Annotated in this window: 43 protein-coding genes and 3 pseudogenes (1 of these 46 running past the window's edge); 4 read left to right on the top strand and 42 right to left on the bottom strand. The window is 62.4% G+C overall.

Going from position 1 to position 46625, the window contains the following annotated elements:
• Positions 1–195: pseudogene (locus QTI68_RS33830) on the top strand (type IV pili methyl-accepting chemotaxis transducer N-terminal domain-containing protein); the annotation flags it as partial.
• Between the two features lie 325 nt (positions 196–520).
• Here the strand turns inward: QTI68_RS33830 and QTI68_RS33825 are convergent.
• From QTI68_RS33825 to QTI68_RS33695, 27 genes and pseudogenes are all read right to left on the bottom strand, one after another.
• Positions 521–1050 (bottom strand): annotated as a pseudogene (locus tag QTI68_RS33825) (IS5 family transposase); the annotation flags it as partial.
• Positions 1051–1102: 52 nt separating this feature from the next.
• Complete coding sequence (locus QTI68_RS33820; protein WP_286528170.1) at positions 1103–2188, bottom strand: IS630 family transposase; 1086 nt, start codon at positions 2186–2188, stop codon at positions 1103–1105.
• A 130-nt stretch (positions 2189–2318) separates the two neighbouring features.
• On the bottom strand, positions 2319–4079 hold the full coding sequence (locus tag QTI68_RS33815; protein WP_286528168.1) for an FAD-dependent oxidoreductase: 1761 nt from the start codon (positions 4077–4079) through the stop codon (positions 2319–2321).
• A gap of 5 nt (positions 4080–4084) precedes the next feature.
• A complete protein-coding gene (locus QTI68_RS33810) occupies positions 4085–4840 on the bottom strand; it encodes an SDR family NAD(P)-dependent oxidoreductase (RefSeq protein ID WP_286528165.1) in 756 nt (251 codons plus the stop codon).
• A 25-nt stretch (positions 4841–4865) separates the two neighbouring features.
• Positions 4866–5420, bottom strand: coding sequence for a VOC family protein (locus QTI68_RS33805; RefSeq protein WP_286528163.1), 555 nt, complete (start codon positions 5418–5420; stop codon positions 4866–4868).
• A gap of 97 nt (positions 5421–5517) precedes the next feature.
• Positions 5518–6201, bottom strand: a complete 684-nt coding sequence (locus QTI68_RS33800; protein ID WP_286528161.1) for an EthD domain-containing protein — start codon at positions 6199–6201, stop codon at positions 5518–5520.
• A 5-nt stretch (positions 6202–6206) separates the two neighbouring features.
• Positions 6207–7400: an ABC transporter substrate-binding protein gene (locus QTI68_RS33795; RefSeq protein WP_286528158.1), complete on the bottom strand. Its 1194-nt coding sequence runs from the start codon at positions 7398–7400 to the stop codon at positions 6207–6209.
• 33 nt (positions 7401–7433) lie between these two features.
• Complete coding sequence (locus QTI68_RS33790) at positions 7434–8129, bottom strand: flavin reductase family protein (protein ID WP_286528156.1); 696 nt, start codon at positions 8127–8129, stop codon at positions 7434–7436.
• 97 nt (positions 8130–8226) lie between these two features.
• Positions 8227–8937: an ABC transporter ATP-binding protein gene (locus tag QTI68_RS33785; protein WP_286528153.1), complete on the bottom strand. Its 711-nt coding sequence runs from the start codon at positions 8935–8937 to the stop codon at positions 8227–8229.
• A 17-nt stretch (positions 8938–8954) separates the two neighbouring features.
• A complete protein-coding gene (locus QTI68_RS33780; RefSeq protein ID WP_286528150.1) occupies positions 8955–10736 on the bottom strand; it encodes a branched-chain amino acid ABC transporter ATP-binding protein/permease in 1782 nt (593 codons plus the stop codon).
• Positions 10733–11653 (bottom strand): branched-chain amino acid ABC transporter permease, encoded by a 921-nt coding sequence (locus QTI68_RS33775; RefSeq protein WP_286528145.1) that lies wholly within the window; start codon positions 11651–11653, stop codon positions 10733–10735. The genes QTI68_RS33780 and QTI68_RS33775 overlap by 4 nt, the downstream gene beginning before the upstream one ends.
• A 174-nt stretch (positions 11654–11827) precedes the next feature.
• Positions 11828–12340, bottom strand: a complete 513-nt coding sequence (locus QTI68_RS33770) for a hypothetical protein (protein WP_286528142.1) — start codon at positions 12338–12340, stop codon at positions 11828–11830.
• Positions 12337–12942, bottom strand: coding sequence for a hypothetical protein (locus QTI68_RS33765; RefSeq protein WP_286528139.1), 606 nt, complete (start codon positions 12940–12942; stop codon positions 12337–12339). The genes QTI68_RS33770 and QTI68_RS33765 overlap by 4 nt, the downstream gene beginning before the upstream one ends.
• Positions 12943–13306: 364 nt before the next feature.
• Positions 13307–14767, bottom strand: coding sequence for an NAD-dependent succinate-semialdehyde dehydrogenase (locus tag QTI68_RS33760; protein WP_286528137.1), 1461 nt, complete (start codon positions 14765–14767; stop codon positions 13307–13309).
• A gap of 53 nt (positions 14768–14820) precedes the next feature.
• Positions 14821–15624, bottom strand: a complete 804-nt coding sequence (gene hpaH / locus QTI68_RS33755; protein WP_286528135.1) for a 2-oxo-hept-4-ene-1,7-dioate hydratase — start codon at positions 15622–15624, stop codon at positions 14821–14823.
• 113 nt (positions 15625–15737) lie between these two features.
• Positions 15738–16556 carry a DODA-type extradiol aromatic ring-opening family dioxygenase gene (locus QTI68_RS33750; RefSeq protein ID WP_286528134.1) on the bottom strand — a complete coding sequence of 273 codons (819 nt, stop codon included), beginning with the start codon at positions 16554–16556 and terminating at the stop codon, positions 15738–15740.
• Positions 16557–16566: 10 nt separating this feature from the next.
• Positions 16567–16902 carry an aromatic ring-opening dioxygenase subunit LigA gene (locus tag QTI68_RS33745; protein ID WP_286528131.1) on the bottom strand — a complete coding sequence of 112 codons (336 nt, stop codon included), beginning with the start codon at positions 16900–16902 and terminating at the stop codon, positions 16567–16569.
• 68 nt (positions 16903–16970) lie between these two features.
• Positions 16971–18431 carry a 5-carboxymethyl-2-hydroxymuconate semialdehyde dehydrogenase gene (hpaE, locus tag QTI68_RS33740; protein WP_286528129.1) on the bottom strand — a complete coding sequence of 487 codons (1461 nt, stop codon included), beginning with the start codon at positions 18429–18431 and terminating at the stop codon, positions 16971–16973.
• A 31-nt stretch (positions 18432–18462) separates the two neighbouring features.
• Positions 18463–19230, bottom strand: coding sequence for a fumarylacetoacetate hydrolase family protein (locus QTI68_RS33735; RefSeq protein ID WP_286528127.1), 768 nt, complete (start codon positions 19228–19230; stop codon positions 18463–18465).
• The gene (locus QTI68_RS33730) at positions 19227–19910 is read right to left on the bottom strand and encodes a fumarylacetoacetate hydrolase family protein (protein ID WP_286528125.1); all 684 of its coding nucleotides are present in this window, start codon (positions 19908–19910) and stop codon (positions 19227–19229) included. The genes QTI68_RS33735 and QTI68_RS33730 overlap by 4 nt, the downstream gene beginning before the upstream one ends.
• Before the next feature lie 71 nt (positions 19911–19981).
• Positions 19982–20422 carry a nuclear transport factor 2 family protein gene (locus QTI68_RS33725; RefSeq protein WP_286528122.1) on the bottom strand — a complete coding sequence of 147 codons (441 nt, stop codon included), beginning with the start codon at positions 20420–20422 and terminating at the stop codon, positions 19982–19984.
• A 51-nt stretch (positions 20423–20473) separates the two neighbouring features.
• The gene (locus tag QTI68_RS33720; protein WP_286528119.1) at positions 20474–20911 is read right to left on the bottom strand and encodes a nuclear transport factor 2 family protein; all 438 of its coding nucleotides are present in this window, start codon (positions 20909–20911) and stop codon (positions 20474–20476) included.
• 73 nt (positions 20912–20984) lie between these two features.
• Positions 20985–21425 carry a nuclear transport factor 2 family protein gene (locus tag QTI68_RS33715; protein ID WP_286528117.1) on the bottom strand — a complete coding sequence of 147 codons (441 nt, stop codon included), beginning with the start codon at positions 21423–21425 and terminating at the stop codon, positions 20985–20987.
• A 105-nt stretch (positions 21426–21530) separates the two neighbouring features.
• Entirely contained in the window at positions 21531–22577 is a 1047-nt protein-coding gene (locus QTI68_RS33710) for an NADH:flavin oxidoreductase/NADH oxidase (RefSeq protein ID WP_286528114.1), read from the bottom strand.
• A gap of 162 nt (positions 22578–22739) precedes the next feature.
• A complete protein-coding gene (locus QTI68_RS33705) occupies positions 22740–24362 on the bottom strand; it encodes a GMC family oxidoreductase (protein ID WP_286528112.1) in 1623 nt (540 codons plus the stop codon).
• A 297-nt stretch (positions 24363–24659) separates the two neighbouring features.
• On the bottom strand, positions 24660–25061 hold the full coding sequence (locus tag QTI68_RS33700; RefSeq protein WP_286528110.1) for a Rid family hydrolase: 402 nt from the start codon (positions 25059–25061) through the stop codon (positions 24660–24662).
• 23 nt (positions 25062–25084) lie between these two features.
• A complete protein-coding gene (locus tag QTI68_RS33695; RefSeq protein WP_286528108.1) occupies positions 25085–25297 on the bottom strand; it encodes a DUF2783 domain-containing protein in 213 nt (70 codons plus the stop codon).
• 197 nt (positions 25298–25494) lie between these two features.
• Between QTI68_RS33695 and QTI68_RS33690 the strand changes: the two genes are divergently transcribed.
• Positions 25495–26418 carry an AraC-like ligand-binding domain-containing protein gene (locus QTI68_RS33690; protein ID WP_286528106.1) on the top strand — a complete coding sequence of 308 codons (924 nt, stop codon included), beginning with the start codon at positions 25495–25497 and terminating at the stop codon, positions 26416–26418.
• 34 nt (positions 26419–26452) lie between these two features.
• On the opposite strand, the gene QTI68_RS33685 is transcribed toward QTI68_RS33690, so the two are convergent.
• From QTI68_RS33685 to QTI68_RS33660, 6 genes and pseudogenes are all read right to left on the bottom strand, one after another.
• Positions 26453–27547 (bottom strand): alkene reductase, encoded by a 1095-nt coding sequence (locus QTI68_RS33685; protein WP_286528104.1) that lies wholly within the window; start codon positions 27545–27547, stop codon positions 26453–26455.
• A 96-nt stretch (positions 27548–27643) separates the two neighbouring features.
• On the bottom strand, positions 27644–29272 hold the full coding sequence (locus QTI68_RS33680; RefSeq protein ID WP_286528103.1) for a GMC family oxidoreductase: 1629 nt from the start codon (positions 29270–29272) through the stop codon (positions 27644–27646).
• 102 nt (positions 29273–29374) lie between these two features.
• A complete protein-coding gene (locus tag QTI68_RS33675; protein ID WP_286528101.1) occupies positions 29375–29731 on the bottom strand; it encodes an EthD domain-containing protein in 357 nt (118 codons plus the stop codon).
• Positions 29732–29956: 225 nt separating this feature from the next.
• Positions 29957–33517 (bottom strand): ATP-binding cassette domain-containing protein, encoded by a 3561-nt coding sequence (locus QTI68_RS33670; protein WP_286528097.1) that lies wholly within the window; start codon positions 33515–33517, stop codon positions 29957–29959.
• 97 nt (positions 33518–33614) lie between these two features.
• Positions 33615–34739, bottom strand: coding sequence for a substrate-binding domain-containing protein (locus QTI68_RS33665; protein WP_286528095.1), 1125 nt, complete (start codon positions 34737–34739; stop codon positions 33615–33617).
• A 350-nt stretch (positions 34740–35089) separates the two neighbouring features.
• A pseudogene (locus QTI68_RS33660) lies at positions 35090–35287 on the bottom strand (aldehyde dehydrogenase family protein); the annotation flags it as partial.
• A gap of 114 nt (positions 35288–35401) precedes the next feature.
• Here QTI68_RS33660 and hpaR point away from each other — a divergent pair.
• Positions 35402–35860: a homoprotocatechuate degradation operon regulator HpaR gene (hpaR, locus tag QTI68_RS33655; RefSeq protein ID WP_286528084.1), complete on the top strand. Its 459-nt coding sequence runs from the start codon at positions 35402–35404 to the stop codon at positions 35858–35860.
• A 52-nt stretch (positions 35861–35912) separates the two neighbouring features.
• A complete protein-coding gene (locus tag QTI68_RS33650; protein WP_286528082.1) occupies positions 35913–37154 on the top strand; it encodes an MFS transporter in 1242 nt (413 codons plus the stop codon).
• 19 nt (positions 37155–37173) lie between these two features.
• Here QTI68_RS33650 and QTI68_RS33645 read toward each other — a convergent pair whose 3' ends face one another.
• The 9 genes from QTI68_RS33645 to QTI68_RS33605 all read right to left on the bottom strand — a co-directional run.
• Positions 37174–38091, bottom strand: a complete 918-nt coding sequence (locus QTI68_RS33645) for a helix-turn-helix domain-containing protein (protein WP_286528080.1) — start codon at positions 38089–38091, stop codon at positions 37174–37176.
• Between the two features lie 215 nt (positions 38092–38306).
• Positions 38307–38840: a nitrile hydratase accessory protein gene (locus QTI68_RS33640; RefSeq protein WP_286528077.1), complete on the bottom strand. Its 534-nt coding sequence runs from the start codon at positions 38838–38840 to the stop codon at positions 38307–38309.
• Positions 38837–39508 (bottom strand): nitrile hydratase subunit beta, encoded by a 672-nt coding sequence (gene nthB / locus QTI68_RS33635; RefSeq protein WP_286528074.1) that lies wholly within the window; start codon positions 39506–39508, stop codon positions 38837–38839. The genes QTI68_RS33640 and nthB overlap by 4 nt, the downstream gene beginning before the upstream one ends.
• On the bottom strand, positions 39505–40131 hold the full coding sequence (gene nthA / locus QTI68_RS33630; RefSeq protein WP_286528070.1) for a nitrile hydratase subunit alpha: 627 nt from the start codon (positions 40129–40131) through the stop codon (positions 39505–39507). The genes nthB and nthA overlap by 4 nt, the downstream gene beginning before the upstream one ends.
• Positions 40132–40165: 34 nt before the next feature.
• A complete protein-coding gene (locus QTI68_RS33625) occupies positions 40166–42271 on the bottom strand; it encodes an ABC transporter permease (RefSeq protein WP_286528069.1) in 2106 nt (701 codons plus the stop codon).
• On the bottom strand, positions 42268–43803 hold the full coding sequence (locus tag QTI68_RS33620) for a sugar ABC transporter ATP-binding protein (RefSeq protein WP_286528066.1): 1536 nt from the start codon (positions 43801–43803) through the stop codon (positions 42268–42270). The genes QTI68_RS33625 and QTI68_RS33620 overlap by 4 nt, the downstream gene beginning before the upstream one ends.
• Before the next feature lie 5 nt (positions 43804–43808).
• Entirely contained in the window at positions 43809–44960 is a 1152-nt protein-coding gene (locus tag QTI68_RS33615; protein ID WP_286528063.1) for a substrate-binding domain-containing protein, read from the bottom strand.
• A 29-nt stretch (positions 44961–44989) separates the two neighbouring features.
• Positions 44990–45583: an isochorismatase family protein gene (locus QTI68_RS33610; protein ID WP_286528178.1), complete on the bottom strand. Its 594-nt coding sequence runs from the start codon at positions 45581–45583 to the stop codon at positions 44990–44992.
• A 183-nt stretch (positions 45584–45766) separates the two neighbouring features.
• On the bottom strand, positions 45767–46625 hold the 3' portion of the coding sequence (locus tag QTI68_RS33605) for an arginase family protein (protein WP_286528059.1). 23 nt of this gene lie beyond the right edge of the window; 859 of the gene's 882 nt are visible here — the last part of the coding sequence; its start codon lies off the right edge, out of view; it ends in the stop codon at positions 45767–45769.

Here is a 46625-nt window from a genome sequence, read left to right as displayed (position 1 = left end):
CCGGAGGCGACGACGGCCATCAAGCAGGAGATCGAGCTCGCGCGGAATCAATGGGTGTTCTATGCGGCTGCGCTTGCGCAACGGGGTGTTGAGATCGCCTCACCGGAGCGCAGCGCGAACGTGTTCGCGTCCAGCGAAAACATTCTGCTTGTAATGGACAAAGTGACCAGCATGTACAGCCGATTGACTTCCTGACCTGTGAGGCTGCGCGATCGCTCCATTGAAGCGATCTGTCGAGGATCGATTGTTCCGTTGGCCAAGGCTATTTGGGCTGCTAACCTTGCCCAAGGAATCCGCACCCCTTAACCGAACTGGGGTGATCGAATGAAAGGGGCCTCCCCCTCCGATTAAGCCGCTGCGTATTGCGGCTGCCGGCATCAAAGTGCCACGATGGGGTTGCGAATCTCCATCAACTCACTCGGAAAGGGGAAGCCCATGACCATTTTGTACGTTGACATCGATCTCGCCAAGTCCGTATTCGCTGTCCACGCAATCAACGAAGCCGGCAAGCCCGAGGTCACTCGTAGGCGCGATCCATGAGCAGGTGCAGAGGTCTGTCGGGTGCACCCAAGCTGCTCAGCAAAGCGCGTCCTGCAGGCGCATCGTGCGCTTGGACAGGCGAGAGGGAAAACGTTACGGCCGTTCGAGCATCCGCGGCAACCATATGAATCTTGGTGGTCCACCCGCCTCTGGATTGACCGATGGACTGGGGGCCGTTTTTTTTTACGCGCCGGTGCCATCGGGATGAACCTTCACGACGGTGCTGTCCAGCGACACCGCCTCGATCTTGATGCGCACGACCTGGGCCTGCTGAAGCTCGGCAAACACGCGATCCAGCACGCCGCTCTTGGACCACCGGTTCATGCGCGTGTAGATGGTGTGCCAGTTGCCGAAGCGCTTGGGCAGGCCGCGCCATTTGCATCCGTGCTCCGCAACATAAAGGATCGCATTCAACACGTTCAAATTCGAGAGACTTACATTGCCGCGCTGCAGAGGCAGGCAGTGCTCGATCTGGGCGAACTGGGCGAACTGGGCTTGTGTGATCTCCATGCATGAAGTATCTCTCGTTATCCATCGTCAACTCAATTAGTGTTAACACGCCCTAGTGTCGTGAGTTAGAAGTTCGCAAACAAAATCTCTCGACGCTCGCAAGGATGTCATCGGCAGTCTTGGACCAGACGAACGGCTTGGGGTCGCTGTTGTTGATCTTGATGTAGTGCCTGATGGCCTGTTCGAGCTGGCGCGTGGAGCGATGCGTGCCGCGGCGGATGTACTTCTGCGTCAGGGTGGCGAACCAGCGTTCGACTTGGTTCAGCCAGGACGCAGAGGTCGGCGTGAAGTGCACCCGAAAGCGCGGATGTCGGGCAAGCCAGTTCCTGATGGCGGGAGTTTTGTGTGTTCCGTAGTTGTCCATCACGAGGTGGATGTCCAGCACTGCTGGCACGTTGGCCTCGATGGTGCGCAGGAATTGCAGGAACTCGGTGCTTCGATGGCGGCGATGCAAGTCCCCGATGACGGATCCGGTGGCAATGTCCAACGCCGCGAAGAGCGTGGTCGTGCCGTGGCGCTCGTAGTCGTGAGTGCGCCGCTCAGGGATGCCCGGGGCCAGGGGGAGCAAGGGTTGGGTGCGGTCCAGCGCCTGAATCTGGCTCTTCTCATCCACGCACAGGACCATGGCCATGAGCAGCGGGTCCAAGTACAGCCCGACGATGTCACGCACCTTTTCCACGAACAGCGGATCGCTGGAGAGCTTGAAGGTCTCTTGGCGATGCGGCTGAAGTCCGAATGCGCGCCAGATGCGAGACACCGCCGTTTGCGACAGGCCGGTTTCGCGCGCCATGGTGCGTGTGCTCCAGTGCGTCGCCGCGTCTGGAACGCTCTCCAGCGTCTTGGCGATCACGGCGTCGACCCGCGCGTCGTCAATCGTTCGCGGTGCGCCAGGCCGAGGCGCGTCAAGCAGTCCGTCCAGTCGATGCTCGACGAATCGGGCACGCCACTTCGAGACCGTCTGCTGCGTCACGCGCTGGCGGCTTGCAACCACCTTGTTGTCCACGCCTTCGGCGCAGGCCAGAACAATGCGAGCCCGCAACGCCAACGCCTGTGCAGTCTTGCGCCGCAGCGTCAGCGCCGTGAGTTGCTCGCGTTCGGTTTCGCTCAGCACCAGTTCTGTCTTAGGTCTTCCTCGCATGGCCGCCTCGTCGTGTGCATACGGTACACGATCGATTCGGCGCTCTTTGATTAGTTCAACGAACTTCTAACTCACGACACTAGCTCAACGGGTCTACCTCGGGGAGTCCCACATAGCATCTTTCATTCGATTACCCCGATTTCAGCGCCGAAGGGAGGTCTTCCAGCGCTCCGCTAACGCTTTCTCCATGCGAGGCAGCCGTCGCCAGATGAAGACCGGAAAGATAGCCAAAAGTTACCGCCGGGCCCAGTGTGATCCCGGCGCCCGGGTAAGCACCACCCATCACGGTGACGGCATCGTTTCCTGCCGCATAGAGTCCGGGGATCGGCTTGCCGTGCACGTCCAGCACCCGCGCATGGGAGTCGGTCCGGAGACCCGCGTACGTGCCCAGGTCGCCCACGACGAGCTTCACCGCGAAGAAGGGGCCGTCCTGCAAGGGTCGGATGCATGGATTTGGAACATTCCGAGGGTCACCCATGAAGCGGTTGTAGGCGGAGCCGCCCTTGCCGAATGCTGGATCCAGTCCCTTGGCCGCAGCAAGGTTGAACGATCCGACGGTTTCTCGAAGCACGGCGGGCTCGATACGGAGCTGCGTCGCCAGTTCCTCCAAGGTTCGGCCGCGCTTGAGGTATCCGCTGCGCAGATGTCGCCCAATGGGCAAGGGAAAGGCAGCAACGTTTCCCAAGCCGTAGCTTCTGAGCGCGAGCCGGTCGCAAATAAGCCATGCACATGCCTGAGGCAGTCCCCGAGAGGTCTTGATCATGGCCGCCCCGAAGTCATGATACGAGGCGGATTCGTTGACGAAGCGCTTGCCGGTCGCACTGACAGCGATGACGCCTGGCTTGGCACGGTCGATGAAGTGTGGAAGGACGCCCTTGGTTCCGTCGGCGCGATAAGTCACCGAGGTCGGCACCCATGCGGCGGGTTGGGAGACGTGCGTATCGAACACTGCGCCGACCGCCTCCGCCATCCTCTGGCTGTCACCTGTGTTCGTCTCAGGCGTCGGGGAGTAGTGCTCTCTCCCGTCGGGGACGTGGGGGAAGAGCTGTGCGCGACGGGCAACGTCATGAGGGAAGCCTCCGCAAGCAAGCACCACGCCCCTGGCAGCGAGCAATCGAACCCGGACCCCTTCTCGCTCCACGATCACGCCTGCGACGCGCCCGCCTTCCACAATCAGTTGCACCGCCGCCGCCGACGTCCACATCTCGACCTTGAGGTCCAACGCCGACTTGAGGAACCTGCCGGCGAGCGCGTTCCCGCTGGTGAGAGACATCGGACGGCCGAACCGCAGCTTGTCCAGCAAATTGCCGGCCAATCGGCGGACCACGTAAGCGAACGACTCAAGGGACTTGAACGCTCGGAGGAAATGCCAGATTTCCTTCCCTGAGCCGAGCATCATGCCGAACACCGTCAGTTCGGGAAGCGGAGGCGAGAGTTTCGAGATCGCGTCCCCGAGCTGGGAACCACGGAAAGGACGGGTCAAAAGCGAACGACCACCCCCCGAAGCGCCTGGCATATCAGGGTGGTAGTCCGGATAGTGCGGCGCGGCGTCGAACTGAACGGACGTGTTCGCACCAAGGAAGTCAATCGCAGCGGGGCCATTCTCCAGGAAAGCAGCAAACTGCTGGGCGTCGAAGCAGCCATTGGCCTCATCACGCACGTATCGTTCGACCGCGCCCGGCACCTCGGCGATACCTGCAGCTTTGGCCTGGCTCGAACCTGGAATCCACAGCCACCCGCCCGATCTCGCGGTCGTGCCACCGAATGTCGAGGCCTTCTCCACGACCAGCACCTTCAGGCCATGAAGGGTCGAGGTCAAGGCCGCCGTCATTCCGGCAGCGCCGGATCCGACGACGATGACGTCAAACTCGCCTTGGTTCGCCGGGTTCATCCTGGCTACACGATGAGATAGCCACCATCGACAGGCAGAACCACGCCGGTCACATAGCTGGCCGCGGGCGACGCCAAGAAGACCACGGGGCCTGCCAATTCGTCCGGGTGCGCGATTCGCTTGATCGGCACGTGGGACATGAACAGGTCGATGCGCTCAGGCTTGGCGCGCGACTCTGCCGACATCTCGGTCTCGAACATCCCCGGCGCCACGGCATTCACACGGATTCCGTCCGATGCCAGCTCCTGGGCAAGCGTTCGCGTCAGTTGAGCAACGGCACCCTTCGATGTCGCATACGCGGCCGAGGTCGGCGCGCCCACGAAGGATTGAACGGAGCCGACGTTGACGACGGCGCCCCGCGTCCGCTTCAAGGCCGGCAAGAACGCCCGGGTGACGTTAAACGGCCCATGAACGTTGACCGCCATCGTGCGCTGAAAGGCCGCTTCCGCCCCTTCGTCCGAAAATGAACTGCGCAACAGGATCCCTGCGTTGTTGACCAGGACACCGACATCCCCGCATTCATTGGCGACCCGGTCTGCCAGCGCCTTGCAGGCAGCCGAATCGGAAACGTCGAGTACGAAGGCCCATGCCGTTCCGCCGCCATCCACGATGACTTTCGCGCTTGCGCGAGCGAGATTCGCGTCGATGTCCGTAACAACGACCGCTGCGCCGGCCTTCGCCAGGCCCCGTGCGATGGCGGCACCATTGCCACGGCCGGCGCCGGTTACCAGGGCGGTCTGTTTGCTGAGCGAAAAATCCAAGTTCATCTCCTGTTGATCGTTGTGCTCAAAGAGCCGGTTGGCAAGGGTTCCAAAGCTTCCGCGTCATATCCCTCTCATAGGGCTTGCTTCCTTCGGGGAAGCTGACCAGTTCGAAATGCATGCCCCACGGCGCCAGGAAATACACCCACCAGATTCCAGCGTTCGGCGCATCCGACGCTACTTGGCGAGGTTCACCAAGCACACGCACGCCGTGTGCCCTCAGGTGCTCGACGGCCTTGTGGATGTCCGTGACATACAGCCCGATGTGGTGCCCGCCAACGTCGCTGTTCTTCGGCTCTTCCCGCCGCTGGTCTGGCGATTCGTACTCGAAGACTTCGAAATTCGTTCCGTTTCCGCAGCGGAAGAATCGCAGTTTTCGCATCACGGCCCGCGGATGGACATTCAACGCATCCTGCATCCATGTGTCGTTCGATTCGAAGGGCCCGCGCTCGTAGTACGGCTCGAGTCCCAAGACATCCACCAGGAAACGAGATGCTTCTTCCAGATTCGGAACTGTGAATCCCAGGTGCTCTGCACCTCTCAGGCCGGGCAGGCCCTTTGTGTGTTGATCAATGCTCATAGACTGTCTGAAGCCTTCGTGCGTACAAGGTGTGCCAAGGCGAGCTCCGACAGAGACCGCAAAGAGAGCGGTTCACTGTCTGAGAGGGCCCGTAGCGCTACTTGACTAAAAATTCCTTGGCGAACATGCGGGCCGTTCCTCCTTCGATGAAGTGGCCAATGTCGTGCAGGATCTCTTCCTTTCCCCGGTCCGAGTCGAAGTAGCGTTCGACCAAGGAGCGCTCGTCGGGAAAGTGGAGGTCCGACATCCCTCGGATCCGTGGCGCCTCCGGCGTGATCACCTCGTCGACCCAATGCCTCACGTAGCGCGCCAATCCCACATGCACCTTGACCGCCAGGTTCTGGTGCAGCGCCCAACTGCGTTGAACTGCCGCGTCAGGCATGTCTTCGTGAAAAAAGAGGCCGCGCATCAACTTGAAACCGGGAGCCGGATTCCCCGGCAACAATTCAGGCTTGTTCAGCGCAACCGTTTCGCTCATCCGATAGACATGCCGATCAATCGAACGACGGCAGAGTTCACCCTCGAGGCTGGCTGTTGCCGCATCGAAGGGTCCACGGGAGTCGAACCACATCTGAGCGATCACGTCGTAGGGCCTGGAGCGTGCTGACTCGGCTCCACCGTACAGTTGCAGTTCGGCAGGCACAGGCGTCGGGACGTTGACGATGAAGCGTTCAAGGCCGGGTGCCTGAGCGAGCAGTTGCTGGGCGTAGACCTCGCGATACCAGGTCGCCAGGCCCTCGCCTTCGCCCTCCGGTGCGCGCAACAGGCACATGAACTGCATGCTGCCTACTCCTTGAGGTCGTCCGCGCCCAAGGCCTTGACGACGTTGTCGCTGTAAGGGAGCAGCTTGCCATCCTTCCAGTGAGTCCACGAGAGGTCGACGGCAGTCAGGCCTTCGTGATTGGTCTTGGAGAAGGGCTTGTTGTAGGTCTTCATCATGCCCTCGTAGGGCGTCTTCAGGTCTTCGAGTGCCGCCTTGACCGCGGGCCCATCTGTGGTGCCAGCCTGCTTGATGGCTTGCACCAACAGCATGGCGCCGTCATAGCCATGCAGGGTGAACACGAACGAGGTTGGCGACGGGAGCTTGTCGGCGACGCGATCACGCAACTTCTTCTGCTTCGCCGTCAGATCGTCATTGAGCGTGCGCATGAAAACCGGCTTCTCTGCCAGCGTCTTTCCTGCCGTGTCGTAGAACGATGCGTTATCGGCCGACCAGGAGGACAGGACCAGCGGATAGTAGTTGAGCTTCTCCATGCTCTTCATGATCTGTGCCGTCGGAGTGCCATTCGCCCAGATCAGCAACGTGTCAACATTGGCGGCCTTCAGCTTGTTCAACTGCGAGGTGGCATCAGTGTCATTGCTTCCGATGCGCTCCGACTGCCCCACCTTGAGACCCTGCAGTGCAGAGATCTGTTGCAGGTCTTGGAGGCCACTCTGTCCCCATCCCGTGCTTTCGGTGATGAAACCGATCGTTTTCACGTTCGGACTCTTCTTGGCGTAGCCCATGAGCGCGGCGACCTGATACCGATCGACCATCGAAACCCGGAACATGTAGTTCTCGGCGCCGGGACTCATGGGCTTTGAAAGCTCCGTCGCCCCACCGACGACATTCATCACAGGAATCTTCTTCTGGTTGGGAATATGGCGCCATGCGAGGCCGTTACCCGAGTTCGTCGGGCCGAAGATCGCGGCCACCTTCTCGCCATCGATCAGCTCACTCATGTTCTGAATTGCCTTCGGCGGGGCCGACACATCGTCGCGCACCACAAGCACCAGCTTCCGGCCAAGCACTCCCCCGGACGCGTTGATCTCATCGAGCGCGGTGCGGATGCCGAGCACCGCGGCCTGGCCGCTCAGCGCCGACGGCGAGGCTGAGAGGTCGCCGTTGTAGCCGAGCTTGATGTCCTGGGCAGAAGCCGCGAAGCTGGCGACAGCCGCAGCGATGACGCCGAGAACGCGAAGGGGACGAATGCGTTTCATGAATGTCTCCAAGAGTGGTGTTGACGAGTTGACTCAGCTGTTGCCCGGCTGACCGGGCGGGAGCATCTGGAAGCTGTCCGTGATGCGCGCATACATCCCCGGATTCGAAAGACGCCCGATCGGGTTCATCTTCTGCATGTCGACCCGAAGGCGGTCATCCACGATGCCGTCGCGATAGTGCGCGTAGACGATCTCGCCGATGACCATGTAGTAGGGCGTGTCACCCAGCGTATGTATGTCGGTCAACACGCATTCGAGCTGCACTGGGCACTCGACCAAGCGGGGCGCGGCGACTCGCTTGGACGCGCCTGTGCGGAATCCAGCGATCTCCGCCTCGTTGACGCCAGCACCGTACTCGGGGGTGCACTGGTTCATCTTCTCCTTATTGGCGTCGTCGACAAGCTGAACGACGAACTCTCGGGTCGCCCGCACGTTCACGAGCGTGTCCTTCTCTTCACCTCGCTTGGCGAAAAGCGTCGGGCCGACGCAGAACATCACCATCGGGGGGCCAAGCGCCACTGCGTTGAAGAAGCTGAAGGGTGCGACATTGATGCCCGCCGGCCCGTCAGTGGACACCAGGGCGATCGGCCGAGGGATCACCGTGCTCGAGATCAGCTTGTATTGCTGGTCCCAGGGAAGTTCGCGGGTATCAAAGCCGACTGCGCCGTATTCATCTGGCTCTGGCACGACGACGAGCGCCGGTTTGTCTTTGGTTGGAGAGGTGGTCATACGTAGCTTCCTTGTGAGTGCATGTTGCTGAGGATGGTCTTCCTGAAGGGGTTCGGCCGTGGTCGTCGGCATGCCGCGTAAGCGATAACGGCCAGCGTCAATGTGTTCCCAGATAGGCGGCCTTAACGCTGGGGTTGCTGGCAAGCTCCTTCCCGCTTCCTTCGACCGTGATACGCCCGGTCTCCAGGACGTAGGCGCGGTCGGAGACCGCGAGCGCCTGGTTTGCCATCTGCTCGACCAGAAGAATGGTCAATCCGCTGTCTCGCAGGGCTCGAATGATCCGGAAGATGTCGGCGATGATCAGCGGGGCCAAGCCGAGTGATGGTTCGTCAAGAAGAAGGAGCTTGGGGTCGCTCATGAGCGCGCGAGCAATCGCAAGCATCTGCTGTTCCCCGCCCGACAGCGTTCCTGCCAGTTGATTCTGGCGTTCGCGCAGTCGAACGAAGCGTTGAAACTCACGCTCGAGGCGCTCGGCCAGCTGTGGCGGCTTCAGGCCGCAGGCGTAGGCGCCCATCACCAGGTTTTCGCGGACGGTTTGATCGGGGAACACCCGTCGCCCCTCGGGCGACAACGCCAGCCCTAGCTTGACTCGAAGATGGGCGGCCTGACCCGAAACGCTCTCGCCATTGAAGACAACGTCACCAGCGGCTACCGGTTCGAGGCCGACAATGGCCTTCAGGAGCGTGCTCTTCCCGGCCCCATTGGCGCCGATGATGCTGACGACCTCGCCCTGCGTAACCTGGATCGAGACGCCACGGATCGCCTGGATGGCTCCGTAGGAGACATGCACCGCATCGAGCTTCAACATCGTCCTGCCCGCCGACTTCACGTCATCACCTCAGCGCCAAGGTAGGCCTCGATGACCCGGGGACTGCACTGGATCTGTGCCGGCGTGCCTTCCGCGATCAGCACACCATAGTCCAGCACGATGACGTGGTCCGAAATACTCATGACGAGGTCCATGTGATGCTCGACCATCAGGATGGTGATGCCCAGCTTGCTCAGTGAGGAGATCAGCTTTCCGAGTTCCGCGGTTTCCTGGGGATTCAATCCAGCCGCCGGCTCGTCGAGCAGGAGCAGCTTGGGGTGCGTCGCCATGGCCCTCGCGAGTTCGACGCGTCGCTGGAGGCCATACGCCAGACTCCCCGCCGGTTCATGCGCCAGGGCTGTGAGCCCCATGAGGTCGAGCACCACGTAGGCGTAGTTGCGTGCCGCTGCCTCTTGGCGCTTGGCGGAAGGAAGCGCCAGCAGGGACGTCCACAGGCCGTTCGTCATCTGCGAATGGCGCCCGAGCAGGACGTTCTCAAGAACCGACAAGTCGGCAAACAAGCGCAGATTCTGGAAGGTGCGTCCCACGCCGCTGGAAGCGATGGCGTGAATCTCGCTGCTCGTGATGTTGACGCCGTCGAGCGTGATGCGCCCGGAATCCGGTCCCAGGACGCCCGTGATCATGTTGATCATCGTGCTCTTTCCGGCACCGTTGGGGCCGATCAACGCATGGATGTGACCGTGTCGAAGCTTGAACGAGACCTCCTGCGCGGTGCGGACGCCCCCGAAGGCCTTGCTGATCTTCGCGGCCTCGAGAAGCGGAACTTCGTTTGCAGCCGGGTGGCCGGCATGGGACAGCTCGGCGATGGCATCCGAGCCGAGAGCTTCTCGAGGGGCCTCTGTCGAGCCCTTGCTCTTGAGCCATCGAGCCGCCAGGCCAGCGACCCCGTTCGGCATCGCATACAAGGCAAAGAGCAGCAACGCGCCATAGACGAAGTGTTGGGCTGCCGGCCACTGCGACAAGGCCGCATCAATGAGAGTGAGCAGCACCGCACCCACGAAAGGCCCGATCAACGAACCCGCGCCACCAAAGAGCACGAGCAGCAGGATGAAGACCGACAGGTTGAGCGTGATGAAGTCCGAGTTGATGTACTGGTTCTGCTGGGCCACGAGCGCCCCCGCAAGGCCACAAGTGACTGCGGCGATCACGAAGGCGATGACCTTCGCCCGATAGACCCGCACGCCCACCGACGCTGAAGCGATCTCGTCGGCTTGCAACGACTGCAATGCTCGCCCATAGCGACCCAGCACCAGATTGCGCAGCAGAAGGTGCACGACCAGGCACAGCGCGATGCAGAACCAAACCCACTGCTGGTTGGTGAATGGTGCTCCCGAAAGCGTCAGCGGCTTGATTCCGTAGATGCCCTGCGTCCCGCCCAGAACTTCGGTCCATTCGCTGATGATCTTCTCGATCACCGTACCGAATGCAAGAGTCACCATGGCCAGGTACGGCCCTTTCACGCGCAGCGAGGGGAGCGCGATCAACACACCGCATGCACCAGCCACGATCGGCGCGGCTGCAAGTGCGAGGTACGGGTTCAGGTCCCAGCGTGTGGTCAGCAATGCGACCGTGTAGGCGCCCGCGGCGAACAATCCTGCTTGCCCAAGCGACTTCTGTCCGGCGAACCCGACCAGGACGTTCATGCCGACGGCGCACAGATAGTAGACGCACATCATGAAGATGATGCGAAGGTAGTAGTCGTTGTTGAAGAGCAGCGCGATCAACGCTGCGAGTGCGCCAACGAGCAGCGAGCCCCAGAGGTGCCTGCTCGGCTTCATACCTTCTCCACCGTTCTGGTCCCGAAGAGCCCGGTTGGCCGTATCGCAAGCACGAGGATCACAAGGGCGAACACCACCACTTCGCGCCACTGCGACTGCCACAGGCTGACCAGGGATTCCAGAAGGCCGATCAGGAAGCCTCCGATCGCGCAACCTCTCGGGTTGCTCAGACCACCGACGATGGCGCCAGAGAACCCCTTGAGGCCGATGGTCACGCCGATGTACAACGATGCGCCGGTGATCGGAGCAACCAGGACGCCAGCAAGGCCAGCCAGGCAACAGCTCACGAAGTAGGCGCCGATCATGAGAACACCCACATTGACGCCCATCAGTCGAGCGACCTCAGGGCTGTGAGCCACGGCGCGCATCGCCTGGCCGGTCATCGTCTTTCGGAGCACCCAGTCGAACACTGCCATGACCACGAGGGCGACGGCGAGCATCAGGATCTCCTGGGGTCGAATGCCTGCGCCGCCAAATCGCATCACCTCTTCGCCGAAGGGCGCAGGCATCTTTCGCGGCGCAGGGCCCCAGATCGCGAGCGCGACGCTCGCAAGAATGATCCCGAACCCGATCGTGCTCATCACCCACGACATCCCAGGCTTGCCGGCGAACGGCCGCACAGCGGACGTATACATGGCCACACCCAGAAGACCAACCAGCAAGGTTGCGGCCAACACGCCGACGAGCTGAACCCATCCCGGGAACACCGCGTCGGAGCTGACGATGTGCAGAGGACCCGATCCCTGCAACAGCAACATGGCGCTGAGCCCGAGGAAGGTGCCGACGGAGACAAAGTCGCCCTGGGCGAAATTCATGGTCCGCGTGGTCGTGAAGGTGATGCTGAAGCCTAGTGCGACCAAGGCGTACATGCCGCCGACGGCGAGTCCGCTGATAAGGGCTTGGATCAAGGCGTCCATGGATTTCCGTTCGATGGGGGCTGCTACTTCACTATGATATTAACGATTTATTTACTAAGATGTTAATGTATTTCCTAGTGGAAATCCCTCATCGCCGTGCCGCGCGCGAGAACCGCGGTCCTCGAGGCCAGCGCGTGGCCACGGCGAGTTTTCCCCGCGGAGTTCGCACGGACGCTAGTCGGCGCTCGGGAAAGCCGCCCGGACGGTCGGACGAGCCGCGAGGAAGGCCGGACTTGCGGTGACTTGCGAGACCTCCGAGTGGCGTTCGTGAAGGGCGTAAACCTGCTCGATGAGATCCACCCGGGTGAGGCCGTCCGGCGTGTACGGCGCATTCAGGGTGAAGGAGAAGAGGCCATCCGGCCGGTACGGGTTGCCGCAGTCACTTTCCCCAAGGAACCAGACGGTGAAGTTGAGACGCCCTCCTTGGCACGAGACGGGCTCCGCATCGAACCAGACGGTCTTGACCTGTTGCAGGTCCAGGTGGCAATGGTGGCCTTCGAAAGGCCCGAGCTGCCAAGAGCGGTAGCGTCCTTCCAGGGCCACCGACAGGCCCGGCTGGAGCATTTCAGTCTTGAACTCCGCGAGCATCCCGCGACGAAAGATGACAAGCGAGGCATCCTGAAGCGTCAAGGCGTCTCTGACCATCGCCTCGACGTCTTGTAGTTGAATGTGCCGGGTCGAAATCATGTCGATTGATGCGCGATCATCTTGCGTCCTTGAAGCGCCTCCCGGACACTCAGGGCGCCATCCGGGTGCTCGTTGCCCAGGTTGCTCAGCAGGTCGTCGAGCACCGACCAATCCGTGCGGACCGCAGGCGTCGAGAGTTGACTGGCGCACACACAGGAAGCCACCGCCGGGAACTGATGCGCATGCTCAGCGGCTCGCCGCAAATACCGCTTGACGATGTCGGGCCGAAGTTGGCCGTCAACATAAGGATGGCTGAGCGCCAAGCCGAGGCCGAAGTCGACCAGCGGATCACCCGCCTCCACCGTCAGGCGAAGTTCGAAGGATGGCCGGAATCCATAGCAGACGCTCGGGGTCACCACATACCAAGCCTTGGTGAGTCGACCCAGATCCAGATGAACGTGATGCGGACTGTCCTCGAGGTGCAAATCCCTCAATCCCTCGAATGGCGCACCGTATTTGGCATCCGTCAGGCGGGCCCGGCCGCGTGGCAGTAGTTCCATGACGCCGCCGTGGTTCCAGTTCCCACAAAATATCGTCAAATCCGTATCCGCAAGCCAGGATCGAAGTATGGTTTCCACCGCGAATACCACAGGTCTGTTCAACTTCTTCCCCTTCTGAGGTCCACTGCCGCGTTGTCCTCAGAGGCAACGCCCCGTCCGACTCCATTCGAATGAAGGCGCTGTCGCTGAAACGCCCGGCCAATGGACGCGTTGGTCACGCGGAGCCGGTGCTGTTCGGCGAGTCCTTGCCCGTCACTGTAGGCGGCACTCACCCTGCCAGCTTGGTTTCCCGCGCCAAACGCGCTTGACTTGGCACGCCGTTGCCGGCGGCAAGTCTTCGGAGACAGGGGTCGGGTCGCCGACTGCGACTGTGGGCGGGAAGACACGCGTGTTCACGCACCAGGAACGCAGGCAGGCGGCTCCTCCTCAACCGCTTCGCCGCTGCGTCAAGGCGCCCTTCGTCGAGTCAAAGTCCCCCCAAGCAAAGGTACTTGGTGTGCATGTAGTCCTCGATGCCGTATTTGGAGCCCTCGCGCCCCATGCCCGACTGCTTGATGCCGCCGAACGGCGCCAGCGCGGTGCTGATCACGCCGCTGTTGATGCCCACCATGCCGTATTCGAGCTTCTCGGCGATGCGCCACACGCGACGGTGGTTCTGCGTGAAGAAGTAGGCCGCCAGGCCGAACTCGGTGTCGTTGGCCATCGCCAGCGCCTCTTCATCCTTGCCGAAGCGGAACAACGGCGCCACCGGGCCGAAGATCTCCTCCTGCGAGACCTTCATGTCAGACGTGACGTCCGCGAGGATGGTCGGCTCGTAGAAGGTCCCGCCCAGCGCGTGCCGACGGCCTCCAACCAGCACCCGCCCGCCCTTATCCACCACGTCGGCGACCAGCTCCTCGACCTTGGCCAGCGCGTTCTGGTCGATCAGGGGGCCCTGCTCGACACCTGGCTCCACCCCATTGCCGACCTTCAGCTTCTTGACCGCCGCCGCGAGCTTGCTCGCAAAGGCCTCGTAGACCCCGTCCTGAACCAGCAGGCGATTGGTGCAAACGCAGGTCTGCCCGGTGTTGCGGTACTTGGAAGCCAGAGCGCCTTCCACCGCCTGGTCGAGGTCCGCGTCGTCGAAGACAATGAACGGTGCGTTGCCCCCCAGCTCCATGGACAGCTTTTTCAGCGTCTGCGCACTCTGGGCCGCGAGGACGCGACCCACCTCGGTGGAGCCCGTGAAGGTCAGCTTGCGCACCAACGGGTGGGAGGTGAGCGCACCGCCCACCGCGGAGGCGCGGCCCGTGACCACGCTGAACACGCCTGCCGGAATGCCCGCGCGCTCGGCCAGTGCCGCCAGGGCCAAGGCCGACAGCGGCGTCTGGGAGGCCGGCTTGACGATGATCGTGCAGCCGGCAGCCAGTGCGGGCGCCACCTTGCGGGTGATCATCGCCGCGGGGAAGTTCCAGGGCGTGATTGCCGCACAGACACCGACCGGCTCCTTGAGTACGACGATGCGCTTGTCGGTCCAGGGCGATGGAAGCACGTCGCCGTACAGGCGCTTGCCCTCCTCGGCGAACCATTCGATGTACGAGGCCGCATAGGCGATCTCTCCCCGCGCTTCCGACAGGGGCTTGCCCTGCTCGCTGGTCATCAACAGCGCCAGGTCCTCCTGGTGCGCCAGCAGCAGCTCGAACCAGCGTCGAAGAACCTTTGCGCGGTCTTCCGCGGTGCGCGTGCGCCAGCCCTCGAACGCCGCCTGCGCACCCTCAATCGCCCGCAGGGTCTCGGCCTCCCCCGCCTCGGGCACCTGGCCGACCAACGCACCGGTGGCCGGGTTGTGAACGGCGATGGTCCGAGCGTTGTCCGCATCCACCCAACGACCATCGATGAGGCATTGGCTGCGAAGAAGCGTTGGGTCGTTCAAGGTGAGTGTGGTCATTTGTCTGCGCCAGGAAGGTTGAGAGGTGGGGCCAGGAGCATGCCGACGATCGGCTAGGCGAAGCGGAAAGAAACGGACCCGAGGGGCCCGTAGTCCACGTGGAAGCTGTCGCCGGCGGCGGCAAGCACAGGCCGGGTGAACGAGCCCGCAAGCACCACGTCGCCCGCATTGAGCTGCTCGTCATAGGGCGCGATCTTGTTGGCCAGCCACGCCACGCCCGTCGCCGGGTGATTGAGCACGCCAGCGGCAAGTCCGGTCTCCTCGATCGCCCCGTTCTTGTGCAGCATCGCGCCGACCCAGCGCAGGTCCACGTCCATCGGCCTGACCGGCCTTCCTCCCATCACGATCCCGGCGTTGGCCGCAAAGTCGCTGATCGTGTCGAAGACCTTGCGCATGGCGCGGGTCTCCCTGTCGAACTGCTCGATGCGCGCATCGATGATCTCGATGGCCGGAACGACGTATTCCGCTGCCGTCAGCACATCGCACAGCGTCACGCCCGGGCCACGAAGTGGCTTGCCCAGCACGAAGGCCAGTTCCACCTCAACGCGCGGCGCGATGAAACGATCGATGGCGATGTCCCCGCCCGCCTCGAAGAACATGTCGTCCATCAGCGGCGCGTAGTCCGGCTCGTCGATCTGGCTGCTCTGCTGCATGGCGCGGGACGTCAGGCCGATCTTGCGGCCCTTGATGACGCGACCCGCGGCAAGCTCGAGCTTCACCCATTCGCGCTGGATGGCGTAACCATCCTCGATCGTCATCTCAGGATGCTGCTTGGAAAAATGACGCAGCTGCACCCTGGTGCGCCGCGCCTCACGCAGCTGGGATGCCAGTGCAATGTGGGTCTCTTTGGGGAGCATACGAGGTCAAGCCTTTTCACTGAGGGAAGTTCAGAACGACAGACGAGGGCAAAGAATTCGCTCCGACGCGCGAGATCGAGCAAGCAGGATCGCCTCCGCGGCAGTCCTTGGCCTTAAGCGACACTCATTGCCGCTGACGTGCAGGTCACCGCGAAGATCGGGATCGCCTTCATGTAGAAGATTTCCCCCTGCCCTCGGGCAGCCGCGGCGACAGTCACGAACGTGCGGATCTCAAAACCGCCCTGCCCTGCGTCCCGGTAGGTTTCCTCGTCCGTGTATGCAAGCATCGCTTCACGGTCGTTTGCGCACCAGCGCCTCATAAACTCAGCATCCCACTCCTCGTTGACCTTGCCAGAGTCAGGCGTGGCCGGCCAATGCGAAATCCCTCCCGTTCCGATCAACGCGATGCGTTCCGGCACCTTGTCGCAGGCCCTTCGCAGTGCTTCACCGAATGCCCATGCACGGTGCAACGGCGTTAGCGGTGGACCTTGGCAGTTGATGTTGACCGGGATGACCTTGGTGTCGAAGTTGGGCGTCAGAAAGTGCAGCGGGACGATGATCCCGTGGTCGAACTTCCACTCCTCCGCATAGGCGACGTCCACCGTCTGCATCACTTCGCGGATCAGACGATTGGAAAGGTCGGCGTCGCCAGGAATTTTGGTTTTCTCGATCCCAAGCCACTTCGGATCCTCGATCGGACCTTCGTAGCGATCCGCCATGCCTATCGCGTAGGCGGGCATGTTGTTCATGAAGAAGTTGGCGAAATGCTCAGCCGCAATCACGATGACCGCATCAGGCCTCGTCGCCCGCATGGTTTCTCCGAGCCGGTGTAGTTCCTGGTGGAACTCATCCTTTACTTGCGGATCCGCTAGATGGGCGCGGCCGGTGATTCCTGGCGCGTGGCTGCAGACGCCTGCAAACACAAGACTCATGGGATGCTCCTTATAGTCCGGCGACTTTTTCGTCGTGCGAGGTCGTCATCGCGTAGATGCCCGCGCGAACCTGACCGTATCTTTGGACACCCTCGCGCATGGCGGCCACGTAGTCCGGCCACTCGATTCCAAGCAAGGGAGCAAAGTGCATCAGCAACTGACCATTGCACCCCAGCACGTAGAGCTTCCCGATGTCCCCCTGATCGATTGCCAGACGCTCTTCGTCGTTCAGGTCGTACTCACCGAGCAGCGCGGCGCGGGTTGCGCCTGCATCGGCATATCGGCGCTGCACGCTCGCATCTCGATTCAGAACGAACAAGAACTTCTGCATTGCGTAGAGGCTCATGGACATTTCCCTCCGTCAATCGAAGGCACGTTTTGATCTGGCCATGCGAGCGGCACAGCGCAGAAGTGTCATGCCACCCCCCAATGCGGGATGTGATGGCTGCCCATCGAGACGGCGATGTTCTTGGGCTCGAGGAAGACCTCGTAGCTCCAGGTGCCACCCTCGCGGCCGGTGCCGCTGGCCTTGGTGCCGCCGAACGGCTGACGCAGGTCACGCACGTTCTGGCTGTTCACGAAGCACATGCCCGCCTCGACGGCTGCAGCAACCCGGTGCGCGCGGCCGATGTTCTCGGTCCACACGTAGCTGCTAAGGCCATACTGGATGTCGTTGGCCTTCGCGATCGCGTCGGCTTCGTCCTCGAAGGCGATCAGGCAGGCGACCGGCCCGAAGATCTCTTCCTGCGCGATGCGCATGCGGTTGTCGACGTCGGCGAAGACCGTCGGGCGCACGAAGTTGCCTTTGCGCAGGGGCACCGTGAGCTCGGGCGCCTCCATGCCGCCGCACAGCAACGTGGCCCCTTCCTGCTGCCCGATCTCGATGTAGCTGCGGACCTTAGCGAGGTGCCCCGGGCTGATCATCGGGCCGATGATCGTCTTCTCGTCGAGCGGATCGCCCACCACGATGCGCTTGGCGCGCTCGGCGAACTTCGCCGCGAAGTCCGCATAGATGCTCTTTTGCACCAGGATGCGAGAGCCCGCGGTGCAGCGCTCGCCGTTGTTGCTGAAGATCATGAAGATCGCCGCATCTAGCGCGCGGTCCAGGTCAGCATCCTCGAAGATCACGAACGGACTCTTGCCGCCCAGCTCCATGCTGAACTTCTTGAGGCCAGCGGACTGGACGATGCGGTTGCCCGTCACCGTGGAGCCCGTGAACGAGATCGCACGCACGTCGGGGTGACCGCACAGCGGTTCGCCGACTTCCTTCCCATAGCCGTGCACGACGTTCAGCACGCCGGGCGGAATGCCCGCCTCCAGTGCCAGGTCGCCCAGGCGGGCCGCGGTCATCGGGCTGAGCTCGCTCATCTTGAGCACCGCCGTGTTGCCGAACGCCAGGCACGGCGCCACCTTCCACGTCGCCGTCATGAACGGCACGTTCCAGGGGCTCACCAGCGCGCAGACCCCCACCGGGTGGAACAGCGTGTAGTTCAGGTGCGTCGGCGTGGGGTAGGTGTGGCCATCGACGCGCGTGCACATCTCCGCAAAGTAGTGGAAGTTGTCCGCCGCGCGAGGCACCAGCTGTTTGCCGGTCTGGCTGATGGTCTGACCCGTGTCCCGGGTCTCGGTGTCCGAGAGCTCCGGCACGTGCTTGGCGATCAGCTCGCCGAGCTTGCGCATCAGTCCAGCGCGCTCGGTCGCGGGCCGTCCCGCCCACGCCGGGAATGCCTCCTTGGCAGACTGCACGGCAGCGTTCACTTCTGCGGCGCCACCGCTGGCCACCTCGGCCAGGACCTCTTGCGTGGCAGGGTTGACGGTCTCAAAGGTCTCGGGGCTCTCGACTCGCTTCCCACCGATCAGGTGCTGGATTCGCATAAGGTGTCTCCAAAGGAAAATATCTTGAGAATCAACGGCCGAACAGCGCGTCACCGACGATGCGGTTCGACAGACGTCCGATCCCATCGATCTCGGTGATGACTTCGTCGCCCTCATTGACGTTGACGACGCCGTCGGGCGTTCCGGTCAGGATCACGTCGCCGGCCTCCAGTGTCATGAACGCGCTCAGGTAGGCAATGAGCGCCGGGATGTCGTGGATCATGTTGGCCGTGTTGCCCTCCTGGGTCACGCGACCGTTCACCAGCGTGCGCAGGGACAGCTTGTGTGGGTCGGCCACATCGGCGGCATCGACGAACCACGGGCCGAGCACGGTGCCCGCATCGCGGTTCTTCACGCGCAGGTTGGGCCGGTACCAGTTCTCGAGGTAGTCGCGAATGGCGTAGTCGTTGCACACCGTATAGCCGGCCACGTGGGCCATCGCATGCTCGCGAGAGACCCGACGCGCCGTCTTGCCGATCACCACGGCCAGCTCGCATTCGTAGTGCATGAACTGCACGCCCTGCGGTCGGCGCGTCTCCCCGAGGTGGCCGATCAGCGCACCGGGGCCCTTCAGAAACACGAGCGGCTCGTCCTGCGAGCTCAGCGTGAGCTCCTTGCTTAGTTCCTTGACGTGGTCCGCGTAGTTGAGCCCCAGCGCGATGATCGTGCCCACCTCGAAGGGCGGCAGCCACACCACCTCGTCCTGCGCCAGCACCCGCCCGTTGGCCAGCCGCAGCCCAGCCTCATGGGGCGTCGCAGTGTGAATGGCGCCCGCATAGGCCACGCGTGCCGTCCTCATGCCGCACCCCCGTCGTCTTCGCTCACCACCTCGAAATGGACACTGCCCACGCCCTCGATCTCCACCTCCACCCGTTCACCAGGTCGCGCCACCGGCGCCCCCGCCGATTCGCCCAGCAGCAGCAGATCGCCAGGATGCAGCGTCATGAACTCGGTCACGTCAGAGATCAGCTGCGCTACACCGCGTACACGGTCACCAGTGTCAGAGGCCTGAGGCGCTTGACCTCCAACGCGGATCCGCACGCTCAGCGCATCCGGATGCGCGACGGCCGATGCCGGGACGATCCGAGACCCGAAAACGCACGATCCATCGCGCGCCTTCAGGCGAACCGAGGGACGATAGTGACTCTCGTGCGGCGCACTGAGGTCAACCACGGCGGCATAGCCCGCCACATGGTCCAACGCATCAGAAACAGAAACACGGCAGGCCGTACGACCTATCACGATGGCCAGCGATGCTCCAACCCTCAGCGCCCGCTCCTGTGCTGGTGCCGCCACGGTTCCCCCCGTCGCACAGAACGTGTTGCGGGGCTTGACCGCAAGGACTGGCGCGCGGGCAGGCGCCTTGTAAGGCGCTCGGTGCGCTTCGTCGTCCAGCAACATCCATTGCTGACGATGATTGAGCAGCGCCACATAGACCGTCCCGCTGAGGCCGTAGGGGGCCACGTCCGTTCGGATCATGGACGAAGGTATCGACATGGTCATCCTCTTGCTGTGCATCTATTTGATGGCTTGCGCGGTTCCGGCCCGGTTCAGAAGGCCGAATCCAGAACGACGCGCAAGGCACTGATCTTCCACGCGTCCGCAACCTTGGAGACTTCTGCCTGATACTCGCCTGTAACCTCGATCACGGGAGTCTGTCCGCCTTCGCAGGAAAAAAGGGACAGGTACGTCTTGACGGTCGCACGGTCAGCCTGCAGATCGACAAAGAGCGGTGTGGTCATCTGATGCCTGCGCCAATGAGAATGCAGCCTGCGCGCCTCTCCGAGTTCGGCGGCAATCTCTTCTGGTCCCTGCCAGGGGCCCCACCTCACGTCGGTACCATCGACCCGACCCTCGGTCACGGCGCCCTCACAAAAGAGCCGGCCGAGCCTGGCCATGTCGTTGGAATCAAAGCTCCATGCGTACTGGTTGAGCAAATCGATGATTTCCTGCATGGGCTCGGCGATCGGGGCAGGTGTCTTTTCAGCCATCGTGAGATCCTTGGTGGGGTTGAGATTGCGGCCGTAGGGCACGCGAGCGGCCTAGAACCCGCCGTCCAGTTGAGCTTCAAGGCGCCCGATCTTCCAGCCGTCATCCGACTTCGAAAGGGCAGCCGTGTATTGACCCGTGGTCACCAGACGAGGCCTGCCGCCTGCCGGCGTGGAGAACAACGACAGATAGATCTTCACCAACGCCTTCGCGTCCGACAATTCCAGGAACACAGGGGTCGTCAGCTGATGGCGTCGCCGGTCCGATTGGCTTGCCCTGATCTCCCCCAATTTTCTTGCGATCTCCGAAGGTCCTACCCAAGGACCCCACCCTGTGTCGGAGCCGGCGACTGAGCCCACCGTCACGCCGCTTTCTTCGAAGATCAAGGCAAGCTGCTTCATGTCGTTGGAGTCATAGCTCCAGGCATAGGAATGCAGGACATTGAGGATTTCCTGCTCTCGCTCTTCGTTGGTCACTTTCACCGCCGCCATAGCTCATCTCCAGTTGAATTCGTCGATCGCCTGCCATCCAGGCCACACAGGTCGTTTCAAGCGTTTCCGACTTTCAGAACGCAGACTCAAGCACCTCTTCGAGCAAGTCCATCAGCCACACTCCGTCTTGTTTCGAGGCCTTCATCACATATTCCCCCGTGGTGACCAGATGGGGTGCGGCGCCATTGCCATAGGAGAACAACGACAGGTAGACCCGCACGACTGCATGACTCTCGCTGAGCTCCTCGAAGATGGGAGACGTCAGCACGTGGCGCCGCCGGTCGGGTTGGGAGCATCGGATCGCCGACAACTGAGAGACGATCTCGTCCCTGCCTTGCCATGGACCCCATCCGATCGTGGAATTCGCGACGACTCCCCCGGTCCTGCCACCCTCCTTGAACGTGCCGCCCATGAGCGGCATATCATTGGAGTCGTAGCCCCACGAGTACTCATAAAGCAACGCCAGAATCTGTTGGCGAGTTCCCTTGTACGCGACTGTTGGACCATTGCTCATGCTGACTCTCCGCGAATTGATTGAGATTTGTTTGGAAGATGAGAAGAATTCATTCGCTGTCCGCGTTGCCGACAAGCCGCGAGGCATCGTCCGCAATGCCCGCGCTCAATGTCCGCGCAAGTACGGGCCTGTTGCTCGCGCGTATGTCGGAATCACCAGATCCGTCTCGAGCCCGGCTTGTCTGGCGAATCGAATGACCCAGAACGGATCGCTCAACAGTGCGCGGCCAAGGTAGATGAGATCTGACGATTGGCTATGAAGAATTGATTCAATCAGCTCGCTCGAGGTAATCGACCCGTTGCAGGCGGTTGGTATATCCAGGGCCTGCTTGAGCTTCCGGGCGAAATCGACCTGATAGCCCGGATAGATCTCGCCATCGAACTGCGCGGAAAGTCCGCCGGCCGAGACGCTCAGCAGATCGACACCGAGCGCCTTGAGCTGATGCCCCAGATCGATGGTGTCCGCGATCTCGGAGCCCCCGGGCCCCGCCCTGTCCTCGGCGGAGAGTCGCACTATCAGCGGCTTGTTCCTCGGCCAGACCTTTCTCACCTCGGTGACGACTTCGATGACGAAGCGCTGACGATTGCCCAAGGAGCCACCGTAACGATCTTCTCTATGGTTGCTTAACGGCGAGAGGAATTCGTGCGCCAGATAGCCATGCGCTGCATGAATCTCGAGGCAATCGAACTGAGTTTCCAGCGCCCGCTTGGCCGCGGCCTTGTACGCCTGGACGATGTCACCAATCTGATCGGTGGAAAGCGCGGTGGGAACCTTCGACTGATCGGTGTGAGGGATGGCGGAGGGGGCAAAGATCTCTCCCTCCGTCGAAGACTTGCGGCCCGCATGCGCGAGTTGCAATGAGCTCTTGGCGCCACAGTTCCGGATCATTTCGGCAAGACGACGCAACCCTGCGATCTGCACGTCATCCCACAGGCCGAGGTCCTTGTGGCTGATCCGGCCGGCAGGCTCCACGGCGACCACTTCCGTTGCGATCAGGCCCACGCCGCCCAATGCGCGCGCGGCATAGTGGGCCAGGTGCAGATCGTTGACCTTGCCATCCTCCTGGCCGGAGTACATCAACATCGGTGCCATCACGATGCGGTTCTTGATCGTTACGTCACCCAAGGAGAATGGCTGGAGGATCAGGCTCATGGAAGTCTCGTCTGAAGGAAAGTGAAGGAGTCCGTCTGCGACGCCGAACCTTGAAGATACGTTCAAGCTACTCCAGACACTCTGCTGAGCGCGTCAGGTGATCGCCTGTGAGCGACAAGGCCAGTGGCGCTGGAGCATCGGTTGCCTCCTGTTCGCCCGCGCTCACGCGTCGTTGCGCATGAGGTCGGCCGCTCTTTCGGCGATCATCACGGTCGGCGCAGCTGTGTTGCCGCGCACGACCTCCGGCATGACCGATGCATCGGCCACGCGCAGGCTCTGCAATCCATGCACCTTGAGCGACAGGTCGACCACCGCATCTGCACCCATGCCCATTGCGCAGGTCCCTGCAGGATGCAAGCCGGTCGTGCTGCGCTCTCGGATGTAGGCCTCAATCGCCTCGCGCTCATCAGTCACCTCTCTCCCCGGCAAGACCTCGCGCTTCAGATAGCGTGCCAGCGAAGGCGCCGCCATGATGCGACGCGCCAATCGCACACCCAACACCATGTGAGCCATTTCGGTGGGGTGGCCGAAGTAGTTTCCTTGGACCTTCGGCGGCTCGGCCGGATCGGTTCCGGCCAGCGAGACCCGCCCCGGCATATTGCAGGTCAGGCACAACGGCGCCAGGGAGAAGCGGTGCTCGCCTTGCGGCAAGGGATCGCCCCAACCCGCCGACGACACGGCCAGGGCGTTGAGGTTGATTTCCGGTCGACCATCGCCGTCTACATCCAGGAAGCCCCCGCATTCCACTACCGTCGAGGCCAGGGGCCCAGTACGGAAGAGCAGCCATTGAAGGCCGTTCCGCACCGCGTTCCATCCTCGGTCCTGCCCCGTCAAGCTGATGGGTTGGTTGAGCACTGCGTCGACCGGCGTGATCAGGTGATCTTGGTAGTTGGCACCGACACCCTGCAAGTCATGAACGACAGGCAGCCCCAGGGACTGAAGGTGCGCGCCCGGGCCCACGCCTGACAGCAGCAAGAGCTTGGGCGACATGAACGCGCCCGCACACAGGACAACCTCACGACGCGCCTTGATCGCGGTCTCCGTGCCGCCATGCCGAACCACCACGCCCACGGCGCGTTTCCCCTCGAACGAGATGCGAGCCACCATGCTGTCGGTGCGGATTACCAGGTTCTTGCGCCCCTCCGCACGGGCCTGGCCCAGGAAGGCCCTGGCGGTGCTGGAGCGTTCACCTCGGTGACTGAAAGTCTGGTAGTACCCGACGCCCTCCTGATCCGCGCCGTTGAAGTCCGGGTTGAAACGGATGCAGCGCCCGTCGGAGTAACCGGCCTCTTGCGCAGCGCGCAGAAAGGCGCCGGTCAGCTCGTGGCGCGTCTCGCCGTCCGAGATGCGCATGGGGCCCGTCGTGCCATGGAAGGGAGTCGAATAGCGGTAGTTCGACTCCGACTTTCGAAAGTACGGCAGCACATCCTCGTAGCCCCATCCCAAACAGCCCTTGTCACGCCACCCGTCGTAGTCCTGCCGCTGGCCGCGGATGTAGACCATGGCATTGATCGAAAGGCCCCCTCCCAACACACGGCCCTGCAGCAGCGGGTATGGCCGGTTGTTGCTGGCAGGCGCAGGCTCGCTTTGGTATCCCACTGTTCGCCTGGTGCCATGGGTTTTGAAGAAGCCGCCCGCCGCTCGAATGAATATCGTGCGGTCATGTGGCCCCTCCTCGAGCAGGAGCACCGACGCCGAGCTGTCCTCGCTCAGCCTGGCGGCCACGACGCAGCCGGCAGCGCCACCACCGACGACGATGTAGTCGAAAGTTTCGAAGGATTCCACCTGTTGTTCCTCATCGTCTGGGTTCGATGAAGCGACTCTAGGCAATGGCGCCCGTCGCGAATCGGTTGGCCGCGTCAGACAGTAGGCTGACAGCGTCAGCACGCCGGCCTCAAGCGAAAGCGCGGTGCGATGCCCACAGACCCCACAGGTGGTCACGAACCCGCCGGGGAACGAGGCGGACCGCGTGGGCGACTTCCTCGCGCTGATGGCGAATCTCAAGCGCTTCGGTCTCACCTCGCACGGGTGGGCAGCGGAGACAGGCCGTGTGCTTGCCCCGCGGCTGCCACCAAGCGTGTCTCAGCCTTTGAGAATCGCCGTAGCGCGGATCTCAATGCGCATATTGGGGTTGCCCAGCGCCGGAACTCCCAGGCAAGTCCAGATCGGGGGGCGATCTGGCATGTGAAGACGAAACTGCTCGGTCATGACGGCGAGCGCTTCGTCGCTCATCGGAACATGATAAGAATTGATGTGGATCACATCCTTCCATGAGGCGTTGGAAAGCTCGAGGACGCGACCAAGGTTCGTGAAGGCGTTGACGATTTCTTCGCGGATCGTCTCGGGGAACGAGAAATCGCTGAACCAGCCGCCCTGTCCCGAGGTTTCGACCCGATCACCCACCCGCACGGCCTGCATGAAATGAAAGTTTTCGCGCAGCATGTCGCCGTAGCCTTCAGGTGTAAAGAATTGAGGTTCGTTCATGGCATCCTTAGTAACAAATTGAATCAGTTTCGAGTTCGATGCGGCTCGCCCGCCAACGTGCTGAGACGGGCTTCTTCAACAGCCTCGCGCAGGACGTCGATCGACCCCACACGCTGGGACAAGCCAAGAAGTAGATGGGCATTCAACGTCAAACTTTGGCTTGATGACAGGCCCTCGTGCGCAGCCATCAACACCGCAACAAACTCGGATGGGGATACGTGCGCACTGACTTTCATAGGGGCCTCAGATACGGGCATAGACTCGACCGAAAGTCATCCTAGGCTGAGGCAGGCGGAGGCGCTCGCCCGAACGCGCCAACGACTCGGCTCGGTGCGACAGCGCCGATCGGCATTTGTCCCAATGACAGGACGATTTCAAACTGCAACAATTGGCGCCCTTGCGACCCCTCGGCCGCGCACCAGGGGCAACAAATATGAGCAACCCGGCCCAAAACAACCATTTCGCTCACTGGAACGAAGTCGTTTGCAGGACATTTGCGGAAATGGACGTCGAATCCTCCGAGCGAGGTTCGTTCACCGCGTCGCTATCGACGGCGGATTTCGGCTTGCTCCAGAGTTCCTCCGTGACGTCGACCAAGGTTCGGTACACGAGGGATCCCGATCACATTCGGCGTGCCAGTGACGATTCGTTTCTGGCCAGTGTCAAACTGCAAGGGACGGGCGTGGCATGCCAAGACGGGCGGGAGGCGGTTCTCGGCCCTGGCGACATCGTGGTCTATGACACCGCACGCCCGTTCACCCTCGATTACCCGAATTCCTATTGCGACGTCACCCTCAAGATCCCCCGCAAGCTGCTCAGCTCCCGCCTGATCGCATCGGAGAAAATCACTGCCCGAACCTTGAGCGGTGCGACTTCACTCGGGCGCCTCGCGGGCGGCCTTTTGCAGGAATGCGGCTCTTTGGGAGAAGAGTGCGATCCCAGCGTGCGCGCGCGGCTTTCGACGTCCTTGCTCGACGTGCTGACCCTCGCCATCGAGGCCGAGTTGCTGGGAAAGAACTGTCGGGAAACCCGCCACGATGCAATGATCGATCGCATCAAGACGTGGATCTCGGAGCGCCTGAGCGAAGCATCGCTCGACACCGACGCGATCGCCGATGCCAATGCCGTGTCGCCGCGCACGTTGCAGCGTCTTTTCGCCGCTCAAGGCGACACCGCCATGCGCTGGCTGTGGAACCAGCGATTGCAAGCCAGCTACCGCGCGCTGGCGGAGCGTCGAGTGGATCAGGTCACGCAAGCCGCCATCGAATGCGGCTTCACCGACTTTTCGCACTTCAGCCGAGCGTTCAAGCGAACCTTCGGCGTGCTCCCCCACCAGGTGCTGGAACAGAAGCACTAGCGGAGCGCCCCGGCCGCCGCCGGCAGCCAGCGCCTCAGCCGAGAAACGGGTAATCGGTGTAGCCTGCGGCGCCTCCCGCGTAGAACTGGGCTGGAATCGGTTGCGCCAGTGAGGCCCCGACTTCAAGCCGGCGGACCAGATCCGGGTTCGCGATGGAGTAACGCCCGAAAGCTGCCATTTGCACCCGTCCGCTCTCGACCAACGCTTGAGCGACATCCGGCTCAAGGCCCCCGTTGGCAATGATCGGCCCCGAAAAGTGCGGCCGAACGATTTCCAGGATTCGCTCACGGTCTGGCTTGCCAAACCATCCGCCCTCATCGACGAAGTGCAAATACGCCAGGCCGAGCGGCTCCAGCATCTTTGCGACATAGCCAAACGTGGTGGCCGGATCGGGGTCGCGGGGGTTGTTGTAGGAAGCGAACGGTGAGATCCGCACGCCGATTCGAGAACGCGGCACCACCTCCGCAACGCATTCGATCACCTCGTGCAACAGCCGCGCGCGATTCTCGACGGATCCTCCGTATCGGTCCTCTCTCAGGTTCAGCCCTGGTGAAAGAAATTGATGCAGGAGGTAACCATTGGCGGCATGAATCTCCACGCCGTCAAAACCTGCTGCCAGGGCGTTCACCGCGGCTGCGCGATACTCCCGAAGAGTCGATTGGATGTCGTCCAGCGTCATGGCGCGCGAGGGAGTCGCCTGCAGCTGAACATAGTTGCCGTTCGCAAGCAGGCCCCAGACGCCCAGCTGGTGCAGGTCATCGTTGACTGCCGAAGGTGCGAGGGGCTGCTTGCCGCCGAGCACCCCTTTCGCGCCGGCTCGCCCGCAGTGCCAGAGCTGGGCAAACATGTGGCCGCCTGCCGCATGCACCTTGGCGGTCACCAGTTTCCAACCTTCGACCTGCTCGTCAGTCCACAGGCCAGGCGCACGCTCGAACGAACATGACTGGGGGCTGATATTGGTCGCCTCGCTCACGATGAGGCCGACGCTTGCGCGCTGGCCATAGTATTCCGCGTTGAGCTCGGTCGGCACGTCGCCGTTTGCCGTGCGTGCACGCGTCAGGGCCGGCATGACGATGCGATTTCGCAGCGCCAGGTCACCAATGGTGATGGGATCATGAAGAGAGGTCATAGGTGCCTTGGGGTTCCTGTTCAAATGTTGTTCGCTACGCCGTAAGTTCTGGATCGAGCGATTCGGGTTGCAAGTCGTCGCCGACGCCGTCAGCCCCTATCGCGACGCGTGATGAATGAAATCTGCGGCACGCTCGGCAATCATCACGGTCGGGGCGGTCGTGTTGCCGCGGATCAAGGTCGGCATGACCGAGGCATCTGCCACGCGCAAGCCTTCAACGCCGCGGACGCGCAGTTCGAGGTCAACAACCGCGTCGGAGCCGATTCCCATCGCGCAGGTCCCAGCCGGGTGAAAGGCGTTCTGCGCATGACCACGGACATAGTCCTCGAGCGCCGCTTCGTCGTCGCCTACGGAGGCGCCAGGAAGGATCTCGCCGCGAATGTAGGGCGCGAGGGAGGGGGCCTGGAGGAACCTTCGAGCCACACGAACACCGCGGACCAGGTTGACCACATCGCTCGGATCGCTGAGGTAGTTCGCATCGAGACGAGGACGATCGTCCGGATTGGAGCTGCGCAGGTAGATCTGTCCTCGGGAATGGCTGGTGAGCAGGCATGGCGCGACCGACAGGCCGTGCACGGGCGGCATGCCTTTGGAGGCTGACCAGCTGGTGGACGCGGCCGCCAGCACGTGGATCTGAATCTCCGCGCGACCATCGCCATCGAGATCCAGAAATCCTCCCGCCTCGCACAGGTTCGATGAAAGCAGGCCGCTTCGGAACATCAACCACTGACTTCCGTGACGCAGCGCATTGAGCCCCTTGTCTTGGCCAATGAGCCCGATCGGCCCGCTCAACTGGCCGTCGACCGGCGCAACGATGTGATCCTGATAGTTCTGGCCGACCCCCGGGAGGTCGACGAGTACGTCTATGCCGTGCTCCTGCAGATGCGCTCCGGGGCCCACGCCGGACAGCATGAGCAACTTGGGACTGATCAAGGAGCCCGCCGTCAGCACCACCTCACGCCGTGCCATGAGTCGCTGCTCGCCCTGTCCGTCCAGCTGCACTGCCACTCCGACAGCACGCCGTCCTTCAAAGAGAACACGTGACACCTTGGCGTCGGTTAGAACGGTCAGATTCTCGCGGCCGGCCGCAGCGCGAAGGTAGGTGCGCGCCGTGCTGGCCCTTTCGCCGCCGTCGATCATCGCCTGGTAGAAGCCGACGCCGAGTTGCGATGTGCCGTTGAAATCGTGGTTGTAGGGCATCTCGAGCCCCATCGCTTCGCCTGTCTCCTGCGCGGCCCTCACGAACGCCTCGCTGAGGGAATGGCGGTAGTGAGTGTCGGTGACCTTCAGAGGACCACAGGTCCCATGCAGTGGCCCGGAGAGCCTCGAGTTGCCTTCAGATTTCTTAAACCACGGCAAGACATCGTCCCAGCCCCATCCCGCGCAGCCGTCGGATTTCCAGCCTTCGTAATCCTCTCGCTGACCTCGGATGTAGATCATGGCATTGATCGACAGACCGCCACCCAGCGTACGCGCTTGCATCACACCGATGCGTCGATTCTTGGCGCCTGGGACCGGCTCGGACTCGTGCGGTGTCGTTCGCTCGGTACCCATCACCTTGAAATAGCCACCGGGCATCTTGATGAACAGGCTGTTGTCGGTCGGCCCTTCCTCCAGGAGCAGCACGTGGAGCATGGGATCCTCGCTCAGTCGCGCAGCCAGTGCACAACCGGCCGCGCCACCACCCACGACGATCACATCATGGACCTTTTCAGAAGCTGGCATCGGAGGCGCTCCTCAGCACAGACATGTGACCACCCCATGCAGTGGTTGACGGGGCTTGCAATGCACCGGATTGCTGCATCACAAGCGATCGGCGGTCTCCACTCATCGCGATGGCTCCAGAACCGACAACACGGTCCTCAGGGTCACGGGCAGGGTCAACATCGTTTCAAGATCGATCATCTTTTTCGTGTCTTCTTGGACCGGCCCGTTCTGCGGCGAATTCCAAGCGGCCTCCGCCGCCTCGGCGCTTTCCCAAGTGAAGATCGACAGCGCGTCGAAGCCGCCATCGGATTTGGTATGGGCATCGCCAAGACCGGCCGGTCGAAGCGGGTACTGGCGATACTCGAGCAGCCCAGGCAGTTCGCGCGCGATCGGACCGTGGATGTCCTTGTAGTGCCGATGGAACTCATCCAGCGTCATGTCCGGATGCCGCTTGAAGACGAAGGCGATGGTATGCATGGGGTACTCCAATCTGGGTTGTCGGGAGTGCGTAACAACGAAACTGAAGGTTATGAGACCTTCTTCTGCGGCGACCGCTCGCGGGCGCCAGGGGCTGGCCTGCGAGCGTCAATCGCTCCGCAGGCCAATCAGATGGCGCCGCGCACCGTGAGATAACGATTCCATGCGGGTGAACGGGCGCCGACACGCTGGCTCTGCAAGCAGGGATCGCAGCGACGCCGAGCTTCATTCGTGGGCGGCGCTTCGCCGGCCAAAGCTGAAGAGACCAGCCGCGAACAACGTGGTGATTCCGACGAGCCAGTACTGCCATTCCACGCCCACCTGCATGAACGTCGTCGCGCTGAAGGTGAGTTGAACCAACAGGGCGCCAAACCAGGTGGAGATGAACGACCCGAAGCCTCCGCTGATGACCGCTCCGCCGAGCACCACGGCGGTGATGCTCATCAACGTGAAATTGATGCCCGCGGTCCCCGATCCCACCCCCACGGTCGCCGCGAGCACAAGACCGGCGATGCCAACGAGGGCGCCGTTGACAGCAAACGCCACGGGTGTCAGCACGTTGCGCTTGACGCCGAGCTTGGAGGCTGAGGACTGGCTGGACCCCGAGGCGCGAAGCGATCGGCCAAAGTGCGTTCGGAACAACGTGCGTTCGAATGCCAGGGCTGCGACGATCGCAACGATGGTCACCACAGACACGGGGCCTACAGAAACGAGCAAGCTCTGAACCATCGTGTCGCTTATCGTGCCGCCTGGCACCGGACGCAACGAGAGAGACAAACCCTGCAGGGCGAAGAACCCAGCCAAGGTCACGACGATCGAAGGCAGATTCAGCATGACCACCAAAATCCCCTGCGCAAGGCCGATCAAGGCGGACAGCAGGATGATGGCGCCCATGGCCAAAACGATGGTCGACGGCGTTGCTTGTTCCGGAATCCAATACGAGGCCAGCACCACGACCAGCCCGGCGAGCGGCCCAACCGAGAAGTCGATTTCGCCCAAGAGCATCAGGAAGAGCTGGCCGAATCCGATCAGCGCAAGAGTGGCCAACTGCACCTGGACGTTCTGAAGGTTGTAAGCCGAGAGGAAGCGTCCATTGACGGAGACCGCCGCATAGACGATCAGAAGCGATGCCACGGACAGCACGAGGGCGGGAAGCCACCGACTCTGCAGCAGAGAGTTGAACCAACTCTTGCCCGATGCGACCTCGCCCTTCTGCTTGCCGGAATGCCCGGCAGTGAGGTTCGCCGTGGTGATCTCCGCATCGGAGACCTTCGCGCCGCGCAGTTCACACGCGACGGCTCCGCGCGCCATGACGATGACGCGATCGCACAGCCCTTCGAGCTCCACGCCGTCGGACGACGCGACCACCACCGCCACCCCCTGGTTCGCCAGGTCACGGGTCTTTTGATAGATGTCGCTCTTGGAGCCGATGTCCACGCCTTTGGTCGGCTCGTCCGCAAGGAAGAGCTGAGGCTGTGCGCCAATCTCGCGACCGATCAGCACCTTCTGCTGATTGCCGCCAGAGAGCGAGGAAACGATGGCCGAAGCAGATGCTGTCTTGATCTTCAGGTCCCTGATCGACGCGGCGACCGCCTGCTTTTCCGCTGCGCGATCGATGAGCACCGAAGGGCCGTCGGACGCCACGAAACCAACCCCGATGTTCTCTTCGACCGACAGCGATAGAAACAGGCCCTCGCGATGACGGTCGTCCGGAACGAACGCCACCTTCGAGAGCCGTGCGGACGAGCGGTCCGAATGAAGCAATGCACGCCCGCCCAGTTCGATGTCACCGGTAAAGCTCTCCATGCCGGCGAGCGCGCGCATCAGCTCGCGTTGACCTTGACCCTCCACGCCGGCAATGCCGACGATCTCGCCTTGCTTGGCCTCGAAGCTGACGTCATGGAAGTGCAAACCCGAAAGGTTCCGAACCTTGAGCAGGGTCGGTGCCGATTCGTCCGAGAACTTGGGCGGAAAGACGTTGCCGAGCGGACGCCCGACGATCATGTTGATGATCTCAGCGTGAGTGAAGTCGGCACGCCGCCGGGTTTCAACCAACTCGCCGTCCCGCAGGACAGAGATCCGGTCGGCGATTTCCTCGACTTCCTTCAGCCTGTGGGAGATGTAGATGATGGCCACGCCCTGCGCCTTGAGTTCCCGGATCAGCGAGAACAGGTGGACGACATCGTCCTCTTTGAAGGGTTCCGTGGGCTCGTCGAGGATGAAGATCTTCGGATCGGACGCCAGCGCCCGGGCGATCTCCACCACGTGCCGTTGGCCGATCGAGAGATCGGAGATTCGATCTTGAGGGGAAGCACGCAGCGAACCGATGGCGACCCGGTTGATGAGTTCCGACGCGCGTCGCGCCCCATCGCCCTGCGCGAAAACGTCCGAAGCCAGGCAGAGACATTCCAGGACGGTGAGGTGCGGTGGCAGTGGCGGATGCTGGAAGGCGACCGAGATGCCGGCCGCCCGGGACCTGTTCGGGTCGGCGCCGTCGATCCGTTGTCCCGCGATCTTGACCACCCCCTCGCTCGCCGGCAGCACGCCGGAGGCGATGGAGATCAAGGTGCTCTTGCCAGCCCCGTTCTCGCCGATGATGGCATGCACCTCTCCAGGCACTGCCGAGAAATCGACGCCTGCGAGGGCGATGGTGCTACCGAAGGTCTTGCGAACTCCCTCGAGCTCGAGCACGGGTGCTTGCGCAGCGGATATTGCCATCGTGGATGCGGCTGCGTTGGCATGTGGCCTTGCCTTGACCGACGAAGCGGAAGGCTCGGAGCGCTTCCCGATTCGGCCACGACGCATGAGTTCGGGGACTGTGACGCCGGCAAGGATGATGGCAGCTTGCACCATGCTTTGAATCGCGTAGTCGAAACCCAGTGAGACAACCAGCTGGTTGAGGAAGACCAGGAAAATCACGCCGATCATCGTCGCCACGACGCTGCCACGATCGCCATTGAGCGGGCTTCCACCCACGATGACCGCAGCCACCGTCGTCAGCATGTAGGGCCCGCCAGACAGCAGCGTCGGCGTGACCGCCAGCCCCGCCAGCATCACGCCCGCGGCAGAGAACAGCAACCCGGCGATGCAGTAGGTCAGGATGTTGTAGCGCGAAACCTTGACGCCAAGCACGCGCGAAGCCTCGGGACTGATGGCCGAGCCAATGAATCGACGACCAATCGACGTACGGTCGATGACCCACGCCGCGAACAGTGCGAGCGCAAGAAAGACAAGAAACAGGACAGACAGCGGTCCGACCCTGGCAGAGGCGGCCGCGGTCAGGGGATCCGGTGCCGCATGGACGGCGCCGCGTGTCATGTAGAACACGCAGCCGATGAGAAGTGCATTGCCTCCGATGGTGACGACCAGGGAGGGAACGCGCAGCCAATTGATCACGGCCCCGTTCAGAAACCCGGCCAACACACCAGCGGCGAGCGCCAGGCAGACATACCCAACGGTCGACGCCACGCCGGCGTCAGGTGCCGGCAGGGCGGTGACGATGACGGCGGCCAGCGAGATGTTTCCCGCCACCGACAGATCGAACCCCCTCTGCTGTATGACCAGATGCTGCCCGATGGCAGCGACGCCGAGCACGCCGACAAAGGGCGCCATCGAGATCACCGATTCGAGGGCGAGCGTTCTCGGCTCGACCAGAAGTGCGATCAGCCACAGCAACGCCAAGCCCAGCAGCGCGCGCATCGCGAAGGACCGGAGCAGGTTGATGGGCTCAAGTCTGTTGAGAGTCGTGTTCACATTGCACCTGTCGTGTTCAATCGTGTAGGCCATGAGATTCGTAGTCCTTGGCTGCGCCTGTCCGTTTCGTCGTTGCTCAGAAGCAGCGCTGACCGGTGGCGCTCCGTGCACGCGCCACCGATCGCAACGCTTACTTCTTGAAGACGCCGATCAGCTGCTCGCGAGTGAGCCTCGAGGACGCGACGGAAACGTCCGGCGGAACGTCGCGGTCGCACTTGGGCTGCAGTTTCGGGTTGGTCGAGCCACTGTCTACCAGCAGGCTCACGTTGACGATGCTGGGCTCTGTGCTGTCGATGCCATTGACGGCAGCCAGGCCCTTGCGCAGTGCGAGGCGATCGATCCAGGTCCAAGAACTGGTGAACCCGACCTGGTAGTTGGGATCGCTTGCATGGTTGTCGACCCAGAAGCATTGGGCGACGTTGGCGTCGAGCCCCGTCACCGGGACCAACGGGCGGCCGGCGGCCTTGAACGCACGCAGGGACCCCATCACGCCGGCGCCGTAGTCCGAGTACATACCGTCGATCTTCGGATACTTCGTCAGCAATGCGGTCGTGACCTTCTGGTAATACGCTGGGTCCCAATTGGAAATCACCGGCCCTTCAAGCACGGTGATGCCAGGATTGGCTGCGAAGACCTTCTTCCAACCCGGCATCTGCGCCGCGGTTTGCGGTGCGCCGGGGGCCCCGCCCCACACGATCACGTTGCCCTTGCCCTTGAGCTTGTCCACGATGAACTGCGCGTAGACGCTTGCCATCTGCTCCTGATTGGGGGTGACCACCAACGTGTAGTCCACGCCAGGCTTGCCGGGAAAGTCCACGCCGACCTCGACCGGGATCACGACTGCGCCGGCCTTCACCGCGTCGCGCATGGCCGGAATCGCTGCGGCGCCGGAATCGGCCTCGATGATGATGATGTCGTAGCCTTGCGCCGCCAGGGAGCGGATGTTGGCCAGTTCCTTCTCAGGATTCCCGCCGGCGTCCGCGTAGCCGACCTCGGTGATGTTCGGGCACTTCTTGGCTTCATCTTCCAGCTCGGCACGCTTGATCTGGCGATGTGCGTTGACGGCTCCGACGGACAGGGCGACGCGAATCTTCTTCGTTCCGCAGAATTTGGTCACATCGATGAACTCGGACTCCAATCCGACCTTCTTCGGCGAAAGGTCCACCGCTCCGGCCGCTTGTGGTGCAAGGCATGCGGAAGCCAGAACAACGGCTGCAAGCCCGTTTGCAGCGCCCATTTTCGAAATCGATGGCATGAGAAATCTCCTGTCGTTTTGCGCCCGCCCAAGGGCATCTGACAAACACAGTCGACACGTAAATCAATACGGCGACGCCAGGTGCAACCTTATTCCTGAGGATGCGCCGTCGCTGTGCTTGCTGCGCCATCTCATCGACTGCATGCGGCTAGGGTTTTTACTTATCCGCGACAAGAGCCTGAGGGCGACCGGCTGGTTTGGAGCCCCCCCGACCCGAGCCGGTGGGAAGCAGTCCGTCGCCTCGCGCGGGGGCGTCAAAGCTGCGGCGCTACGAAATGCCGCGCGCAGCGATGCACGCCGCAGCAGCGTCCATTTTTGTCGCCTTGCGCACCCGCTCGCGCGTCGGGGCCCTAGAAGCAAATGGCAGCGTCGCTCGATGTCAGGAGCGAGCGATTGATGGGGTTCGAAGCCCCCCCAAAGCAAAGGTACTTGGTGTGCATGTAGCCCTCGATGCCGCATTTGGAGCCCTCGCGCCCCATGCCCGATTGCTTGATGCCGCCGAACGGCGCCAGCGCGGTGCGGATCACGCCGCTGTGGATGCCCACCATGGGTAGGGCGACATATCGATAGGAAAAACTGAAGATGGCATGACGAGATATTTGCTACGATCTTAGTGAGATAGTCACTCACATGTGAACATGTCAATCGAACTTGCATCGCGCATGAGCAGAGCATCCGCCGGCTTCAGGCACAGGAACCTGCCGCTGCTGCTGCTGGACGCGCGTGAGACGGTGCTCGCGAGATTTCGACCGCTGCTCAACGCCAGTGGAGTCACCGAGCAGCAATGGCGCATCCTTCGGGCCCTCATGGAGCGAGGCGCGATGGAGCCGCGGCAGATCGTGGACGACTGTCGCATCTCAAGTTCCAGCCTTGCAGGCGTGCTGGCGCGGATGGACGATCTGGGAATGGTGCATCGAGAGCGCCATGCCGGCGATCAGCGGCGTGTAGCCGTCACGTTGACGTCAAAGAGTCGCGCCCTCGCGCTGAAGCTGGCCCCGCAGATCGAGCCGATCTATGCCGATCTTGAGGCGCACGTCGGCCGCGAATTCGTGGAGCGCCTCTATGCGACGCTCGACGAACTGATCGAACTCGTAGGCCAACTGCCTCCCCTTGACGAATAGACACTCAAACCAGCAGACCGCTGGAGGGGCAGCCCTGCCCCACCACACCTACATGTCATTTCCATACTCAGCGCCCAGCAACCTGTCCCACCCGCTGGCGCGGGCCGCGATCTGTCTTGCCATCGTCAGCGCACTGATTGGCAGCACGGCGCCGTCCCCGCTCTTTGCGGTCTACAAGCAGCACTGGGGGCTGACGGCAATGGTTCAGACGGCTCTCTACGCGGTGTATGCGCTCGGCGTCGTGACCAGCCTGCTGGCGGTCGGCGCATTCGCTGACCGGATTCGGGATCGTCGACAAGTTCTGTTGGCCGGCCTGGCGATCGTGATCGCAGGCTCCCTCCTCATGGCGTTCGCGCAGCAGGTGCCTCAACTATTTGCGGGCCGTCTGCTTGCGGGCGTGGGGACCGGCGCGCTTATGGGCTCTTGCAACGCCGCCCTCATCGATCTCGATACCGGTCGCAAAAGGCCCCTGGCCGCGCTGCTGGGCACTCTCTCCATCACCGGGGGCGCCGCCCTCGGCCCGATCATCACATCGGCCGCAATGGCCACGGACCTCGCGCCGCTGGCTCTCCCCTTCGTCTTCAATGCAGTCCTCGCCGGCGTTGCGGCGCTATGTGTAGTTCGCTTGCCTGCTGCCGTCCCTCCGCCCCTGAGCGCCTTGGCCGAAGCCGACGAAACCCCGTCGTGGGGCGACGCGCTGTCACCCGTCGCCCTGCCCTTCGCGTTGTCGTGCGTGATCCTCGTGCTCGCCTGGTCAAGCGGATCCATCTTCATGGCGCTGGGGCCTACTATCATGCGAACGCTCGATGCCCCGGACAACGCCGCACGCGCCGGGCTCGTCGTCTCGCTGTTCCAAGTGACTGCCGGCTGCACCCAAATGGCCACCTACCGCCTTGATCGAAGAAGGGCCGTCCAACTGGGCTGCCTGCTTCTTGCACTCGGGTGGCTTGGCTGCGTAGTCGCGTGGCACCTTGATGCACTGACAGCCTTTCTCGCCGGCGCCGTCCTCTCCGGCGTTGGCTATGGCGCCGCCTTCACCGGCGCCAGCGGCAAGGTCAACGAGATCGCCCCTGCTTCACATCGTGCGTTCCTCAGCTCCGCCTTCCTCGTGAGCGGCTATGGCGGCTCGACCTTGGTCGTCTTGATGATGGGCAAGTTGACCGACATGTTCGATCTCGAGACCGCGATGTCGATGTTCGGCTGCCTCGCCGTCAAGACGACGCTCTACGTCTTCCTGCAGTTGCGAAGCATCCCGAGGCTGCCAGCACGAGGCGCGATGGAGCCCGGGCGTTGATCTTCCGCATCGCCGCGGCTCAGTGTGTCTTGCGAAGCAACGAGTTCGGTACCACCCCATACGCGCGCTTGAAGGCGCGGCTGAAATGCGAGAAATCGCTGAATCCGCAGTTCAGCGCGACGTCGGTCACGTGGCGGGCCAGCCCCTCATGCAGCATTTCGTGGCTGCGTTCGAGGCGGCGATTCCAGAGCCAACGCACGGCGGTGGTCCCGTCCGCTGAAAACAGACGGTTCAATGTCCGCTGTGAGATGCCCACGGCATCGGCGACATCCTCGATGCAGAGCTCCGGATCGTCGAGCCGCGCTTCCATGAACTGTTTGATGCGATTGAGGGCCACTGAATGCGCCAGGCCCCCATCATTTGGGCCCTCGCCCAAGCCGGCCTGGAACGCGGTCGCCAGAACATCGGCCAAGGAACTACCCAAGCGGGCGGCCAGAACCGGATCGAACTGCCGATCGATATGCATCGATTGCTGCAGCATTTGTCCGGCGAGGGACATGACGGCGGAATTCATCGGAAGTGCGCGGGCGGTGAGCCGTTCCGGAGCACGTAAGCGGGAGGTCACCATGCGCCTGGGCAGACGCACCCAGTAGCCACGATAGTCGTCGAGGAATCGGTAGGTAAACGGCTGAGCGGCGTCGTACATCACCCAGTGCCCGGCTCGCTGCACCGCATCGCGCCCGCCCTGTGACATCTGAGCCTCACCCTCCACGAGGTAACTGACGATGATGTCGTCAGCGGGCATGCGCCTCAATCCGTCCGCGTCGCGGACGCTCAAGATCGGAACCGACGCAATCTCGCTGATCTCGACCTGCCCCAACACATGGCGCGACAAGCGTCCATAGAACTCTTCTCCGTCGACGCGCCGGTTTTCCGACGGTGCATAGAGGGCGCAGATCACGTCGCTCCAATAGGCGAATCGATCGACAGGCTTCATGCCCGCTACATCCACGTCGTAGAGAGAATCGTGAGCAAGAGAAGTCATGGCACCCGTTGCATGCAATATTCGAGCCTACACGGGTTGCAATTTGCACCCGGTTGTACGGTCGTTCCGGACCGATATGGCAGGAAGCAAAGCTAGCATGCAGGCACATGACATGCATCGGTAGTGGCCCTATAGAGGGCCGATGCTTGTCGCTCCGCGACGTGTCCTCAAGGGCTGGGCAGCGCAGTGGCTCGACTGATCGAAATGGGCTGAATTCCCGGGACGTGGTCATGGTCATGGTCATGGTCATGGTCATGGTCATGGTCATGTCCACTCGCAAACGCCAAGTCCGCCTGGGTCGGCTCCGGCAGGTTCCGCATGAGGACGACCGGCTTGCCATGCTCTGTATTCAGATAGCTGCGAAACCAGTGCACCTGCTCATCCCCGACCTGCTGCGACGATAGCACTCGCTTTTCACCCAGCAATCGCTCGAGCGCCGCGACCCACTGGCGGTAGTAGGCCCCCTCGATGCTTTCACCCGCTTGCTGAGGGGCGTTCGCAATCTCGGCACTGAATACCTCGACCCATTCCGACCAACTGAACAAGCCACGCCGCGCCAGGTGCACCGCGGTCGCAAAGGCTTGCGCCTGCCACGGCTCACCAAACACCGGACCTCCTTCATCTTCGGTCAAGGCATGGTAGGGAGCCAGAGGGCCGAGCTCCATGAGCGTGGACGGCAGAGGGCAACTTGGCTGGGTCATGGTTCGACGGGATCCAGATAACTTTCGAACATCTCCAAGGTGATCCGATCGCGCGGATGGCCTTGGGCTCCCCATAGCTCGGTGGCCTCGAAGGTCACCGAGTACAGGTACTGAGGGTGATCGCCTTGGAACTGCGCGCGAGTGTCCGCGAATGCGACCCCGCCCCAATGGCTGATGACCGTCCCGCGCTTGCCCCGCGCGTAGCTTGGCACCCGGGTATGGTGTGCGGGGTTGTTCGTCGTGACGCGGACGGCATCTCCCACCCTGAAGCGGGCAGGTGCGGCAATGTCCCGCTCCATCGAGCCACCCGTTCTGAAAAGCTGCATCGCAGTGCCAGGGGCGACCTTGGTGATGAAATCACATCCCTTCCCCGAAGTCAGGACTCTTCCCTCCGCCAGTTCCTGCGCCGTGACCACGCCTTTTCGCACCAGCAGGTCCTCCATGAAGTGGACCCAATGCTCGTAGTAGCTCGACGCCAGGTATTCCACAGGGTCCATGCGCTCCACGGCCGCTCGCGCCTCATCGCTGCACCAGGCGCCGCCAAACCACACCGCACCATTGGTGCCCGCCACCCTGCGCTCCCATTCATGCTCGAACACTCGCTCCTCTCCGAACCTTTCGACGGGTCCGAAACCGTGCTTTCCTCCGACATCATGGGCGCCGTTCATGCTGGCTCTCCTGCGGAAGTCGATGTGGACGCCGGCCTGCGCGGCAGGCCGACGCCGATCATGCTGTCGCGCGTGACCCAGTCGACCAGCTCATCTTCGCTCAGCCCCACCGACTCGGGCGGTTGCATGGGCAGAACCATGTACCTGAGTTCCGCGTTGGCATCCCAGACTCGCACTTCGACATCCTCAGGAACCTGATAGCCCAACTCGGCGATGACCGCGCGCGGCTCCAGGACCATGCGCGAGCGGTAGGCGGATGCCTTGTACCAACCCGGAGGCAGGCCCAGAAGATTCCATGGGTAACACGAACACAAGGTACACACGATCGCGTTGTGCACCTCCGGAGTGTTCTCGGTCACCACGATGAACTCGGCGTCTCCGCCACTGAATCCCAGTTCATCCACCGCGGCTTTTCCGTCCGCGAGCAATCTCGCCTTGTAGACAGGATCGCACCATGCCCTCGCGACCACCCGCGCGCCATCGCGTGGGCCGATCCGGTTCTCGAACATGTCGATCATTTCATCGATCACTTGGGGATCGATGAGGTCACGCTCGATCAAGAGCGATTCAATCGCCTTCACGCGCAATGCGATCGGAACGGGCGGCTTGGTCTTTTCAGTCATGTAACGAACTCCGTGCCTTTGGAAGGAAGACGCATCATTTCTCGCGCAGTGACAAGACAGCGGCCATGATCACCACACCGAAGGCGATGTCACGCGCCGCCGGCGGCAAAGGCGTGCCACTGAGCAGGATCTGCAGTCCGGTGAGCGCCAACACCCCGCCCAGAATCCCCACGTAGTGGCCGCGACCGCCGGTGATCAGCGTGCCACCCACGACCACCGAGGCGATTGAAGGCAAGACGTATGAATCACCCATCGTCAGGCTCGAGCGTCCCAGGAAGCCCGAGAGCAGGATGCCTGCGATTGCCGCGCAGACGCCGCTGATCACATAACTCAGAACAACGATTCGCGCCACGGGTACGCCGGCCAATGCAGCGGCACGCGGGTTGCTGCCTACCGCGATCAACCGACGCGCGAACGGGGTGCGTGCCAGCAGCACCGTGGCGAACGACGCAAACAGCAACAGAGCCGGGCCCAACGGCGTCATGCCGCCAATCTGGCCAGTCACCAACCAACGGACGGCGGGTGACGCGTCGCCGCTCGGCGTTCCCCCGGTGACCACCATCGTGATGCTCTGAAGCATGCCACCGACCGCCAGCGTTGCGACGATCGGCTGCAGCCGCAGGGCCACGACCCCCAGGCCATTGACGACGCCGATCAGCGCGCCGCATGCCAGCGCGATCGGGATGGCCCACCATGTCGCCGCGTTGCTGCCCTGCATCAAATACGTCGCCAGCACACCCGTGCTGGTGATGCTCCACGCGATCGAAAGATCCAAGCCGCCCGCCATGATGACCGCACCTTGACCCAATGCGAGCACGGCCAGAAATGCCCCGAGTACGAGAAGTCTGTCGAGGTACCGAGGAGCGTCGAAGGCTGCGCCGTAATACAACCAAGACACCAGCGCGACCACCAAGAGCGCGCCCCAAGCTGGAAGCACGTAGCTGGCGGTCTCACGGCGGCTTCCCCACCAGCGTTTCCACGAGGACGGACCAGCCGATGGGTCGAACGCACCTACCTTCGCAGGCGTGAGCGACACCGGTGGGACCCATCCCTGGGGCGCGCCCACCAGCTTGGCACCCACACCCCGGCGCCACGCTTGCCACCGGACCGTCGCCCGACGAAGCTCGTTCACCGCATGCGGCAACCGATCTCGATTGACCAGCACTGCGAGCACCAGGACCAGGCCCTCTACACCTGAACTGTAGTAGTCGGGCAATCCCAGGGCCAGCAGCACGTTGACCACTTGCAGCAAGGTGAAGGCGCCGAACACCGTGCCCAGACAACTGCCGCGCCCGCCGCCGATCATCGTGCCGCCCAGAACCACAGCGGTGAAGCTGCTGAGCAACAAAGGTGTGCCAATCAGCGGATCGCCTGCACCTGCCTGCGCCGACACGAAGGCTCCAGCCAAGCCGTAGAACGCACCAGCCAAGGCATAGGAGGCCCACTTGCCGCGCGCGACGTTGAGTCCTGCCGCCTGCCCGCTGGCCTCGTCGCTGCCCGCGGCGAAAACTTCGGTCCCCAAGGCAGAGTTGCGCACCAATCCCCACACGGCCAACGCCACGACCAGCGTCACCAGCGGCGAGGGCAGGACGTTCGGAATCACGTCGTCGACCAGCATCGCCGCGAACGCGTCCGGTACGCTGCCGCCCGGCTTGGACAGTACCAACAGCGTCAACCCGCGCAACACGAACATCGTCGACAACGTCACGATGATCGGCTGAAGGCGAAGCTTGGCGATGAAGAAGCCGTTGACCGCACCCACGGCACTGCCCAACAGCACGGCCGTGCCGACCATCAGGATGGGCGAGGCATTCGACGAGGCTGGGTACAGGGTGACCAGCACGGCATTCACCAACCCCACGATGGCGCCGACAGACAGATCGAGTCCACCTCCGATCACGACGATCGTCTGACCGATGGCAGCCAACGCGAGCGTTGTTCCAGAAGCGAGCAGCGAGCTCACACCGAAATAGCTTGGCGCACGCTTGTTGGCTATGGCCAAGAGGACGAACATGGCCACGAACACAGCCATTGCAAGCAAGGTGCTGCGATGGCGGCGAAGATTGAAGCGCCTCGCCGGCGGTGGAGTCGACCCGGCAGCCGAGGCCATGGAGGTAGCAATGGTGCCTGTCATGCTCATGATGCGTGCTCCAAATCAGGGCTCGCATGGCCCAAGGCGTGATTCATGATCGACTCCTCGGTGATCCCCTCTCCGTCCAGTTCCCGCACAATCTCGCCCTTGTACATCACCATCACCCGGTCACACAGGTTCACGACCTCTTCGATCTCGGTGGAGTAGAACAAGACCGCGCCCCCGCCACTGACAAAGCGTCGAATCAACAGATAGATTTCGTGTTTCGTGCCGATGTCGACACCGCGCGTCGGGTCGTACATCAGCAATGTCCTGCTGCCGGCCAGCATCCAACGTGCAATCGCCATCTTCTGCTGGTTACCGCCACTGAACGCCGAAACCTTCAGGTCTCGCGCCCGCTGAGCGACCTGCAACAAGTCCAGTGCCGATCCGACCGCATCCGATTCCAACTGCTGATCCAGGACACCGAAGCGGGCGTAACGATCGATCACAGGCAGCGAGATGTTGTGGCGCCCCGACAACCGCAGGAACAGGCCCTCCGTCTTTCGATCCTCGGGAACGAAACCCAGTCCGACGTTCGGCCGGATGGCATCCGCGGGCGAGCTCAGTTCCACCTTGTGCCCATCGACCTCCAGATGTCCGGCACTCGGCAAGCGCTGCCCAAAGCACGTCTCGAACAACTCCAGCTGCCCCATTCCCTGCAGGGCGGCGATGCCAAGCACCTCACCGCGCCGCAGTTCGAAGCTGGCGTCCCGCAATGTGCGCCCGACGCTCATTCTTTTGACAGCGAGGGCGGGCGGCCCGCCACGCACGTGTTCGTCCTTGGGCGGAAAGGTTGCCGAAAGCGATCGACCGATGATCAAGCGGACGATTTCGGCATCACTGACTTCGGACACGGCGGAATCCCAGACGGCACGGCCGTTTCGCAGCACGGTCAGCCGGTCACAGTAGTCGCGTACCTCGTGCATTCGATGCGAGATGAAGATGATCGTGGTGCCAGCGGCGCGCAGTCTCGCGATGACGTCACCTAGCCAGACCATGTCCTGACCAGACAAGGCCGAAGTCGGCTCGTCCAGAAGGAGAACGCGCGGCTTCCTCAACACCGCTCGAGAAATCTCGATCTTCTGCCGCAGCGGCAGGTCCAACTCGCCCACCAAGGCATCCGGGTCGATGAAGGACAGTTTCATCTCCGCGAGGCCCTGCTCCGCCAGGGCCCGCGTCTTTCGCGCGGAGCGCTGACCCCACAGGTTGGTCGGTTCGTAGGGCAACAGCAAGTTCTGGGCGACCGTCAGATCGCGTACCTGGGTCATCTCCTGAAACGCCGTGTGAATTCCGAGTTCGTGCGCCATGCGAGGCGAACGCAGGTTCACGGCCTGACCGTCCACCACGATGTCGCCCCGGTCAGGTTGAAGCAGGCCGCTGAGCATCTTGACCGTCGTGGACTTGCCTGCGCCGTTTTCACCGAGCAAGGCATGCACGCTGCCGCCGCTCACCGAGAACGTCACCTCGTCCAGGGCGACCGTCGGTCCGAAGGCCTTGTGAATTTGGCGCAAGGCCAAGGATGTGCGATCTGCGTTCACGGCGATCAGTACTCGGGAACGCCTTGCAGAGCGGCTTTGAGGCCAAGCTGCGGCATGTCAGGATCGAAGATGGCGATCGAGCTTTCCGGATTCGGCACCAGCGACGTCGGGAACGTGTTGCAGCCTTCCTTCATCTCTTTCCAGCTTCCTTCCTTGCAAAGCTTGACCTGGTCCTGCGTCACCGTGCGCACCGGCATCAGGATGTCGGAAGGCAGCTTGGTGCCTTTGAGCTTGGCGTCGACCCCCAGCTTCAGGGCCTTCGCACCCATTGCAGGGCCGACCTCGAAGGTGTAGCCCTTGATTCCCATGGGTCGGTATGCGCCCTTAGCGCCATCGGCGGTTGGACCCTTGGGCGCCGTCGCCAGGCGTTCGGCGTTCTCCGCCGAGCCCGCACAAGGAATCTTCTTCTCGTCCGGGATGCCGGCCTCTTCCTGCAACGCATAGAAGGGATAGCACCCCAGTTGGGCGAAGGCGACGTCGAAATCGCTCCATTTGCGGACCGCCATCAGTTTGCTCAACTCTTCCCGGACGACGGGGTCGCTCCATTTACCCTCGACCTCCGCCGCCACTTTCAAACCCGGCGACTTCGCCCACAAGGCCTTGGCAGCCTTGACCCGCTCGTCGTTGGCAGCCGCACCCGAGAAGCCATTGATCATCAGGATGTTGCCCTTGCCCTTGACGGAGTCGGCAACCCACTGTGCTTCGTGAACAGCCTGAGCCACGTTGTCGGCGTGCACGTTGGTGGCGCACTTCTCGTCGACCGTCGAATCCCACGTCATCACCACGACTCCCCGGCTGCAGGCATTCCTGATCGCGCGGTTCAGCGCGGTGGGCGAGATCGGGTAGACCACAATCACGTCGGCACCTGCTTCGGTCATGGCGTTGATCTGCTGAGCCTGCTTCTGCGCATCCGGGCCCGCAACCTGCACTTCCAGGTCCATCAGGTCCTTGTAATCCTTGCTCTTGGACAGGGCCGTCATCATGTTCCGGTTCTGTTCCATCCAGGTGTTGCCGTAGTAGCTGAAGCTGACGAAGACCTTGAGCTTCTTGGGTTGCGCAACGGCCGGCGTCAGCGCCACGACACCCAGAAGTCCCGCCGCGCCCATCGTGATGACGTGGCGCTTGGCGAAAGAGAAAAGCGAATTCAAGTATTTCATGGTGATTCCTAAGTGAAGAGTCATCCGATTCAGGGAGCCGCCTGGTCGATCAAGCGGACCATCTCGTCCGTCGTCACCACATCGGCAAAGAGCCACTGCATGTTGTTCAAGGTCGCGTGCTGCTCTTCGTCGCTCAACGCTGCCGTGCCGTCGGAAACGAAGAAAACCTTGTAGTTCCGCTGCATGGCATCACGCGCGGTCGACTCGCAGCAGCAATTGGTCACGGTCCCGGTGATGATGAGGGTGTCGATGCCACGGACCTTGAGACGTTGATCCAGCTCGCAGGTGTTGGGTACGAAGGCGCTGTAGCGCTGCTTGTCGATGACCCAATCCGCGCTCTCATCCACGGTCAGCTCAGGCCAGAGCGCCTGCGCCGGCGCACCCTTGATCATCTTCGTGACATCCATCGCGTGGCCGAAGTGGCGGTAGTAGAAAGACCACTCTTCCTCGTCTCCGGGCACGAAGGTGTTGCGCGTGTAGACGTTCAAGCCGCCAGCACGACGCAAGGCATCGCTGATCCGATTCACCGGGCCCACGACATCGCGTGCGCGAGGCACTTCCAGGGGCTCGCCGACACCGCAGTAGCCCTGCTGCAGGTCCACCACCAGGTGCGCGGTCCGCATCGGCACGATCGACGCCGGGGGCTCCGACGCTCGACGTCGTCGGATGAACTCCGGGGCGACTTGAGACATTTCCATACTGAACACTCCTTTGATGTGCAGTCTAGGAATTGAGCCGCGGTTCTGCTGTGCTCAGAACGTCAAGGTGCCTGTCACTGATTCGACAGCGTTGCCGGCTGCCTGCGTTCAGATCGCAGGCCTTCCGAGCAAAGGCAGCTTCGCGAGCATGTCCTTCAAGGCCAGAGCGTCCCAAGGCAGATGCTCGGCAATGCCAAGCCCGACCACATCCGCAACCTCGGACGCATCCCGCAGGAGGCGAACGATCTGAGCCATCGTCATCCTGCCTTGTGCGATTCCGTCGAATGTGCCCGGCTCGGCATTCGGTCGGGTAAAGAGCAACGAACGGAATTGCGAAGGATCGAGAACGTCAAGATCGAAATGAACGGCCAGATGCTTTGCCCCTGTCTCCTTGAGCCACCGGAGTACGGGCTCACTGGAATGCGCGAGTTCTTCGGGTGCAGCACACCGCAGACCAAGCCGTTCGATGAGGGCGGTCTCGACGGGGAGCATGCTGTGTACGCCTGCGTACATGACGTTGGAAGGCTTGAACGGGAGCTTTACCGCTTTGAGGAAGTCTGGATCGCCCTCCCCCAGAAGATTGCCCAGGACCATCGCGTGCGCGTGGTGGAAGTCCTTGGGGGTCATGACGTCCGGATGCGCATCCACCCAAAGGACGGCGAGATCCCCTTCGTAGCGTTCGTTGAGGTAGGCGAAGGGCGCCAGGTCGACGAGGCAGTCTCCCCCCAAGACCACCAGGCGGTCCGGCCGGTGCTTGTCGATCCGCCGGCGCGCATCGTTCAGCTGCGCCAACAATGCACGGCGTGCCACGATTCCCTCCTCGATCTCGAGCGCGGCGCGTCCCGGCTCGGGGACCGTCACCTGCTCGACCGGCCCTTCGGCCTGTGGGGCAAGCCAAGCAAGCATCTGTGCGCCGAGATGGTAGGGCGCGTTGTTTCCTCCCTGCCACTGAGGAAAAAGCAGGCGC

Source organism: Variovorax sp. J31P207, assembly GCF_030316965.1.
Classification (GTDB): domain Bacteria; phylum Pseudomonadota; class Gammaproteobacteria; order Burkholderiales; family Burkholderiaceae_C; genus Variovorax; species Variovorax ginsengisoli_B.
The sequence above is the reverse complement of the archived record's forward strand: the minus strand, read 5'-3'. Positions and strand labels throughout refer to the sequence as shown.

Bases quoted from the DNA above. Each gene is read 5' to 3' on its own strand.
- QTI68_RS33820 (WP_286528170.1), bottom strand. From the start codon at position 2,188: ATGCGAGGAAGACCTAAGACAGAACTGGTGCTGAGCGAAACCGAACGC.
- QTI68_RS33815 (WP_286528168.1), bottom strand. From the start codon at position 4,079: ATGAACCCGGCGAACCAAGGCGAGTTTGACGTCATCGTCGTCGGATCC.
- QTI68_RS33805 (WP_286528163.1), bottom strand. From the start codon at position 5,420: ATGAGCATTGATCAACACACAAAGGGCCTGCCCGGCCTGAGAGGTGCA.
- QTI68_RS33800 (WP_286528161.1), bottom strand. From the start codon at position 6,201: ATGCAGTTCATGTGCCTGTTGCGCGCACCGGAGGGCGAAGGCGAGGGC.
- QTI68_RS33795 (WP_286528158.1), bottom strand. From the start codon at position 7,400: ATGAAACGCATTCGTCCCCTTCGCGTTCTCGGCGTCATCGCTGCGGCT.
- QTI68_RS33790 (WP_286528156.1), bottom strand. From the start codon at position 8,129: ATGACCACCTCTCCAACCAAAGACAAACCGGCGCTCGTCGTCGTGCCA.
- QTI68_RS33785 (WP_286528153.1), bottom strand. From the start codon at position 8,937: ATGTTGAAGCTCGATGCGGTGCATGTCTCCTACGGAGCCATCCAGGCG.
- QTI68_RS33780 (WP_286528150.1), bottom strand. From the start codon at position 10,736: ATGAAGCCGAGCAGGCACCTCTGGGGCTCGCTGCTCGTTGGCGCACTC.
- QTI68_RS33775 (WP_286528145.1), bottom strand. From the start codon at position 11,653: ATGGACGCCTTGATCCAAGCCCTTATCAGCGGACTCGCCGTCGGCGGC.
- QTI68_RS33770 (WP_286528142.1), bottom strand. From the start codon at position 12,340: ATGATTTCGACCCGGCACATTCAACTACAAGACGTCGAGGCGATGGTC.
- QTI68_RS33760 (WP_286528137.1), bottom strand. From the start codon at position 14,767: ATGACCACACTCACCTTGAACGACCCAACGCTTCTTCGCAGCCAATGC.
- hpaH (WP_286528135.1), bottom strand. From the start codon at position 15,624: ATGCTCCCCAAAGAGACCCACATTGCACTGGCATCCCAGCTGCGTGAG.
- QTI68_RS33750 (WP_286528134.1), bottom strand. From the start codon at position 16,556: ATGAGTCTTGTGTTTGCAGGCGTCTGCAGCCACGCGCCAGGAATCACC.
- QTI68_RS33745 (WP_286528131.1), bottom strand. From the start codon at position 16,902: ATGAGCCTCTACGCAATGCAGAAGTTCTTGTTCGTTCTGAATCGAGAT.
- hpaE (WP_286528129.1), bottom strand. From the start codon at position 18,431: ATGCGAATCCAGCACCTGATCGGTGGGAAGCGAGTCGAGAGCCCCGAG.
- QTI68_RS33735 (WP_286528127.1), bottom strand. From the start codon at position 19,230: ATGAGGACGGCACGCGTGGCCTATGCGGGCGCCATTCACACTGCGACG.
- QTI68_RS33730 (WP_286528125.1), bottom strand. From the start codon at position 19,910: ATGATCCGAACGGACGTGGCCCCCTACGGCCTCAGCGGGACGGTCTAT.
- QTI68_RS33725 (WP_286528122.1), bottom strand. From the start codon at position 20,422: ATGGCTGAAAAGACACCTGCCCCGATCGCCGAGCCCATGCAGGAAATC.
- QTI68_RS33720 (WP_286528119.1), bottom strand. From the start codon at position 20,911: ATGGCGGCGGTGAAAGTGACCAACGAAGAGCGAGAGCAGGAAATCCTC.
- QTI68_RS33715 (WP_286528117.1), bottom strand. From the start codon at position 21,425: ATGAGCAATGGTCCAACAGTCGCGTACAAGGGAACTCGCCAACAGATT.
- QTI68_RS33710 (WP_286528114.1), bottom strand. From the start codon at position 22,577: ATGAGCCTGATCCTCCAGCCATTCTCCTTGGGTGACGTAACGATCAAG.
- QTI68_RS33700 (WP_286528110.1), bottom strand. From the start codon at position 25,061: ATGAACGAACCTCAATTCTTTACACCTGAAGGCTACGGCGACATGCTG.
- QTI68_RS33695 (WP_286528108.1), bottom strand. From the start codon at position 25,297: ATGAAAGTCAGTGCGCACGTATCCCCATCCGAGTTTGTTGCGGTGTTG.
- QTI68_RS33690 (WP_286528106.1), top strand. From the start codon at position 25,495: ATGAGCAACCCGGCCCAAAACAACCATTTCGCTCACTGGAACGAAGTC.
- QTI68_RS33685 (WP_286528104.1), bottom strand. From the start codon at position 27,547: ATGACCTCTCTTCATGATCCCATCACCATTGGTGACCTGGCGCTGCGA.
- QTI68_RS33680 (WP_286528103.1), bottom strand. From the start codon at position 29,272: ATGCCAGCTTCTGAAAAGGTCCATGATGTGATCGTCGTGGGTGGTGGC.
- QTI68_RS33675 (WP_286528101.1), bottom strand. From the start codon at position 29,731: ATGCATACCATCGCCTTCGTCTTCAAGCGGCATCCGGACATGACGCTG.
- QTI68_RS33670 (WP_286528097.1), bottom strand. From the start codon at position 33,517: ATGGCCTACACGATTGAACACGACAGGTGCAATGTGAACACGACTCTC.
- QTI68_RS33665 (WP_286528095.1), bottom strand. From the start codon at position 34,739: ATGCCATCGATTTCGAAAATGGGCGCTGCAAACGGGCTTGCAGCCGTT.
- hpaR (WP_286528084.1), top strand. From the start codon at position 35,402: ATGAGCAGAGCATCCGCCGGCTTCAGGCACAGGAACCTGCCGCTGCTG.
- QTI68_RS33650 (WP_286528082.1), top strand. From the start codon at position 35,913: ATGTCATTTCCATACTCAGCGCCCAGCAACCTGTCCCACCCGCTGGCG.
- QTI68_RS33645 (WP_286528080.1), bottom strand. From the start codon at position 38,091: ATGAAGCCTGTCGATCGATTCGCCTATTGGAGCGACGTGATCTGCGCC.
- QTI68_RS33640 (WP_286528077.1), bottom strand. From the start codon at position 38,840: ATGACCCAGCCAAGTTGCCCTCTGCCGTCCACGCTCATGGAGCTCGGC.
- nthB (WP_286528074.1), bottom strand. From the start codon at position 39,508: ATGAACGGCGCCCATGATGTCGGAGGAAAGCACGGTTTCGGACCCGTC.
- nthA (WP_286528070.1), bottom strand. From the start codon at position 40,131: ATGACTGAAAAGACCAAGCCGCCCGTTCCGATCGCATTGCGCGTGAAG.
- QTI68_RS33625 (WP_286528069.1), bottom strand. From the start codon at position 42,271: ATGAGCATGACAGGCACCATTGCTACCTCCATGGCCTCGGCTGCCGGG.
- QTI68_RS33615 (WP_286528063.1), bottom strand. From the start codon at position 44,960: ATGAAATACTTGAATTCGCTTTTCTCTTTCGCCAAGCGCCACGTCATC.
- QTI68_RS33610 (WP_286528178.1), bottom strand. From the start codon at position 45,583: ATGCGGACCGCGCACCTGGTGGTGGACCTGCAGCAGGGCTACTGCGGT.